The sequence below is a fragment of the Dietzia sp. HMSC21D01 genome, assembly GCF_001815995.1.
Lineage (GTDB): Bacteria > Actinomycetota > Actinomycetes > Mycobacteriales > Mycobacteriaceae > Dietzia > Dietzia cinnamea.
This window is the reverse complement of sequence record NZ_KV823945.1, coordinates 1-52,672: the sequence shown is the minus strand read 5'-3', so window position 1 is coordinate 52,672 and position 52,672 is coordinate 1. Positions and strand designations below refer to the sequence as shown.

Below are 52,672 nucleotides of genomic sequence, written 5' to 3'. Positions count from 1 at the left end.
CCTAAACCAACTTCAGAAACGCGACACTAGTTGTACTGACCACGGACGTTGCGTCACCGGTCGGCATGGCGGGCTGACATGAGGAAGACCTCCGTGTGAGGTGTGAAAGCGACCAAGCAAACACATCCACAACGGAGGTCTTCATGTCCCACGCTAACGCCCCGCTGACTCCGACGGGAAGACTGCGTCTGGCTCGGTGCGTCGTCGAGGAGGGCTGGCTGCCGCGGCGAGCGGCGGAGCGGTTTGGTGTCTCGGTCACCACCGCCCGCAAGTGGGCCCGCCGGTACCGGCAGCTGGGCAAGGCCGGGATGATCGACCGCTCCAGTCGCCCGCAGCACAGCCCGACCCGGACGCCGCGTCGAAGGGAACGCCGCGTGCTCGGTCTGCGCGTCTCCCGCCGGTGGGGCCCGGCCCGGATCGCCTACCACCTGGGCATGCAGCCCTCGACTGTGCACAAGATCCTGTCCCGCTACGGCTGCGTCAGGCTGGCGTTCACCGATCCGGCCACCGGCGCCCCGGTGCGTGCGGGCAAGCGGCAGGTGCGCCGATTCGAGCACGCAGCGCCAGGCGATCTGGTGCATGTGGATATCAAGAAGCTCGGCCGCATCCCTGACGGCGGCGGGCACAAGGTCCTCGGCCGCGCCAAAGGGCGTCGAAACCGGCGAGCAGGGACCGGGTACTGGTACATCCACAACGCCGTCGACGACCACTCACGCCTGGCCTACACCGAGTTGCTGGAAGATGAGCGCAAAGAGACCGCCGCTGGTTTCTGGAAGCGGGCCAACGCCTACTTCGCCGACGCCGGGATCACCGTGCGGCGGGTCCTGACCGACAGCGGCTCCTGCTACCGCTCCCACGCGTTCGCCGACGCCCTCGGGCCGGAGATCAGGCACAAACGCACTCGCCCGTACCGGCCGCAGACCAATGGCAAGGTCGAGCGCTACAACCGCACGATGCTCGAGGAATGGGCTTACGCCGCCGCGTACGTCAGCGAGTCCGACCGCGCGGCTCGCCTCCCGGCGTTCCTACACCACTACAATTTCCACCGCGGCCACACCGCACTACGAGGCGCCTCACCCGCAGACCGCGTACACAACCTGCGTGGGCAGTACAGCTAGTGGACTGAAAGAAGAAAAACGGATGAGTCAACTTGGGGCATTTATCTGGGGCACCGCCGATGTGTTGCGAGGTCCGTACAAGGCCAGCCAGTACGGCAACGTCGTCCTGCCCATGACGATCCTGCGCCGTCTCGACTGCGTTCTCGCAGAACACCAAGCAATCATCGGACCGTTGGTGCAGCGCTTCGGGAACAATCCTGAACTGCTGTCCGCGCAGGTCCGGCGCGCTACCGGCCTGCCTTTCTACAACACCAGTCCCTGGACACTGAAGTCCCTGCTCGGGGATTCGAAAGGGCTCGAAGCAAACCTGAAACAGTACGTCAATGGGTTCTCCGACAACATGGACGTCTTCGAGCGTTTCAAGCTTGCCGACGAGATCAGCACGATGGCCGAAAAGAACATTCTGTACATCGTTGTGGAACGCTTCGCCAACATCGACTTGCACCCCAAGACGGTCACCAACGCCGAGATGGGTGACCTCTACGAATACCTCATCCGCACCTTCAACGAATCCTCCAACGAGGCGCCCGGCGAGCACTTCACCCCACGTGATGCCATCCGCCTCCTTGTGGACCTTGTCTTCGAAGGTGACGACGAGGCGCTGAGCACTCCGGGCACTATCCGGTCGATCTATGACCCTACGGTCGGCACAGGTGGGATGCTCTCCATCGCAGAAGAGCACCTGATCGGCGGCTCCGACAAGCCCGGACTGAACCCGCAAGCGCAACTGCGACTCTATGGACAGGAGTGGAACGACCACTCCTACGCCGTGTGCAAGTCCGACCTGCTCATCAAGGGGTACGACTCCAGCAATATCCAGCTCGGCGACACCCTCGCCGACGACAAGTTCGCTGGCCAGACGTTTGACTACTGCATGTCGAACCCACCGTACGGCGACGACTGGAAAGCCAGCCAATCCGCCGTCATGGACGACCTTAAAGAGCTCGGCAACGCATCCCGCTTCTACGCTGGCGGTGACAAGCCTAAGCAGAACGTGCCCGCCGTCAGCGACGGACAGATGCTGTTTCTCCAACACGTAGTGAGCAAGCTGCGCCCCAAGATCAAGGGTGGTGGCCGTGGCGGCATCGTCATGAACGGCTCCCCTCTGTTCAACGGAGGCGCAGAGTCCGGCCCGTCAAACATCCGCAAGTGGCTCCTCGAGCACGACCTCATCGACGCGATCGTGGCGCTGCCGACTGACATGTTCTACAACACCGGTATCGCCACCTACATCTGGATTGTGGATAACAACAAGCCCGAAGAGCGCCAAGGCAAAGTGCAGCTGATCGACGGCACCGAGTTCTATGCCAAAATGCGCAAGAAGCTCGGCGACAAGGGCCGTGAACTCACCGAAGGCAACCGCGCCACGATCGTGCGACTCTACGCCGACTATGCCGAGACCGAGCACTGCAAGATCGTCCCGATCGAAGAGTTCGCCTACTGGAGCATCACCGTGGAACGCCCTCAACGCGGCGACGACGGCGGGGTCATCACGAACGCCCGAGGCAAGAAGCAGCCCGACGCGAGCCTGCGCGACACCGAACGGGTCCCGTTCACCTATAACGGCAATACCCACGCGGATGAGGGTCGCAAGGACACCATCAAGGCCTACTTCGATACCGAGGTCAAACCCTATGTACCCGACGCCTGGGTGGATGAGAAGAAAACCAAGATAGGTTACGAGATCCCCTTCACCCGCTACTTCTACCGCTACCAGCCACCACGCCCGCTTGAGGAGATTGATAAAGAGCTCCACCAGGTCACCCGCGAGATTCTTGAGCTACTGAACGAGGTGACGGAGTGATGTTGAAGTTCCGAGGGGAACCCCTCCCAGCTTGGTTTGGAACTCCATCAGCCGACGCCGACCTAGAGATCCTTCCGGTGGGGTACCTGTTTGAAAAGTTCCGGGAAATCCCAGGTGCAGGAGATGCTGACGCATACCAACGCCTGTCGTTAACCATGAACGGTGTGCTTCCCAGATCGCGAGAGGCGAATGACGGCCTGCAGCCGGAATCATTTGATTCCTACCAGCTGCTGAAGCCGGGTCAACTTGTGTTCAAGCTCATTGACCTCCAGAACGTCTCTACGAGCCGTGTCGGCCTGTCCGACGACGAAGGACTCGTAAGTCCCGCATACATCGTAGTTCAACCTTCCGAGAAGGTTCTTCCACGTTACGCATACTGGTATTTCATGGACCTCTACTTTCGGCGAGTCTTCAATAACCTCGGTGAGGACGGAGTCAGAGCATCCCTCGGATGGGAGGGGCTGAAAGAGCTTCCATTCCCGCTTTTGCCGTTCGAGAAGCAACACCAGATTGTTCGGTTCCTTGATGTGGAGACGGTGAAGATCGACCACCTCATAACCAAACAACGCGAACTCCTGGGCCTGCTCCACCTTCGGAATGAGGCTCGCTGGCATGCTGCCTTCACCGGCTTTACTTCCGTGAAGACGCGCCCGTTGAAGCGGTTGCTTGTGAAATTGGACCGACCAGTGGTTGCGGGGGCTGGCGTCGTTACTGCGTTTCGTGATGGTGAGGTGACGCTGCGCTCGAACCGTCGTGAAGAAGGGTTCACGTTCTCCGAGACTGAGGCCGGGTATCAAGGGATTGCAGCGGGCGACCTCGTGTTCCACGGCCTCGATGGCTTCGCCGGTGCTGTCGGCGTCTCCGATAGCGATGGGCAGTCCACGCCCGTCTATCACGTATGTCGACTCCGTGACGAGGATGATGATCTCCGCTTCATCGCCTACTCACTTCGTTACCTTGGGCATAGCGGATTTTTGTCTACTCAGGCACCCAGCGTCCGTCAACGAGCAGTGGACTTCCGAAATTGGCAGACCTTCGGGCAGGTCCCACTTTCGCTACCAGCCGGGAGAGAACAGCAAGGGATTGTTGCGGAACTTGATGCAAGCGCAGCAGCGCTCGCTGATGCCAAGGTCACCATCGAGCGGGCAATTGGACTTTTACAGGAGCGGCGTTCGGCGTTGATTACAGCTGCGGTGACGGGGCAGATCGAGGCTTAGGGAGAAGATCATGGGTGTTCAGCACGAGAAGAGTTTCGAGACGGAGATCTGCGAGCACCTCGCGGCACACGGTTGGCTGTACGAGGAGGGGTTCGCTGGATACGACCAAGAGCGGGCTCTGATCCCGGAGGATGTGTTTGCTTGGCTGCAGGCGACGCAGCCTGAGCAGTGGGCGCGCGTCGTGCCGGACACCGAATCCCAAGTGGAGACTGAGCTCGCTAAGCGGCTACTGCTCGAGCGACTGGTGAAGGAACTGGATCAGCCCCTCGAACATGGAGGCGGTCTGCTTGCGGTGCTGCGTGGAGGATTTAGGAGGACTCCAGCGAAGTTCTCGATGTGCGCGTTCAAGCCCGCGACCTCAATGAACCCCAGGGCTCAAGAACACTACGAGGCGAACCGACTCCGCGTGGTCCGGCAGGTGCACCACTCTGCGAAGCGCCCACAGGACTCCATCGACTTGGTGTTTTTCGTCAACGGTCTGCCGATTGCAACGGCTGAGTTGAAGACGGACAACACGCAGTCGATTGATGATGCGGTGCGTCAGTACCGCAGGGATCGCCCGCCTAAGGGTGAGCCGCTGTTGAAGTTCGGCGCCCGTGCGCTGGTTCATTTTGCGGTCTCCACGGACGAGATTCATATGACCACGAAACTCGATGGTGCGAACACCGTGTTCCTGCCGTTCAACCTCGGTAACAACGGGGGTGCGGGAAATCCGGTCAATCCTGAGGGTGCTGCGACGTCGTATCTGTGGGAGCGGGTGCTGCAGCGTGACAACTGGCTGCAAATCCTGGAACGTTTCGTCAACCTGCAGATCACCGAGAAGGTCGATCCGATTACCGGCGCTCGCTCGCGTAGCCAGCAGATGATCTTCCCGCGCTTCCACCAGTGGGAGGCGGTCACCAGCCTGCTGGACATCACGCAGGCTGAGGGTCCCGGTAAGAAGTATCTGATCCAACACTCGGCAGGCTCAGGGAAGACGAACTCGATTGCGTGGCTCGCGCACGGTCTCGCGAATCTGCACAACAGCGATAACTCGAAGACGTTCGATTCGGTCATCGTTGTCACCGACCGGACCGTGCTTGACGATCAGTTGCAGAAAGCCATCAAGTCGATTGAGGACATCAAGGGCGTTGTGGGAACGGTCAACGCTGACGAGGTCCGTAAGGCATCGGCTTCCTCGAAATCGGCGCTTCTTGCTCAGGAGCTCAGTAGCGGCAAGCTCATCATCATCGTTACGTTGCAGACGTTCCCGTTCGTTTTGGAGGCCCTCGCAGAGCAGGGTGGGCTCGCGGATCGGAAGTTCGCGGTGATCGCGGACGAGGCCCACTCGTCACAGACGGGTACGAGCGCCCAGAAACTGCGCCAAGTCCTCTCGCAGGCCGAGGTCGAGGCGCTCGAGGATGGCGGCGAGGTGAGCGTCGAGGACGTGCTCGCTGCCGAGATGGCTGCCCGCGCTACGGCACAGAACATCTCGTTCTATGCGTTTACCGCGACTCCGAAGGGCAAGACGCTGGAGATGTTCGGACGCCCCGGTGCGGACGGGAAACCGGCACCGTTCCACGTGTACACGATGCAGCAGGCGATCGAGGAGGGCTTCATCCTAGACGTGCTGCGTAATTACACCACCTACAAGACCGCCTTCCAGCTCGCTCGCAAGACCGGCGACGCTGCGGACGGGGATGACCTGGTGGATGAGGGCGCCGCGAAGAAGGGTCTGATGCGGTGGGTGAGCCTGCACCCGACGAATATCGCCCAGAAGGTGCAGATCATCGTCGAGCACTTCCGCGAGAATGTCGCGCACCTGCTCTACGGTCACGCGAAGGCCATGGTGGTGACCTCGAGCCGTGCTGCCGCGCTAAAGTACAAAATGGCGATCGACGCCTACATCGACAAGCACGACTACGAGCTCGGCACTCTGGTGGCGTTCTCCGGCAGCCTGACCTCGGAGCAGATCGAGGACACCATGCCGGGCGTGCAGGAGCCCTACACCGAAGCGAACACGAACCCCGACCTGCGCGGGCGTGGCATCCCGCAGGCATTCGCCGGGGACCAGTTCCGGGTGTTGATCGTGGCGAACAAGTACCAGACCGGGTTCGACCAGCCGCTGCTATGCGCGATGTACGTGGACAAGCGCCTCGATGGAATCGAAGCCGTCCAAACCCTCTCACGCCTGAACCGCACCCTGCCCGCCCGAGGTAAGGACACCACGTTCATTCTCGACTTCGTCAACGACGCCGACACGATCCTCGAAGCGTTCCTGCCGTACTACCGGACTGCTGAGATCGTAGAGACTACCGACCCTGATCTCGTACATGACCTCGCACGAAAGATCGAGACCGTCGGGATTTACACCAGCGACGACGTGGACGAATTCGCGCGAGCGTTCATCATCGACAAGGATCACGGGAAGCACACCGCACCGCTGAAGCGGGCAGCCGACAGGTTCAACGACCGCTACGTCGCAGCAGTGATCGACAAAGCCAAGGCTGAAGTCGACGAGCTCGACTTGTTTCGCAAAGACGTCGGCTCGTTCGTGCGGCTCTACGACTTCCTGTCGCAGATCGTTGATTACCAGGACACCGACCTGGAGAAGCTCGCGCTGTTCCTCCGCCTCCTGCGGCCCCGCCTCACGGGTCGCAAGACCCCAGAGGAGCTGGACTTCAACAACATCGAGCTAACCCACATCAAACAGACCCGAAAGAGTGAAGGAGCTATTCCGCTCGTCGGCGATGGAGAGAAGCTCAATCCGATGGGCGTTGGCGGCGGACGTTCACGCGACCCGCACATGGTGGCGTGGCAAGAGATCCTCGGCAACATCAACTCACTGTTCGAGGATGAGGACTTCGACCCCGGCACAGTGGAGTCGTGGGTGCAGGGCGTAGTCACGATCCTCGTACAGAACGAAGCGATTAAGGATCAGGTCAACGCCAACTCTAAGGAGCAGTTCCGCGAGTCCCAGACGATGGAAACGGCTGTCACCAACGCGGTGCTCGATCACCAGGACACCCAGAACACCATCTTGGAGAAGTTCTTTGAGAGCCCTCACCGCAGAGGACAGGTTGTTAAGGAGATCTCAGACCTTGTCTACTGGGAACTCCGGCATCAGACGGAAAAGAGGCTGCGACGCGACGACAGCGCAGAGCCAGCTGCCGCTAATTCGTGATCTCTACTACGCAGCGGAGTGGCGCGATGCTTCGAGCAGATGTAAGAGCGAGACATCGTGGAGTTCCGCTTCAACGTCTAGGCCGGCGCTACGGCGCATACGCGTGGGCGTCCGGTACGGCCCACGGACAAATTCCGGCCGACCGAGCGTCAGAGCATCGAGCAAGAACGGTCAAGCCGAAGGCGCCCCGCTCCGCTGATAATCAGGGCATGACCGCACGACGCCTGGGGCGAGATCGCATCCGCGAGCTGCTCGACGCCGTTCTCGCCGAGCGCGAAGGCGGCGCAGTCCTGAACACGCTCGCGGCGGACGCCCACTCGTCGTCGTTCCACTTCAGTCGTCAGGTGAGCCGGGCGGCAGGTGAAGCGCCGGCGGCGATGCGGCGGCGTGTCCTCCTCGAGCGCGCGGCCTGGGAGATCCAGGCGGGACGCAGTGTCACTGACGCGGCGTTCGCGGCGGGGTACGACTCGGTCGAGGGATTCTCGCGCGCGTTCTCCCGTGCGTACGGGTGTCCTCCCAGCGCGATGCCGCCGCGGCACGACCGGGGTCACTGGCTGCCGGCGCCGAACGGTATCCACTTCCATTCCCCGACGGTGCTCTACGTCGACGCGGGGCAGGAGATCTCGGCCGGCGACGTCGTCGCCTTGATGATCCGGCACGACCTCGACGACACCGCCGCGGTGCTCGCCGCCGCCGAGGGGGTTGACGACGACGAGTTCCGGCGCGAGAGGTTGCCGGGACACAGGGTGCTCGAGTGGGCGGGTGACGAGACGACGCTCGCGAACGTCCTGCACCACCTGGCCTTGGACAAGCTGCCCTGGCTCGCGTGCATCGAGGGGGAGGACGAGCCGGACCTCGGCGTGGAGGACGACGTCGCGAGTCTCCGCAGGCGGCACTCCGAGATCGCCGCGCGGTGGCTGGCCATGACACGCGATGTGGAACGCCGTGGCGCGTGGGGCGACTGGGTGGTCGACGCGCTCTGTGACCCACCCGAGTCGTTCCTGCTGTCGCAGATCGTCGCCCACACCCTCACGTTCTCGGCCCACCGCCGCCAGCTCGCGCGCTGGATGCTCGCGCAGGCCGGCGTCGACATCAGGCACCTCGATCCCGACCCGATCATGTGGCACCGCCGCGCCTCAGGAGGACTGTCATGACCCGCTACCGCTATTACACCGCCACGACCCTCGACGGATTCCTCGCGGACGACGACCACTCGCTGGCCTGGCTGTTCAAGCAGGACATCGACGAGAACGGGCCGGGCAGCACCGACGCGTTCCTCACGGAGGTGGGGGCGCAGGTCATGGGGGCGTCCACGTACGCGTGGGTGCTCGAACACGACCGTGACTGGTTGCCCGAGATCCCCACCTTCGTGTTCACCCACCGGGAGCTGGAGGCGGTGAATGACCACGTCTCCTTTGTCGCGGGCGCCCCGTCTGATCACCGCGAGTCGCTGGAGTGCGCGGCCGGTGGTCGCGATGTGTGGGTGATGGGTGGCGGCGGGCTGGCAGCCGAGTTCGCCGGGGCGGGGATGCTCGACGAGGTGGTGGTCTCGATCGCGCCCGTGACCCTCGGTTCGGGCAAGCCACTCTTCGGCGGCGCGTTCGACCTCGAGCTGAAGGGGTGCGATCGCAACCGCGACTTCGTGGTTGCCCGGTACGACGTCCGGGGATCTCTGTCAGACTCGTGAAGGTCGGCCCGTACCGCAGGCGGCAGCGCACGTGGTCGAGCGTCGCCAGGGAGGGCGGAGCCGGTCGCGCAGACGGAGAGGGGAGCCAGTGACTGTTCTACGCGAGGTGACCGGTGTGATCGCTGCGGGCCTTGGCGGCGCTCTGCTCGCCGACGCCGTGCCGCACACGGTCAAGGGAATGACCGGCGAGCGGTTCCCGACGCTCTTCGCCACGCCCCCGGGAGTCGGGTTGTCCCCGCCACTGCACAACGTGGCCTGGGGCGTGCTCAATCTCGCGGCGGGTGGCGCGCTGGCACGCCGCGTGGGATCTCCGAAGGACAGGGCCGCTGCAGCCACCGGCGGCGTCGCCATGGCATTCGTCCTCGCGCACTACTTCGGCGGCCTCGACCTCTCCGGAGATCGGGCGGGGCGCTGACCGGAGTGCCGCGGCGGTCGTTGGTGGCCCGGGGTCGTGGCGGTCGGGGGCATCGCATGCAGGGCGGGGCCGGCGCTCGCAGACCCGGCCCGATCCGTCAGGCGTGAGAGGTGACGAGCTCCTCGCGGACGAGGCGTGTTCCAGCGCTGAGTGCGCTGAGCTTCGCGAGCGCGACGTCCCGCGACAAGGGCGCCATGCCGCAATTGGTGCTCGGCAGGAGCTTGTCCGCGTCCACGAACTCAAGCGCGCTGCGGAGCGTGTCCGCGACCTCCTCGGGAGTCTCGACCTTCTCGCTCGCCACGTCGATCGCCCCGAGCATGACCTTCTTCCCGCGCAGTAGCCCGACCAGGTCGATCGGGACGCGGGAGTTGTGGGACTCCAGCGAGATGATGTCGATACCGGACTGCTGCAGGAGGGGGAACGACTCCTCGTAGTGCCGCCACTCCGAGCCGAGCGACGCCTTCCAGTCGGTGTTGGCCTTGATCCCGTAGCCGTAGCAGATGTGGACGACGGTCTCGGCGCGCAGTCCTTCGGCCGCGCGTTCCAGGGCCGCCACGCCCCAGTCCTTGAGCTCGTCGAAGTAGACGTTGAAGGCCGGCTCGTCGAACTGGATGATGTCGACCCCCGCGGCCTCAAGGTCCCGCGCCTCCTGGTTGAGGATTGCCGCGAACTCCCACGCCAGCGCCTCGCGGCTGGAGTAGTGGCGGTCATACAGCGTGTCGATCATCGTCATGGGCCCGGGGAGAGCCCACTTGATCGGTTTGTCGGTCTGCTGCCGCAGGAACGTCGCGTCGTCCACGAAGACCGGCTTCTCGCGGCTCACGGCGCCCACCACGGTGGGCACGCTCGCGTCGTAGCGGTTCCGGATGCGTACCGTCTCGCGCTTCTCGAAGTCGACTCCGTCGAGATGTTCGATGAAGGTCGTCACGAAGTGTTGCCGGGTCTGCTCGCCGTCGCTGACGATGTCGATGCCGCGATCGCTCTGCTCCTTCACGGCGATACGCAGCGCGTCCTGCTTACCTTCGATCAGCTCGGGGCCCTCCAACCTCCAGGGCGACCAGAGGGTCTCCGGCTGTGCGAGCCACGACGGCTTGGGCAGACTGCCGACGGTGGTGGTGGGCAGGATCGGGGACTTCATCGACTCTCCTCTGGTGCTCATCCGACGACCACCGGGTGGCGGGCGGCCCACTGTTCGAGCTGTGCTCGGTGCGGCTTCATGAGGGCTTCCTCCGTGAACCTGCCCTGCGCCTTGCCGAGCCGGTTGCGCTCCTCGCGGTCGTACACGATCGGGGTGGGTGAGAAGTCGCCGTGGTCCAGAGTCGGGCGGTAGACGTCCGCGGCGGGGGACTGAGCGTTGTAGATCTCCGGACGGTAGATCTTCTGGAAGGTCTCCATCACGCTGATGGTGCCGATGAGCTGCAGGTCCGTGTAGTCGTGGAGCAGGTCACCGCGGAAGTAGAACGCGAGCGGCGCGACGCCGCCCGGTGGCATGAAGTACCGGACCTCCAGCCCCATCCGGGCGAAGTACTCGTCGGTCAGCGAGAAGTCGTCCTGCTGGTACTCGGTACCGAGGACGCGGTGGTGGTGTCCGGTCCGGCGGTAGGTCCGGCTCGTCGACACGCTGATGCAGATGACCGGCTCCGCGGAGAAGCGCTCTCGGTACGCCTCCGAGGCGACGAAGCGCTGAAAGAGTCTGCCGTGCAGGTCGCCGAAGTCGTCGGGCACGGTGAACTCAGCGGTGTTCTCGTTGGCCGCCGGCAGGAGAACGCTGAAGTCGTAGTCCCGGACGTAGGACGAGAAGTTGTTCCCCACGATGCCCGGGTGACGCTCACCGGTGTCCCGGTCGAGGATCTGGACGTCCAGGACCTCGATCAGCGGGAACCGCTGGCTCTCGCCTGCCGAGGTGAACTGCAGATCCGCGGACACGATCTCCAGCTCGACGGTGTAGCGGTCCCGGCTCGGGTCGTGCCGGCCGGCGAGTCCGTTGAACCGGTCGTCGATCATGGCGAGGGCGCGGCGGAGGTTCTGCCGGCGGTGCTCGCCCCGTGCCAGGTTGGCGAAGTTCGTGGTGGTGCGGGAATTCTCCGACGGTGAGTAGTCCTCGTCGAAGCGGGTGGTGGTGATGCTGAACGCGAAGTCGTCCGACATGTACATCCAATGCGGGTCTCGATCGGCCGGGCTCGGCCTTGCGGAAAATCTGTGCCCTCATCCTGCAGCCCCAGTTCAGGCATCGGGTAACTACCGTTTGCTATGCGTCTCTATAGTCTGTGCCTATGGGCAGGGCATCCAGGGGCATCACGCTGCAACAGTTGGAGTACTTCATCGAGGTCGCGGCGGAGGGGTCGATCACGGGCGCGGCGGAGCTCCTCTACGTCGCCCAGCCGACCATGTCCGCCGCGATGAAGGACCTCGAGTCCCGGGTCGGGCGCACGCTGCTCTCGCGGTCCGCCCGGGGTGTGACGCTGACCGAGGAGGGTGCGGAGTTCCTCGGCTACGCCAGACAGGTCGTCGAGCAGATGTCCCTGCTCGAGCAGCGGTATCTCGGCCAGCCGCCGTCCCGCCGACTGCTGGGCGTCTCGGCGCAGCACTATTCCTTCGTGGTCGAGGCGTTCATCCGTATGGTGCGGTCCGCCGACGTGGAGCAGTACGAGTTCTCTCTTCGCGAGACGCGAACATGGGACATCATCGAGGACGTCCGGACGCTCCGGAGCGAGGTGGGCATCCTGTACCGAAACGACTTCAACCGCAAGGTCATCGACAAACTCCTTCGCGATTCCGGCCTCGTGTTCCACCCGCTCTTCGCGGCGGTCCCGCACATCTTCATCTCGAGGAAGAACCCGTTGGCCGCCCGCGAGCGGGTCACGCTCGGTGACCTGACCGACCTGCCCCGGCTCACGTTCGACCAAGGGGCGAACAACTCGTTCTACTTCGCCGAAGAGATCCTCTCCACCCTGTCGAGCAAGCGGGAGATCCGGGTCGCCGACCGCGCGACCATCTTCAATCTGATGATCGGACTCGACGGGTACACCATCTCGACCGGCATCATCAGTGACGACCTCGACCCGGAGATCGTGGCGATCCCGCTCGACGTGGACGAGAGCATCGAGATCGGCTGGATCAGCCACTCCGGCATTCCGCTCACCGAGCAGGCGCTGCGCTACCTGGCCGAGGTACGGGCCGTCGTCGCGGACTACGGAATCGACCTACTCGACTCGCCGTGACGCGGGTCGGAGTCTCGGTTTACTGTTCAGCGCTCGTCGCCTACACCACCGCGTGACCGGCCCGCTGGTTCTCCACAGGCGAGCCGAAGCCGGATCCTTCATCCACAGGTGGCCGCGCACGAGCTTCTCAGCACGTCGCTCTCCGCGATGCTGGGCTTATGGGAATCCGTTACTACGCATATGCCTTCGACGCCGACGCCACCCAGGCCGTGCTCGCCGACCCGCGCGCCTACATCAGCGCCGACCCCTTGGCGGATGCCTGGGGTTTTCCGCCCGGGTCCACGGTCGCCGCGACCGACTTTCGACAGGGCCCTCGGGAGGAGGACATGCTCTACCTGGACAAGGCGTGGAGAAATCTGCAGTTGATGACGTCACCGTCTGATCCGACTGACGAACCCCGCCCGGCGTATCGCATGTTCGAGGGCGACGTGACGCCGCTCGCGAACTGGGAAGGGTGGCTGCCGTGGGTTCGGGCGATCCCGCCAGAGGACGTCGCCCCGATCGCCGATGATCTGGACACACTCACCCGTGCGGACTTCGTTCCCTGTCTGCCCCCTCGTGACGGAGATGAGCCGGGCAACGAGTCGGAAGCGGAGTACGTGGACCACTACGTGAACCGGACGAGACGATTCCTCCGCGGACTCGAAGAGTCCGGCCGGGGCTTCGCGTACCTGATCGGGTAGCGGGGAGCACGGCTTCCCCGGGCCGACCGTCGTGCCCGGGGGAGCCGTGCCAGTCTGCGCCGCCACAGCAACTGCGCGGATACGCTGCCCGCCTGATCACAGTCCTCCCCACCTCGAGCTCACCGCATCGCACTGGGGGCCTGACCGGCACGGCCGCCACGGGTGACGTTCTGGCGAGGAGATGAGTCGATTCTCAGGCTCGCGGGGGTGAAGTTGCCGCGGTCGCCGCACTCATGGATGGTGTGGTCATGAGCTTCACCGTGTACCTGTCCGGCGAGATCCACACTGACTGGCGCGACCAGATCCGGAGCGGCGCGACGGCCGCGGGCCTCGATGTCACGTTCACCGAGCCGGTCACCGACCACCCGGCGAGCGATGCCGCGGGCGACCACCTCGGCGGGACCGAGAACCCCTTCTGGCGAGACCACCAGTCGGCGAAGGTCAACGCGATTCGTACGCGTACGTTGATCGAGCAGAGCGACCTGGTGGTGGTGCGGTTCGGGGAGAAGTACAAGCAGTGGAACGCCGCATTCGACGCCGGCTACTGCGCGGCCCTGGGCAAGACCTACGTGACGCTCCACGATGCGGAGATCATCCACCCGCTCAAGGAGGTCGACGCGGAGGCCCAGGCCTGGTGCACGACCACCGACCAGGTGGTGGAGATCCTCCGCTACGTGCTCGAGGCGTGAGTCCGGCGGCACCCACGACGGGTGAGGTGGCGTCGCCGTGGGCGTGAGGGCGCGACCCCGGCGGCCCTCCCCGCTGCGGGGTCGGCGACCGACGAAGCAGGATCTCGCCGCCTTCGCCGATCTGCAGGAGGACGGCGTCGACGACGTCCTGCCGGTCGACCCCGGCGCGCTACGGCTGCTCATCGTGGGCATCAACCCCGGCCTCTGGACCGCGGCCGTCAACGCGCCCTTCGCACGGCCCGGCAACCGCTTCTGGCCGTCTCTCCATCGCGCCGGGCTCACCGACGACTTCGTCGACGCCTCGGCCGGACTCTCCGACGCGGACGAGGGAAAACTCCTCGCGGCCGGCATCGGGATCACCAACCTCGTCGGGCGCGCGACCGCGCGCGCCGACGAGCTCTCCCGCGAGGAGCTGCGGGAAGGTGGAGCGCGTCTCGCGGAGCGCGCGAAGATGCTGCGCCCGGGGGTCGTGGCCATCGTGGGGATCACCGCGTTCCGGACCGCGTTCACCCGCCCCGGCGCGACCGCGGGGAGGCAGGACAGCACGGCACTGCCCGGGTGGCCGGAGGACGTCGAGCTGTGGGTCGTGCCGCAGCCCAGCGGGCTGAACGCCCACGAGACCATTGATTCGCTCGCCGAGCACTGGCGACGGGTGTGGGCTGCGGCGCAGGCACGCGCTCCGCACCCCGGGCAGGCAGAGGACGTCGGTTCACCGGGAAGCTGATCCATCCACCAGCGGTATCCTGGTGTTTCGAGACGGACCGGGAGGGCGACGATGGCTGTAGTGGTACAGGTGAACTTCTCGATGCGCGGCCCCTGGGGCGCGGAGATGGCGGAGGCGTTCCGAGGGCTGGCGGAGTCGATCAACGCCGAGCCGGGTTTCCTCTGGAAGGTGTGGATCGAGGACGAATCGGCCGGCCGGTCCGGAGGGATCTATCTCTTCGACACCCGCGCGAACGCCGAGGCCTACGTCGCGATGCACACCGAGCGTCTCGCAGGCTTCGGGATCACGGACGTCAGTGCCATCTTCTCGGACGTCAACGAGGACCTGAGCACGCTCAACCGCGCCAGGCTGCCCTGAGCCCGCCGAAATGACGTCACAGCGCGCGGCAGGCGGCTGGCCCCCGCCCGCCCGCCGTCTGACCGCGCCGACCCCCGTCCCGGCCACGACCACGGTCTCGCGACCGGCCGCCACCATTGTCGTCGATGAAGGGCACGCCGACCGTCGGCTGGACAAGTTCCTGCGATCCCAGCTCAGGGGTGTGCCGGCGGGGCTGCTGTTCAAGCTTCTGCGCCAGGGCAGGCTGCGGGTGAACGGTCGCCGAGCCGAGCAGAACTACCGGCTCGCCGAGGGCGATGTGATCGACCTCCCCGCGCTGCAAGCCGGGGCCCCCGCCACGACGGTGACGCGGCCACCTACCGCCCTACTCGACCGGATGGCCAAGGCCGTCCTCTACGAGGACTCGAACCTACTGGTGGTGGACAAGCCCGCCGGGGTGGCCGTGCACCGAGGCTCGGATGTGCCCGCCGGCGTCATCGAGACGCTGAGATTCCTCCGCCCCGACCTGCCCGATCTCGAGTTGGGCCACCGGCTCGACCGCGACACCTCCGGGGTCCTGGTCCTTACCAAGACCCCGCCGATGCTGCGTCATCTCCACGAGATGCTGCGCGATCGGGAGAAGGAGATCGAACGGCACTACCTGGCGATCGTCGCGGGGCAGTGGCCTGCGAACCTCAGGGTGCTGGAGGCGCCGCTCCGGAGGCGAGACGCCGATGTGGTGGTGGACCCGCGGGGCCAGCGCGCGGAGACCCACGTCAGGGTCCGAAGGCGCGTGGGGGACTGGGCCACCCTGGTGGACGTGCGGCTTTTCACCGGCCGCAAGCATCAGATCCGCGTCCATCTGCAGCACGCCGGACATCCGATCGCCGGCGACGACCGGTACGGCGACCCCCGGTTCGACAGTGTGGTCGCGTCGCGTGGCGGTTCCGGGCTCCACCTACACGCCGCGAGGATGGTCATCCCGCTGCCCGACGGCCGCGACGTTGTGGTGTCGGCGCCGATGCCGGAACGGTGGCGGCGGGTGCTGGGCACCCCGGCGACGGGCGGTGCCGGGCGGGGGTCTCGTCGCAGCAGGCCGGTACGCAGCGGACGCTGACAGAGACCACCGCGCCCCCGTCGGAACATTTCGGCGGGGGCGCGGTCGGCTGAGGCGGGCGTGTCGGCTCAGTGAGCGGGAACGGCTGCCGACTCCGTCGACCCGGCGCGTGAGTCCAGGTAGCTGGTGATGGCCAGTCGGTTGATCGCCGATCTGCTGACGATGCCCACCATCGCGCCTGCGTCACTGACGACCGGCACCTTCTTGAGGTGTGCGTCCGAGAGCGCGGCGACGGCGTCGGCGATCGAGGCTCCGGCGTCGATCGTCACGACCTCCCGGGTGGCCAACCGCATGACGTTGAGATCCGCGAGGTCCGCCATCGCGTCGACGAGGTCGTCGTCGGCCCCGATCGCGTAGGAGTAGATCGAGGTCGACGACGGGTGCGCGGCCGACAGGTAGCGCATGACGTCGCCGTCGGAGAGGAATCCGACCAGCGCGCCGTCAGCGTCGAGGACCGGGGCGCCGGAGATGCCGCGGACACCGAACGTGGTGAGGGCGTCGAGGACCGTGTCCGTGGAGGACAGTGCGTACACGTCGGTCTTCATGATCGACTCGACGGAGTCGACGGGGCGCGACCCGGTCTCGGACGCCGACGGGCGGGCGGTGCGCGCCGCCCGGTTCGCGGCGAACGCCAGCGCGATCCCGAGGAGGGAGACGATGACGACGACACCGACGGCGCTGCGGAAGCCCGTGAGCAGGGACTCGAACTCGTCGCCCCCGGAGTCGAGGTTGGCGCCGGAGACGGCGCCGTAGATGCCGGCGGCCAGCGACGTGCCCACGCAGCCCGCGATCTGGAAGCTGGTCGAGACCACGGTCACGCCGTGCGGCGCGGAGTCGCGGTCCAGGCTGGACAGCGCGAAGGTCTGCGACGGCCCGATCACCAGGGCGGTGGCCAGGACGGCCGGGATGTAGAGCAGGCCGAAGAGCAGGATCGACGAGTACCCGGCGGCGATGCCGACGCCGGTGACGAAGACCGCCATCACGAGGAAGCCGAGCGGGATCGACCAGCGGCCGCCGTGCCGGTCGAACAGGCGGCCGGCCACCGGCCCGGCGACCACGGTGAGCAGGATGCCCGGCGCGAGGGTGAGCGAGGCACCCAGCGGCGAGATGCCCTGAGCCGCCTGCAGGAACAGCGGGATCACGACGTTCATCGCGAAGACGAACACCAGGCCCAGCATGGTCATCGACACGCCGAGGACGAACGCGCGGTTGGAGAACGGTCGCATGTCGATGAGCGGGTGCGCGATCCGACGCTGACGGACGACGAACACCCACAGAGCGGCGAGGCCGATGACCGCCGAGAGCGCGGCGTAGACCGGAGCACCGCCGAACGCGGCCGAGATGCCATAAAGGATGCCGACCAGGCCGACGGCGACGAGCAGGAACGACGGGATGTCCAGTACGGGGCGGCCCAGGTCAGCCACGGTGCGCAGCGCGATCGCGCCCGCGATCAGGACGAGCAGGGTCAAGGCGCCGAAGACCCACAGCAGGGTGGTCCACGGGGCGAACGTCAGCAGCACACCGGAGAGCACGATCGCCAGGGAAGGCCCCAGGGTGGTCATCGCGGCCATGATGCCCATGTTCAGCCCGAGCTTCTCGCGGGGCGAGACGGCCAGCGTGATGTTCATGCCGATCGGGGTGAGCAGACCCGTCCCGATGGCCTGGAGCAGGCGGGCGATCAGCAGTACCTCGAAGGACGGGGCGAGGGCACCCACAATCGAGCCGATGACCATGACCGCGACGACCGAGACGAACAACTGCCGGGTCGGGAAGCGGTGGTACAGCACGTTCGAGACAGGGACGAACACGGCGGCGACCAGCAGATACCCGGTGGTGAGCCACTGCACGGTGTTCACGTCGACGCCGAAGTCGTTCATGATCGGCGTGAAGGCGACGTTGAGGAAGGTCTCGTTGAAGGTGGCGAGGAACGCCGCGGCGGCGGCGACCGCGATCATCCAACCGGCACGGCCGGGGACAGGCGCAGGGGCAGTATGGGATGAGGACAAGGAGTCTCCTGACGTCCGGCGGGTGGGGTTGATCGACCGTGCCGTGTCAGAAGGTCCCTGCGTGGACCCTCGCGTGTCGTGTCATCGATGCTTCAGTACGGCTGTGAAGCCGACGAACGAAGCTATCACGATTCCGCGTCGTCGCGTAAGCGCGTCCGGGTGATGGACCGGTTCATGGGGGGCCATGCGGGTCCGCCACCCCGTACCTGGCCGGGACGGGCCTACGGGCTGCCCTGTTAGCCTGACCAGGACATTCGCCGATCCGTCGAGGAGTATCACCGTGGAACTGAGCATGGACAAGGGCAACCGGTTCGTCGAGGAGACGCAGTCCCCGGAGTCGGCGGCGGCATGGAAGCAGCAGCTGGACGAGTTCGCGCCCGGGGCATCCGACTGGGTGGTCGGCGCGGTGTTCGGTGGAACCTACCAGCGGGACGGCCTAGAGCTCCGCGATCGCCAGATGCTCAACATGGCCGCCCTGGCCGCGATGGGCGGGACAGAGCCGCAACTCACCGGCCACATCAAGACGGCCATCGATGTGGCCGGGATGAGCCGGGAGCAGGTGGCGGAGTGCTTCGTGCACCTGATGCCCTACATCGGCGTGCCCAAGACGCTGGCCGCGATGCGCTGCATGAAGGCCGCGCTCGACAGCTGAACATCTTCTCTGGACGTCACTCCTACGTGGCGCCCGCCCACCCCGGCGGCGGGTCGATCTCCTCCGTGCCGCAGCGCCAGCCGGAGTGGAAGTCCTCGAAGGCAGACGGGGGAGCGCCGATCCTCTCGGCACGGTGCCTCATCGCGGCGAACCAGCGGCAGTAGTCGGCATCGTTGAAGTACCGCACCTGGCTCGGGGAGCCGAGGCCGCGCAGGATCTCGTCCGCCACGTCCCGCGCGCTCGTGCGGATCGAGACGGTGAGGTCCCCGACGTGGGGGAAGGCGCCCTCGGTGGCCCGGAACACCGCGTCGTCGTCCCTGGGTGGGAGATCCACCCCGTTCGGGAGGTTGTCGGCGGTGGTGACCTCTAGTCGCCAGTAGCCGACGGGACCGAAGTACGGCAGGGCGCGGATGCCGGCGAACCCCCGGTCATGGAGATCCTCCACCGCGGCGAGCAGGAGTGGCCACACGTGTCGTGGGGCCGGGTAGTCGGTCGCGTCGGTCACGTCGGTCTCTCGATTCTCCCGGGAAATGGCGCACCGCACCCCGGGGCGGGCCCGGGGTGCGGTGCGGCTGCGGCGTGGAAGTCAGCCGGAGATGCTCGCGAGGGCGGCGTTGAACGTCTCGCTCGGACGCATCGCCTCCTTCAGCTTGTCGATCGCGGGCTGGTAGTAACCGCCCAGGTCGACCGGCTTGCCCTGCACCTCGAGGAGCTCGCCGAGGATGGTGTCCTTCTCAGCGTCGAGCTTGCCCGCCAGCGGCGCGAAGTGGGCCGCCAGGTCCGGGTCGTCGGACTGCGCGGCCAGCTCCTGGGCCCAGTACAGCGAGAGCCAGAACTGGCTGCCCCGGTTGTCGAGCTCACCGGTCTCCCGCGACGGGGACTTCCGGTTCTCCAGCAGTTTGCCGGTAGCGGTGTCCAGCGTCCGGGCCAGGATCGCGGCCTTGGGGTTGTCGTACTTGCGTCCGACGTCCTCGAGGCTGGCGCCGAGCGCGAGGAACTCGCCGAGCGAGTCCCAGCGCAGGTGGTTCTCCTCGACGAGCTGCTGCACGTGCTTGGGCGCGGAGCCGCCCGCGCCGGTCTCGTACAGGCCGCCGCCGGCCATCAGCGGCACGATCGACAGCATCTTGGCGCTGGTTCCCAGCTCGAGGATGGGGAACAGGTCGGTGAGGTAGTCACGCAGGATGTTGCCGGTGACCGAGATGGTGTCCAGGCCACGCCAGGCGCGCTCGAGGGTGTACCGCATGGCGCGCACCTGGGACATGATCTGGATGTCCAGGCCCTCGGTGTCGTGCTCGGCGAGGTACTTCTTCACCAGGGTGATGAGGTTGTTCTCGTGCGGCCGGTACGGATCGAGCCAGAAGACGGCCGGCATGCCCGAGGCGCGGGCGCGGTCCACGGCGAGCCGGACCCAGTCGCGGATCGGCGCGTCCTTGACGGTGCACATGCGCCAGATGTCGCCCGCCTCCACGTTCTGGGAGAGCAGGACCTCGCCGGTGGCGGCGTCGACGATGTTGGCCACACCGCCGTGCTGGACCTCGAAGGTCTTGTCGTGGCTGCCGTACTCCTCGGCCTTCTGCGCCATCAGACCGACGTTGGGCACGGTGCCCATGGTCCGCGGGTCGAACGCCCCGTTGGTCTTGCAGAAGTTGATGATCTCCTGGTAGATCCGCGCGAACGTGGACTCCGGGATGACGGCCTTGGTGTCCTTCTTACGGCCGTCGGCACCGTACATCTTGCCGCCGATACGGATCATCGCGGGCATGGAGGCGTCGACGATGACGTCGGAGGGGGAGTGGAAGTTGGTGATGCCGCGGGCCGAGTCGACCATCGCCAGCTCCGGGCGCGACTCGTGGCAGCGGTGGATGTCCTCGATGACCTCCTCCTTCTTGGAGGTCGGCAGGGACTCGAGCTTGTCGTAGAGATCGCCCATCCCGTTGTTCACGTTGACGCCCAGCTCGTCGAAGAGCTCGCCGTGCTTGGCGAACGCGTCCTTGTAGAACACGCGGACGGCGTGACCGAACACGATCGGGTGGCTGACCTTCATCATGGTGGCCTTGACGTGGAGCGAGAACATGACGCCCGTCTCCTTGGCGTCGTCGAGCTGCTCCTCGTAGAAGTCCAGGAGCGCCTTCTTGCTCATGAACATCGAGTCGACGACCTCGCCGGCCTCGAGCGGCACGGTCTTGAGGACATGGGTCTCGCCGTCCGGGGTCACGATCTCCATGCGGGCGTCGCAGGCGCGGTCCAGGATGATGGACTTCTCGCCGGCGTAGAAGTCGCCGTGCGTCATGTGCGCGACGTGGGTCTGCGACGCCATCGACCACTTGCCCATGGAGTGCGGGTTCGCCCGCGCGTACTCCTTGACCGCCTTCGGCGCGCGCCGGTCGGAGTTGCCCTGGCGCAGCACGGGGTTCACCGCGCTGCCGAGGCAGGAGCCGTATCGCTCGGCGATCTCCTTCTCCTCGGGCGTCTTGGGGTCGTACGGGTAATCGGGGAGGTCGTACCCCTTCTCCCGGAGCTCGGCGATCGCAGCGGTGAGCTGCGGCACCGAGGCGCTGATGTTGGGCAGCTTGATGATGTTGGTGTCGGGCTCCTGGGTCAGCCGACCCAGCTCGGCCAGATTGTCGGGGACGCGCTGCTCCTCGGTGAGCCGCTCGGGGAACGCGGCGAGGATGCGGGCGGCCACCGAGATGTCACTGGTCTCGACGCCGATACCGGCGGGCTCTGCGAAGGTGCGGAGGACCGGGAGGAACGCCTCGGTCGCGAGCCGCGGGGCCTCATCGGTGAGGGTGTAGATGATCTTCTGGGGACCTTGGGTCATGGATGTCGACTCTTCTCGTTTCGGGCTGATCGTGTTCTTGTGGAACTGCGCCATCTGGCCGCCCACCATCATCCCCCAGGTCGGACCGACGGTGCCGGAGCCCCCGGCGGGACGATGGGCGCCCCGTTCCGCGCGTGCGGCCCGGGAACCGAGGCGGCCTCCCCTGCAGTGTGGTCCAACTCTCGCGCGCTCGCCGGATTTCCTGACGTCGCCCACCCCGGTCGGGCCCGTTCTAGGCCGGGTCCGGGGCGCTGTCCACGGCGGTCGCCCGCCGGCCGGCGGACCAGGCGTTCCACAGTCGGTGGTAGATCCCGCCGTGGGCGACGAGCTCGTCGTGGGTGCCGCGCTCGACGATCCGCCCGGAGTCCATCACGAGGATGGTGTCCGCCCGAGAAGCCTGATCGAGCCGGTGAGCGATCACCAGGGCGGACCTGTCGCGGGTGACCTCGTCGGCCGCACGCTCCAGCGCCTCCGCGCCCGCCGAGCCGGCCTCGGCCGTGGCCTCGTCCATGACGATGACGGCCGGGTCGAGCAGGAGGACGCGGGCCAGGGCCAGCTGCTGCGCGGCGACCGGATCCAGTTGGAGCCCGCGCGCCCCGACGACCGTGTCGAGACCCTCCGGCAGGCGCTCGAACCACGCGGTGGCGTTGACCCGGCGCAGCGCGTCGAGCAGCTCGTCGTCAGTGGCCTCCGGTCTGGCCAGGGTGAGGTCCTGGCGCAGGGTCCCCGAGAACACATGGACCTCCTGGCTGACGGTGGCCAGACGGGCGATGCGCTCGCGGTCGGACAGCGACGACACCGGGTGGCCGTCGACGAGCACCTCGCCGGCATCCGGGACCAGGAGGCCCGCCAGCAGCGCGGCGACCGTCGTCTTGCCGGCGCCCGATGCGCCGACGATCGCGACGGTGCGCCCCGGTTCGATGGAGAAGCTGATGTCGCGCACGGCCCACGATCCGCCGTAGCTGAAGCTCACGCCGCGCAGTTCGACCCGGCCCTGCGGCGCGTCGACGCCGCTGTCGGGCACCGGCACGGGCGGGTCCACCACGACGCCGACGATCCGGGACAGCGACGCGTAGCCCGACTGGACCACGTCGAGGATTCGCATGAAGGTCATGAGCGGGCCCCGCAGCCGGATGATCATGAGGACCGCCCCGGTCACCGCGCCCACCGTGAGGGCGCCGGTGGCGACCAGGTGGTAGCCCACCGTCAGGGCGATCGCGAGCATGAGGAACTCGCCCACCAGCATCCAGACGTTGAGCACGAGCATCGTCGTGCGGGCCCGGATGCCCTCGCGCACCACGTCCCAGGAGGCGTTGCCGATCCGGGTGTGCATCCGGCCCTCGAGCGAGAACGCACGTACCGTCGCCCGGCCGCGGATGGCCTCGAGGACACGTCGCGCCCGCTCGGCCATCGCCGCGCGCTCCGCGGCGTAGCGGCGCGGCGCCTTGGCGAGGTACCGGCGCGCGGCGACGTAGTAGAGGGGCGCGACGACGAGGGGGACGACGAGGAACTGCCAGTCCAGGGCGAACAGCGCGATCACGGTCGCCACGACCGTCAGGGCCGAGGTGGACAGCGTCGGGACGGTCTCGGTGACCGCCGAGGACAGCTCCGCCACGTCATCGGTGGACCGGCTGACGAGGTCGCCCGAGCCCGCGTCCTCGACCCGGTGGGTCGGCAGTCCGAGCGCGGTGCCGACCATGTCCTGGCGCAGGTTGGCGATCACCCGCTCGGACAACCGGGCCACCAGGTAGAAGCCGGAAGCGCTGAGTGCCGCGCCGCCGACGGCCGCGGTCAGCAACAGCGCGCCGATCTGCCACAGCGACCCCGGCGTCTCGCCGGAGACCAGGTCCACGATCCGGCCCATGAGCTGGGGGATGAGCACCCCTGCGGCCGCCCCAAGGCTCAGAAGGAGTAACGCCACCGCCAGCCACCGCCGGGCGTGGCGGACCCGGGCGAGCTGCCGGGCCACCTCGCGACGGACCTGGCCTGCAGAGGCGACCGGGAACCGGAGGGCGGTGTCGGTCTTTACGGGCGGCGTCGAGCTCGTCGTCGTCATCCCTCGGCCCCCACGAGCAGTCCCTCGGCGGTCTCGCGCAGCCGCTGCGCGCTCAGGCGGGCGTCCGCGACGGCGTTCCACGCCGGCGCCTGACTGACGACGATCGTGGTCTTCCCGGCCCGTTCGCGGGCGATGTTGTCCGCGAGGTTCTGTTCGGTCACCGAGTCGACCGCGGTGGTGGGGTCCTGCAACACGAGTACCTCCGGGTCGAACGCGATGGCGCGCGCGAGGGCGACGCGCTGCCGCTGACCTCCGGAGAGCATCCGCCCGCTCTCGCCGACGCGCTTGTCCGGGCCGTCGGGGATGTCGTCGCAGCAGGCGACCCGCAGGGCGTGTTCGGCCGCCGCGCGATCGGGGTGGACGTTGTCCGCCACGCTGCCGTCGAACAGGTCGGCGGCGTGGGGCACGACCGCCACCCGCGTACGGGGCAGTGACTCGAGGAGCCGGATCAGCTCGGGGTCGGCGCCGTCGACGACCGTCAGGCCCGACGGCAGGGCGCGGACGAACCGCTCCGTGGTGGCGGCGTCGGTCTCGGAGATGCGCTCGAAGTCCGCGCCGAGCACCTCGCGTATGCGCCGGCCGGACGCCTCCGCCGACGCCCAGCGGGAGGCGATGTTGCGGCCGAACATGGTCATGGGCACCACGAGGAACTGGGTGAGGCCGACCACCGTGATCAGCTCACCGATGGTGACGTGTCCGGCGAGCGCCAACGCACCCGCCGCGAGGCCGAGCGTGGACACGAAGACGGCCCCCGTCGCCTCGGTGGCGCCGTTGAGCCGTGCCTCGGCGGCGTCGGCGTGAACGGTCTTGCGGTAGGCGTCGTCCGACACCTCGTCGTAGCGGCTCCGGACGGTGACGATGGCGCCCAGGCCCTTGAGGATCCGCAGCCCCTGCACCACGTCGGTGGCGGTGGCGGCGGCCTGGGCGATGGCCTGCTGACGCGCCACCGACCGGCGCTGCAGCGGCCGCGCCACCCGGAGCGCCACGATGACCAACACCGGGCCGCCGACCAGGGTGGCCAGGCTCAACCACGGGTTGATCGTGAACATCATCGCCGCGCCGTATGTGATGGCCGCCGCCTCGGCGACGGGCATCACGGTCATCATGACGATGTCCCCGACGCGCGTGGTGTCCGACGAGGCGATGGACAGCAGGCCGCCCGCGGTGCGTTCCCGGCCCGCGAACCCGCGCGGGTCCTGGATGCGGTCGGTGACCGCGGTGCGAAGGTCGTGGCTGACGAGCTGCTGACTGCGGACCAACATGAAGCGGGCGGTCCAGTTGGCGACCATCGCCACCAGGAACACGCAGGCGAGCGCGCCGATCCAGAGCCAGAGCCGGTTCAGGCGGCCGGTGGCGATCGCGTCGTCGACCGCACGGCCCACGACGACGGGGGTGAGCCCGTTGCAGAGGAATCCCACGGCCATGCCGCCGGAGGCGATGAAGCTCCAGGGACGCTGGGACAGCGCCACCTTGAGGGTCCACCGCGGTGAGTCGACGGCGGGCAGCTTGGATCGGCGGCCCCCCGGCCCGGGAAGCGCCGAGTAGTCGACGATGCTGCCCGTTCCCGGGGTCTGTGAGTTGTCGGGCACGAGGGTCGATGTTACCGGCGGGACGCCGGGGTCCTGTCATCCGCGAGCAGTGGTCAGGGCCGCTCACGCGGAGGTGCCCCGCCTGCTCACGCGCGGCTCCCGTTGCGCGCGGCGCGGCCGCCGACGATCTCCACGGTGTCCACGTCCGCCACCCCCAGTGCCAGGAGCGCCTGTCCCGTGGCGTCTAGCTCGTCCTCGATCGTCCGCAGCCAGCCGCGCACCACCTTGTCGGGTAGGCGGCGCCTCGCGGACAGTCCGACGACGAACCCCGGCGACGCAATGGCGGGAAGGACGGCCATCGCGTCGCGGCGCTCGTGCGATGTGCACAGCCAGTCCACGTCGCTGATGAGGATGGGGGCGGGGAGGCCGACGTCGTGTTCGTCGCACGGGAGGATGAGCATCGTGTTCCGGCCGCGGTCGTGGTGACCGATGACGAGGTCGATCACGCCGGCGGCGAGCGGGGCGTCGTCGAGCGGGAGTGTGTTCCAGTTGTCGGGGAGGTCCTCGAATCTCATGCCCCGAGTCTCGGCGGGCCCGAGGTCCGGCGACAGCCCCGCGACGCGATCTGTGGAGCCGCCGAAACGCCTTGTGGACAGCGGGATCCGCGGGAACCCGGAGGCGGCCGGAGGCGTCTGGTCAGGACTCGTGCCGGAATCCCACCTTGATGGTCACCTGCCAGTGGGCGACCGCGCCGCCGTCGAGCTTGCCGCGGACGGACTGGACCTCGAACCACTCGAGGTTCCGGAGGGTCTTGGACGCCTCCGCGACCGCGTTGGCGATGGCCTGGTCCGTTCCGTCCGGCGAGGAGCCGACGATCTCGGTGACGCTGTAGACGTGGTTCATGGTGACCTCCGGAGTGCGCGTGGCGACTTGTGATACGGGTCACTCTACGGTGGTCCGCGGACCGGGCCACCGGCGTAGGGTCGGGAGACGAAAGCCCGCGCTCCCGAGGAGGATCGAGATGCCCGACGTACGTGCACGAGCAACCACGCTGGCCGAGCTCCACGAATCGGGTGAGCTGGCCGTCCTGCCGACCGTGTGGGACACCTGGAGCGCCCGGGTCGCCGCCGACGCCGGCTTCCAGGGCCTGACGGTGGGTAGCCACCCCGTCGCCGATGCGATCGGCAGCGCGGACGGGGAGAAGATGGACTTCTCCGAGTACCTGCGCGTGGTCAAGCGGATTACGGACGCGGTCTCCGTCCCCGTCAGCGCGGACGTCGAGTCGGGCTACGGTCTCGACCCGGCCGAGTTGATCACCCGCCTGCTCGAGGCGGGTGCGGTCGGCGCGAACATCGAGGACGTCGTGCACCGCGAGGGTAAGCGCGTCCGCGACCGTCAGGAGCACGCCGACTACATCGCCGCCGCCCGCCGCGCGGCCGATGACGCCGGGGTCCCGTTCGTCATCAACGGACGCACCGATGCCGTCAAGCTGGGGACGGACGTCTTCTCGGACCCGCTGGCGGAGGCCGAGGCCCGCATCACGCTCATGGAGGACGCCGGAGCGCGATCGGTGTACCCGGTGGGCGTGACGACCGCCGATCAGCTGACGCGTCTCGTGCAGGCGGTGACGATCCCCGTCAACGCGACCGCCCATCCGGTGAAGGGACACGGCGCCGGCGACCTGGCGGCCCTGAAGAAGCTCGGTGTGCGCCGGGTGTCCTTCGGCCCGCTCTGGCAGATGTGGCTCGCCGAGGTCTCCACGGACCGGTTCGCCGACTGGCTCCCCGCGAACGGCTGACGTCGCCGACCTAGCCCGATCCGGCCGCGGGCCCGCCGGGACGGTGAGACGGTGGAGGTATGGACACGCCTCCCGAACCCTCGCTGCCGGACACGAAAGACTGGACGACCGTACTCGAGTCGGGCTGCGACGAGTGCGGCTACCGGCCTCACGACCCGGCCACCACGAGCAACCGTCTGGCCTCCGCCCGCGACCGGTGGCTCGCCGTCCTCCGGCGGCCCGGGGTCGAGCGGCGACCGTCGCCGCGGGTGTGGTCGCCGCTGGAGTACGCGGGCCACTGCCGTGACCTCATCGAGGTCCTGGGGGACCGCATAGAGTCGATGCTCGACCGCGCCGAGCCGACGTACGACGACTTCGACGGCGAGGCGGCGGTCGTCGAGCAGGGATACTGGCGCAGCGACCCGGCCGATCTCGCGCGCCGACTCGACGCCGCCACCGCTCGGACGCTGGAGGTTCTCGACCGCGTCGGCCCCGCGGATCGCGACAGGACCGGTCGACGCGGCGACGGCTACGTGTTCACCATCGCCTCCCTGTGCCAGTACATCGTGCACGACGTCGAACACCATCTGGGTGACGTCGACGGGTGAGAACAGCCGACGTCGACGGGTGAGAACGCGCGGTTCGGAGTCTCCCGCGCGGGGCCTCGGGATAGTTTCCTTACCGGAGGCCGTATACGCCGGTAGAGGTCGGCCCGAGGACGCACCCGAGGAGACGGATCTTGCACGACACGGCCGACCAGCACACCGATAAGCACAGCGACGGCGGACGGCGGGTACTCGGCGCCCTTCTTGCTCTGGCGTCCGTCGCCCTGGGCGTGGTGTTGATCCTCGTCCACCTCGGTATGCCGGTGATGGTCACGCTGGCGGGGGGCGGGACTCGTCGTCGTCGGACTCGCCACGGTCACCGGTGTCGACGCTGCCGGCCACTCCGGGCGGTGGACACGCATCGCGGTAGGGCTCGCCGCCGTCGTGGCCGGGATCGTGGTATTCGCGTGGCGCACGGCGAGCATCCGCACACTGCTGTGGGTGATGGTCGCCGCCCTGGTGGCGCACGGGGTCCACACCATCGTCGGGGCCTGGCGCGGTAGCGCCGACCGGCGGGTGGCCGGCCTGTTCAGCGGCGCCGCGGCGATCCTGCTGGGCCTGTTGTGCCTGTTGTGGCCGGTGCTCGCGATCGAACTGATCCGCTACGCCGTGGGTGCGTGGCTGGTGTTCGTCGGGCTGCGCGGGTTGTTCGAGCTCGTCGTGGAACGTCCCCGCGCCCGCATGCGCGCAGGCCGCGAACGTGTGGGCAGGTGGGCGAGGACGGCGGCGGCGGTCGTGATGTTCCTGCTCGTACTCGCCCTGGCGATCGGCAGCGCGGTCCTGTTCAGGGGTGACGACCGGCCCGAACCCGACGCCTTCTATACGGCGGTAGAGCCGCTGCCCGACGAGCCCGGGGTGCTCCTGCGCGCCGAAACCCTCACTACCGGCGTGCCGGACGGCGCCGACGCCTGGCGGATCCTCTACACGACCACCCGGCCGGACGACACGGTGACGGTGGCCAGCGGTGTGGCGATCGCGCCGGCCGACCGGGGCGGCGACGAGCTGCCGCTGCTGAGTATCGCCCACGGGACGACGGGCATCGTGCCGCGCTGCGCCCCGTCGTTGAGCGCCACCCCGTTCGCGGACGGCGCCGCCGCGGCCCTCGAGCAGATGGTCACCGAGCACGGGTGGGCCGGCGTCATCTCCGACTACGTGGGCCTGGGCACGGCCGGCATGCACCCGTACCTGGTGGGGCGGGCCGAGGCGCGCAACGTGCTCGACGCCTCCCGCGCCGCGCAGCAACTCGACGGGCTCGACCTGAGCACCGGCACCGTCGTGTGGGGCCACTCGCAGGGCGGCCACGGTGCGCTCTGGACCGGGCAGATCGCCGGTGACTACGCGCCGGAGCTGACGCTGCGCGGTATCGCGGGCATGGCTCCGGCCAGCGACCTGTACCGGCTGGCCGACGAGGACAAGGACAGCATCGGCGGCAAGACCGTCTCGGCCTACATCGCCACGTCGTGGAACGAGATCTACCCCGACCTCGACCTGTCCGGCCACCTCAACCCCGGCACGGCGCACGGTGTGGAGAAGATCTCCGACCTGTGTTTCAACGAGAAGGACGTCATCGCCGCACTCCTGCGCGGGACGCAGATCCCCGAGCAGGTCTTCCCGGACTCGATCCTCGAGGGCGGGCTCGGCGACCGGCTGCGGGAGAACTCGCCGACCGGCCCGTGGCCGGGCCCGTCCTCGTCGCGCAGGGCCTGGCCGATCCGCTCGTGACGCCGACGATGCAGGAGAACTGGGTCGCCGGTCGGTGCGCCGCGGGCGATCCTATCGACTTCCGCACCTACCCGGTGCTGGACCACATGGGCCTGGTCGCCGCCGACTCGCCGCTCACGCCGCAGTTGGTGCAGTGGACCCTCGACCGCTGGGCCGGTGCGGCGCCCACGCCGACCTGCTGACCGCCCAGCGGCGTCACGCACCTGACGTTCCGGCGGCGCCGCTGACGGGGGCGTGCGCCAGCGTCCGGCGCGTGACGAACCGTCGGGGCCCGCCGGTGACGGGGTCGGCGAACCCGAGCTCGCGGGCGAGGAGCTGCAGCGGCAGGTCGGGGTCGTCGGGGGCCTCGGGCAGCAGGCCGGGATAGCGCCGGTCGCCGAGAATGGGGATCCCCAGCGCGGCGAGGTGAACGCGCAGTTGGTGGAGCCGCCCCGTGCGCGGCCGTAGGAGCGTGTGGACGACGGGCCGCCCCGAGGCGCTGGGTCCGGTGCCGAGCACGTCGACGAGGGTCTCGGAGTTGGGCGGTAGGTCGGGGTGGAGGGTGACGCGCAGCTCGCCGCGCCGCGACCGGATGTGCGCCCGGTGGGTGACGGGCACCGGGTGTCCGCCGAGAGTCGGCGCGGCCGGATCCCATCCGGATGGGCGCGCGGAGACGGCCTCGTAGACCTTGGTGACCTCTCGCCGCTCGAACATGGACTGGTAGGCGCCGCGGGAGTCGGCGCGGGCGGAGAACATGACCACCCCGGCGGTCTCGCGGTCGAGGCGGTGGATCGGCGTGATGTCGTCGTTGCCCAGGCGGGTGCGCAGCCGGACCAGTGCGGTCTCGCGGAGGAAGTGGCCGGAGGGGGTGGTGGGGAGGAAGTGCGGTTTGTCGACGACGACGAGGTGGCCGTCCCGGTACAGGATCTCCTCCAGGTAGGGCAGGGCGGGCTCGTCGGGCAGGTCGCGGTGGTACCAGACGAACTCGTGCGTGCCCAGCGGGGTGTCGTGGTCGATCGCCCGGCCGTCGGCGCCGACGATCTCGCCGGCGGAGATCCGGCGCCGCAGCTCGCCCGGGTCGAGGTGGTCGAACCTCGCCTCGACGTACTCGGCGATGCCCGCCCACGGGCCGTCGGCGGGGACTCGCAGGCGGGTGGGGCTGACGCCGTCCCGGACCGGAAGCGGAGGGGTCACGGACACGGTCCCATGCCCCGTTCGGTGAGGAGTCCGGTGAGCTGCTCGAGGGAGTCGAGCACGAGATCGGCGGCGACCGTGTGTCGGCGGGACTGGATGAGCCCCCACGGTCCCCGCCGCAGGAACGCGGTACGCATCCCGGCCGCCCGGGCGGGCCGGATGTCGTTGTCGAGCCGATCCCCGACGTACATGATGCGCTCGGGTCCGACCCCGGCGTGACGGGAATCCGACAGCGTGGGGATGACGGGTCGTGTGGGCGTCCGGGTGCCGAGGGCCGCCCAGACCTCCCGGTGGTCCCGGCCCCTCTCGATCAGCGCCCCGAGCGTCGCCATGAGGGTGAACGGTGAGGCTCCCACCTCGCGGGCGTGTTCGGCCCACATCCGGGACTCGTCGATCAGCGTCTCGCCCACGTCGAAGGCCAGGACCTCGACGCCGTCGGGCACGCGCTGCAGTCCGACCGCACGCTGCTGTTGCTCCACGAGAGGATCGTGTCACGGCCGACGACCGGTCCGGCCCGGCTCACGCGCCGAATAGGGTGGAGGCCGCCCGGCACGACCGACGCGGCGACGAGGACGGAAGGAGCGGGGAGATGGCGCAGCGCGAGACCGGGTCGAGCCCCGCCACCGAGCCGCCGGCGGGGGCCCCGCCCCTCATCGGCCCCGTGCCCGCGCCGGGCCTGCACGTCATGACGTGGAACATCCGGCGGCCGGTCCCCGCCGCGCTGACCCGCGCGGCGGATCGATGGCGCCACCGTGCCCCGCGCGTGCGCGCCCTGCTCGCCGCCGAGCGGCCGACCGTGCTCTGCGCGCAAGAGGTCGTCGCCGAACAGATCCCCACCGTGCTCGACGGTCTCGGCCCGGGCCACGACCACGTCGGTCGCGGCCGTTCGGCGGACGGCGGGGGAGAGGCGTGCCCGATCTTCTTCGACGCGGCCCGTCTCGAGCTGCTGGGCTGGGAGCAGTCCGCCCTGTCGGACACGCCCCACCGTGCCGGGTCGGTGTCCTGGGGCAACCTGTTCCCGCGGGTGATGGTCGAGGTGCACCTCCGCGACCGGATCACCGGGCACGAGTTGCTCGTGGTCAACACCCACCTCGATCCGCTCTCGGCCCGGTCCCGCCTGCGCTCCGCCCGGGCCCTCCTGGAGGTGGTGGCCGCACGGGGCCTCCCGGCCGTCGTGACGGGCGACCTCAACGCGGGATCGTCGAGCCCGGCCGTGCGCGCACTCCTCTCGGACGGGACCCTGGTGGACAGTTGGCGGGTCGCCCGCGCCCGGCACAGCGAGCAGTGGGGAACCTACGCCGACTACCGGCGGCCGCGACGGGGTGGCGCCCGGATCGACTGGATCCTCGCCACTCCCGATCTCACGGTCACCGACGCCGCGATCAACCCGCTCCGCCACGAGGGCGGGTGGCCCTCGGACCATCTGCCGGTGCACGCCGTGGTGCACCCGGCCGGTCCGGACGATGAGGCGCACAATGGGCTGCGAGACGGGACGCGAGGAGAGGGAGGGGCCCGGCGGACGTGATCGACAACTTCCTGCGCCCCGCCGGGAGCGCAGCCCAGAGAGTGGCGGACGCCCTGCGCCTGCTCGGCGTCCTCAGCGTGGTCTCGGCCCTGCTGTTCCACGGGGTCACCGACGCCGCCATCGTGGCCTTCGCCCTGCCCGGACTCATGCTGCCCCGGTTCCTCGGCATGCGCGCGTGGGCGGACGCCGCCGTGTCGGCCACGCTGCTCGTCGCCGCGTGGAGCAACGTGGTCGACCTCTACCGCGCCCTCTGGTGGTGGGACATCCCGATCCACCTCCTCCTGGCCGGAGCCCTGTCGGTGGTGGCGTACCTGTTCTGCGCCCACCGCGGGATCGTGCGGTCGCCGGGTACCCGCGGGTTCACCGTCACCGGCGCGGTCGTGCTCACCACGGCGTTCGGGCTCGCGCTGGGCGCGATGTGGGAGATGGTCGAGTGGTTCGGCTACGCCTACCTCACAGACGACATCTACGTGACCTACGAGGACACCGTCGGGGACATGGCGGCGGGCGGACTCGGCTCGCTGCTCGCCGGCGTGCTCATGGCCCGTGGCCCCGAGCTGCTGCTCCCCGCGGCCACGCCGCCCGCCCGGCCGACGCCCACCTCCCGGCACCGGTAGGTCCCGGTCCGCCCGCCCCCGGAGCGACCCGCGCGGTTCGCGACGAGAGCCGGCCTCGTCGTCGTCGCCCGTGCCAGGGTGGAGGCCATGACCTCTTCGCCGTGCACCCGCTCCGACGGTGACCCCCGCGCCCTGCCGGGGTTCCGCCGCACCTACGCGCCCGGCCGCCTCACGCTGGGCCTCGGGTTCCCGCTGCGGAGCCGCGCCGACGGCGACGACGTCCACGACCCGGCGGCCCAGGTGAGGATCGCCCGGGCCGCCGAGGCCGGCGGGTTCGCGGCCCTCTACGTCCGTGACATCCCGCTGCGGGTGCCGTCCTTCGGCGACGTCGGTCAGGTCTACGACCCGTGGGTCTACCTCACCCACGTCGCCGCCCACACCTCGCGGGTCGCGCTGGGCACCGCGGGCATCGTCCTGCCGGTGCGGCACCCGTTGCACGTGGCAAAGTCCGCGGCCAGCGTCGACCGGCTCTCGGGCGGCCGGTTCCTGCTGGGATTGGCGTCCGGCGACAGGCCCGAGGAGTTCCGCGCGTTCGGCCTCGAGCAGGGCGAGCGCGGTGAGCGGTTCCGCGAGAACCTCCGCGTGATGACGCACGCGCTGACCACCGAGATGCGCGGGATCCGGTGGTCCGGCGGGTGGATGCACAGCGCCGACGTGGTGCCCAAGCCCACCGCCGCGTCGGTTCCGGTGATCATGATCGGGTCGTGTCAGCAGAGCGTGGCCTACCTCGCCGCGCACGGGGACGGGTGGATGACCTACCCGCGCGACTTCGACGCCCAGCGGCGCACCGCCGCGCAGTGGAGGGACGCGGTGGCCGCCGCCGCGGCCGGCGATGAGAGGCGCGACGGCGAGAGGGACGACGGCGGGGTGTTCAAACCCTTCGCGCAGTCGCTGCAGATCGACCTGGCGGAGGACCCCGGCGAGACCGCCTCCCCGATCAGTTTCGGGTTCCGGGTCGGCCGGCGGGGTCTGGTCGACCACCTCGAGGACCTGCGGGGGATCGGGGTCAACCACGTGCAGCTGGGTCTGGGGGCCTCCCGTCGCCCGGTGGGCGAGGTGATCGCCGAGCTGGCCGAGCACGTCGTGCCGCTCTTCCCGGCCCTCGCGCACTAGGGCCGCCGGACTCACCGGAGCGGCTCCTGTTCGCGTTCCCGCGGCCGAGCGTCCGCCTGCCCGGCGACGGGCCGCGCTTCTGCCACACTCGGGGGTCACGACGGCGGGTCCCGGTCGATCCGCCGCGAGCGCCGACGAGGGAGGCCCCGTGGGGATCTCGATACTGTGGTTCCGCCGCGACCTACGACTGTCCGACCATCCGGCGCTGCTCGCGGCAGTGGAGGCGGGCGACGAGGTGCTGCCGGTCTTCGTCCGCGACCCGGCCCTGCTGTCCCGGGCCGGGGCGCGAGCCGACCGACTGGCGGCCTCGGTCGCGGCGCTGTCGGCTGACACCGGCGGAGCGCTGGTCGTTCGAACCGGCGATCCATCCCACGTCATCCCCGGGCTGGCCGCGCTCACCGGTGCCCGTGAGGTGCACGTCAGCCGCGAGTCCACGCCCTACGGACGACGCCGGGACACCCGGGTGGGGGCCGCGCTCGAGGCCGACGGACGCAGGCTGGTCGAGACGGGGTCGCCGTACGCCGTCGGGCCCGGCCGCGTTCTCAACGGCAGCGGCAGTCCGTACCAGGTGTTCACCCCGTTCTCGCGCGCGTGGCGTGAACACGGGTGGCCCGAGCCCGGGCAGCGGCCCCGGGACGTCCCCTGGGCGGCTATGCCCGCCGGGGAGCTCCCCGGAGACGACGGTGACGGCTGGGGACGCGACACGGCGGGTGGCGCGGTTCGCGGTGCGGCCGGAGACGCGGGGGAGGCCGCTGCACTCGCCCGGTGGCGGGCCTTCCTCGAGGACGACCTCGAGCACTACGGACAGCAGCGCGACCGACCCGATCTGAACACCACGAGCCGCCTGTCCGCGCCGCTGAAATATGGAGAGATCCACCCGCGGACGATCCTCGCCGACCTCGCGGCGCACCCCGCCGCCGACGGCGAGGGGGCCCGCCGCTTCGTCACCGAACTCGCGTGGCGGGAGTTCTACGCCGACGTCCTGTGGCACCAGCCCCGAACCGCCTGGAAAGACCTGCGTGACGCTCTCTCCGGGTTGCCCTACGACCGGGGACCCGAAGTGGACGACCTCGTCGAGGCCTGGCGACGGGGCCGGACGGGCTTCCCCTTCGTCGACGCGGGCATGCGTCAGCTCCGCACGGAGGGGTGGATGCACAACCGCGTCCGGATGGTCACCGCGAGCTTCCTGGTCAAAGACCTGCACGTGTGGTGGCCGGTCGGCGCCAGGCACTTCCTCGCCCACCTGCTCGACGGCGACCTCGCTTCCAACAACCACGGATGGCAGTGGGTGGCCGGCACGGGGACGGACGCCTCGCCGTTCTTCCGCGTCTTCAACCCGGTCACGCAGGGCCAGCGCTTCGATCCGGACGGGGAGTACGTCCGCCGATGGGTCCCCGAGCTGCGGCACCTGCCCGGGGCGGCCGCGCACGAGCCCTGGCGGTGGCCCGACGGCCACGATCACGGATACCCGGAACGGATCGTGGATCACGCCGAGGAGCGGCTCGAGGCGTTACGCCGGTACGACCTCGTCAGGAACGGCTCCTGATGATCAGGCGGGTTGCGGGCGGCGGTCAGTCTGCCACGTGCAGCAGCTCGTCGGTCACCACACGTTCCCGGGGCACCGGGCCCCCGGCCATGATGAGCGGGGTCTGGGTGACTCCCTCGTAGGTGGTGGTCTCGAAGTGCCGCAGCGGGGTGTCGGCGGCTTCCGCCAGTTTCTCCCGGGCGGGAACAGACCGACGTGCCGCTTGCCGGCGAGATGGGTGTGGAATCCCCGGCCCGATCGGTGGTCTGTCGGGCCGCGGTGGAGGGTCCGACCGCGCAGCTGGGCAGACAATGCCTAGGCTGTGCGCATGAGCTCCGGAACCGACATGCCTCGCCCAGGACACGCGGCCACCGGCCGCGAGGCCGACATCAAGCCCCGAAGCCGCGATGTCACCGACGGGATCGAGAAGACCGCCGCCCGCGGGATGCTCCGCGCGGTGGGTATGGGCGACGACGACTGGGTCAAGCCGCAGATCGGTGTGGCTTCCTCGTGGAACGAGATCACCCCGTGCAACCTGTCGCTCGACCGGCTGGCCAAGGCCGTCAAGGAGGGGACTCACGCCGGAGGCGGTTACCCGCTGGAGTTCGGCACGATCTCGGTGTCCGACGGCATCTCGATGGGCCACGAGGGGATGCACTTCTCGCTGGTCTCACGGGAGGTGATCGCCGACAGCGTCGAGACCGTCATGAGCGCCGAGCGGCTCGACGGCTCGGTGCTGCTCGCCGGCTGCGACAAGTCCCTACCCGGCATGCTCATGGCCGCTGCGCGACTGGATCTGGCGAGCGTGTTTCTTTATGCCGGATCCACCCTTCCAGGCTTCGCCAAGCTCTCCGACGGAACGGAGAGGCAGGTCACGATCATCGACGCCTTCGAGGCGGTCGGGGCCTGCTCGCGCGGTCTCATGAGCCGGGAGGACGTCGACACCATCGAGCGGTCGATCTGCCCGGGCGAGGGCGCGTGCGGCGGTATGTACACCGCCAACACGATGGCGAGCGCCGCCGAGGCGCTGGGTATGTCCCTGCCGGGCAGCGCGTCGCCGCCGGCCCCGGACCGCCGGCGCGACGACTACGCCAAGGCGAGCGGTGAGGCCGTGATCGACCTGCTGCGGAAGGGCATCACCGCGCGCGACATCATGACCAAGGAGGCGTTCGAGAACGCGATCGCCGTCGTCATGGCCTTCGGCGGGTCCACCAACGCGGTCCTACACCTGCTCGCGATCGCCAGCGAGGCCGAGGTCGACCTGACCCTCGACGACTTCGCTCGCATCGGCGCCAAGGTGCCGCACCTGGCCGACGTCAAGCCGTTCGGTGCCCACGTCATGACCGACGTGGACAAGATCGGTGGCGTCCCCGTGGTCATGCGGGCGCTGCTGGACGCCGGACTGCTCCACGGCGACTGCCTCACCGTCACTGGCCGCACCGTGGCCGAGAATCTCGCCGACATCGCTCCGCCGGACCCGGACGGCAAGGTGCTCCGCGCGATGTCCGAGCCGATCCACCCGACCGGCGGGATCACGATCCTGCGCGGGTCGCTCGCCCCCGAGGGTGCGGTGGTCAAGTCCGCCGGCTTCGACTCCGACGTCTTCGAGGGCACCGCGCGCGTCTTCGAGCGCGAGCGAGCTGCCATGGACGCCCTCGAGGACGGGACCATCACGGCGGGCGATGTCGTCGTGATCCGCTACGAGGGTCCCAAGGGCGGGCCCGGTATGCGTGAGATGCTCGCCATCACCGGTGCGATCAAGGGTGCGGGCCTGGGCAAGGACGTCCTGCTCATGACCGACGGGCGCTTCTCGGGTGGCACGACCGGGCTGTGCGTCGGCCACATCGCCCCGGAGGCCGTGGACGGTGGACCGATCGCGTTCGTGAGGGACGGCGACCGGATCCGACTGGACGTATCGCAGGGGGCTCTCGAGCTGCTGGTGGACGAGTCCGAACTGCGATCCCGGCGCGAGGGGTGGGAGCCCCTGCCGCCGCGCTACACCCGCGGCGTCCTCGCCAAGTACTCGAAGTTGGTGCAGTCCGCCTCGAGGGGCGCCATCTGCCGCTGAGGCGGGCCGCCCGGCGTACCTCACCACTTGGCGAAGCGGCGTCGGTCAGCCTCACCCTGGCCGAAGAGAGCGTCCCGGCCAGGGTGAGGCCCGCTTTGTTGCCGCCATCGCAGCGGATGTCGGCCCCGGTGATCGCTGCCCGGGATCGCTGCGCTCGGCTCGGGTCAGTCGAGGACTGTCCCGTCCTCGAGGTGGGAGAGTTGGCCGCCTTCAGGGCGCTCTCCGGTGGCGAGGTAGACGATGCGGTTGGCGATGCTCACGGTGTGGTCGGCGAAGCGCTCGTAGTAGCGCGCAAGCAGTGCCAGGTCGACCGCACTGACCGATCCGTGCGGCCAGTCCTCCGAAGAGATCTGCTTCATGAGGTCTGCGTGGAGTTGGTCCACGGCGTCGTCGTCGTCGTCGAGAGTCCGCGCCTTGTCGGCGTCGTTGTCGCTGAGCAGGGTCGTGAGCCGTCGGGCCATCTCGCCGTCGCGGCGGGCCATCTCGCGGATGACGGGGACGACGGGCTCGGGAACGACCGCCTGCGGATGCCGGCGGCGGGCCACTCGTGCTATGTGGCCGGCGAGCGCGGACATCCGGGTGAAGTGTTCGACGATATAGATGCCCGAGACCACTTGGCGGAGGTCACCGGCGACAGGCGCCTCGAGCAGGAGGAGTTCGAAGGCGTGCTGCTCGCTCACCTCACGGAGGTTCTCCAGTTCGGCGGCGCCGTCGATCACCTCTGTGGCGGCGACCTCGTCAGAGTCGAGCAGGGCGGCGGTGGCGCGCTCGAGCAATCGGGTGTTGGTCTCGCAGAAGCGGATCAGTTGGTCCTCGAACTCGTCGAGCTTGGATCGGAAGACAGTACGCATGACACGACTGTAGTTGTGTTGCCGGGTCCCCGGCTCTCCGTTCTCCGAGTGTTCACCGCGCCGTCCTCCCGAAAGGGGGAGCCCGCCCGGGAATACTTAGACAGAACAGTCTGTTCTCTCTAGCGTGGGGCAAGACACGAGCTGACGCCCCCGGAAAGGAACACCCCTAATGACCCTCTTCCTCTACGAGGTAACCCCTTCGACGGAGCAGCAGGCCGACCCGTCCGCGCTGATCGATTCCCTCGCCTCGACCCTCGCCGGGTCCGGCGCCGAGGTCATCGAGACCCAGGTGACCAAGGGCGCCTCCCGCGTCTTCACCGTCATCGAGCTCCCTGACGACGAGAGCGGTGCCTGCTCGGTCGAGGCGCCCGCCCTGGACGCGTCCGCGATCGGCGCGGCCGAGGTCACCGAGCCCGCGCAGGTGCGCCTCGTGGGCACCGACCTCGAGACCATCAAGGCGGCCCGACCCGAGGCCGGCTACCTGGTCGAGTGGGACATCCCCGCAGAGATCGACATGGACACCTACCTCACGCGCAAGAAGGAGAAGTCGCCGAAGTACGCGGAGATCCCCGAGGTCTCCTTCCTGCGCACCTACGTTCGTGAGGACACGGACAAGTGCCTTTGCTTCTACAACGCCCCGGACACCGACGCCGTCGTCCGCGCGCGTGAGATCGTGTCCACCCCCATCTCGCGTCTGCACGAGCTGGCATGAGCTACTCCGCGACCGACACCATCACCCACGACCTCGGGGCTCCCAGAGCCAGGCTCACCGCCGGTGAGTTCGGCAGCGTCGACGTGGCGGGTCTCGTCGCGGTGATCGACTCCGTCGCCGCACGCGCCTCCGCGCTGGACCGGAACGAGGCGGATCTGCGTCAGGACATCGCCGCACTCGCCGCCCTCGGCCTCTTCGACGTGGACCGCACGCCGGTCTCCGTCGCCGCCGCGGTCATCGAGGCGGTGGCCACGGAGAGCCTGGCCGTCGCGTTCGGCGCGTGGGCGCAGCGGATGACCGCCGCCTACCTGCGGCACTCGGCCGACCGCTCCGACGCGGCGGCCCGGAGCTACCGGGCGGTCGCGGACGGCGGTCGGCCCGGCGTCACCGGGATGGCCGCAGCCCAGCGACAGGTCGTCGGACTGGGCAACGTGCCGATCTCCGCGACGGAGGTCGACGGTGGTTACCGGATCGACGGGCCGATCGCCTGGGCGTCCAACGTCTATCCGGACAGCACGATCGTTCTCGCGGCCAACACCGAGGACGGGCGCAGCCTGGTCGTCGCCTTCGACGCCTCCGCGCCCGGCGTGGAGATCCGCAACGCTCCGGATCTCCTGGCGCTCAACGCCACCGCCTCGACGATGATCGGACTGGACGGCGTGATCGTCCCCGACGAGCAGGTGCTCGGCGAAGACCTCGCCGACTTCCTGTCCGGCGTGCGCCCTCAGTTCCTGGTCCTCCAGGCCGCGTTCTGCTCCGGCGTGGCCGCCCGGGCGCTGACCGAGGCCGAGGGGCGGCTCGAGGGACTCGGTGCCTTCTACTCGGAGGAGCACACCGATCTCGCCGCTCGACATGCACATATGCATTCCGAACTTCATCGACTCGGCTCGGCACCGCACGAGGCGTCGCTGAAGGATCTTCTGCTCCTGAGACTCGACGGGGCTGAGATCGCGCCGGCGGCGACCCGGCTCGAGGCCGTCCTCTGCGGGGGGATGGGATACGCCCAGGCGGCTCCGGCGAACCGTCGCATGAGGGAGGCGGCGTTCCTCCCCGTGCAGTCGCCCTCCCAGTCCCAGCTGCGGTGGGAGCTCGACCGGCTCGGGGTCGCGCCGTGACGGCCGGAGTGCTCGAGAAGCCCGTGGCCGTCAGCGTCAAGGGCCTCCAGCACCGGTTGCCCGGCGGTCGGCCGTTGTTCACCGACCTGGATCTGCAGGTCCGGTCCGGCGAGTCGCTCGTCCTCCTCGGTCCGTCCGGCGTCGGTAAGTCCACCCTCCTCCGGCTCCTGGCGGGGCTGGAGGAGCCGGCCGGCGGGGAACTCCGCGTCGGTTCGGGCAACACCGGAGGCGGTGGCCACTCGTTCGCCGTGGTCTTCCAGAAGCCGCTGCTGTACCCGTGGCTCACCGTGCGGGAGAACGTGGCGCTGGGCGGCCGGTTCCGTGCACTGCGAGGCCGCGTCGACGCCCGACACGTCGATGATCTTCTCGACCATTTCGGTATCGCCGAGCTCGCCGACTCCCGCCCCGATCAGATCTCGGGCGGGCAGGCGCAGCGGGTCGCGGTCGTCCGTGCCGCGGCGACGCGCCCGGAGATCCTCCTCCTCGATGAGCCCTTCAGCGCACTCGACCCGGTCACCCGGGCCGATTCGCAGCGGTGGCTCGTCGGGGTGACCGCCGACCTCGGGGTCACCACGGTGATGGTGACGCACGACGTGGACGAGGCGCTGGTAGTGGGTTCCCGCATCGCCCTGCTCGGCTCCTCGGGCCGCGTACAGCAGGAATGGACGAACCCCTCTCACGGCTCCACCGACTCGGATCCGGCCCTGCGCGAGAGCATTCTCGCCGCCTACCGGACCGCCTGACCGACGCGGCGATGTCTGATTCTCCCGGGGCCCGAGGCCCCCTTCTCGATCGGCGGGCTCTGCTCAGGGCCGGCGGCGCACTCGCCGTCGGGGCGAGCGCGGTCGGCGGTGCTGCGGCACTCGGCTCACTGGTCACGGCGGCGACCGCGCCGCGGGGTGTGGCCACCGAGGACCTCCGGATCGGCTACCTGCCGATCACCGACGCCGCGCCTCTGCTCATCGCACACGGAGACGGGTACTTCGATCGGCAGGGGCTCCTCGTCGGTCGACCGGTGTTGTTCCGGTCCTGGTCGTCGTTGATGGAGGCGTTCCTCACGCATCAGGTGGACCTCATCCACCTCCTCATGCCCTCGGCCGTCCAGCTCCGGTACGTGATCGGTGCGGACGTCAAGGTGGTGAGCTGGAACCACACCGGCGGCGGGGCCATCACGGTCGCGCCGAAAGTGACGGAGATCGGCCAACTCGCCGGCACCCAGGTGGCGATCCCCGGCTGGTGGTCGATCCACAACATCCTGCTGCAGCGCGTGCTGCGCGCCCACGGGCTCACTCCCGTGGCGCGACGGGCCCCGAGCCGGTCGGAGGGTACCGTCGAGCTCGTCGTCATGGGGCCGTCCGACATGATCTCGGCGCTCGCCACCGGCTCCATCTCGGCCTTCACCGTCGCCGACCCGTTCAACGCCGGTGCGGTCGCGCAAGGCGTCGGTTCACTGCACATGCTGCTCGATCAGGTGTGGCGGGATCACGCCTGTTGCGTCACGGTCGTACACCAGGAACTCATCGACAGTCGTCCGGACACCGTCCAGGCTCTCGTCGACGCCGCCGTGGCGGCGCAGCTCGGGATCACCGCGGATCGCTCCTCGGCCGCTGCGATCCTGTCCGGTAAGAGCTATCTGCCGCAGCCGCCCAAGGCTGTCGACGTGGCCATGACCGGGACCGTGCCCGACCCGGCCGGCGGGCCGGCGCGCAACCGGATCGACTTCCACCCGTATCCGTATCCCAGTTTCACCACCGAACTGGTGAGGCAGATGCGGACGACGGTCGTCGACGGGGAGACACGCTTCCTCGACGGCCTCGACCCCGCGGGCGTTCACCACGAACTCGTCGATGACAGGTTCGTCCGCACCGCAATCGCCCGCCACGGCGGGCCCGCCGCCCTCGGCCTTCCCGCCTCGCTGACCCGACACGAACGGCTGATCTAGATGACGCGCACCGATCCCACCCCGGACCCGGGCACCGACCCGGTGGAGGCGGACCCGATGATCGCCGGGCCCGGAGCCCCCGAGCTCGGGGCCACGAGCGCCGCCGCGGACCGGAGATCGGACGAGCGCGCGACCCGGAGCGCTCGCCGGGGTCGTCGGGGTGCCGGCGCAGGGGGGCTGGCCGCTCGCCGGGGAGCCGGCCTGGTGGGCCTTCTCCTGGGGCTCGCGGTCTGGGCTCTCCTCACCTCCGGCCTCGTCACCGATGACCCGGTTGTCGGAGGTATGTCCCCGGCGGACACGTGGTCCGGGTTCGGCGACCTGCTCGACCGTGGGGTGTTGCTCTCCGATGCCGCGGTCAGCCTGTACCGCCTGGTGGCCGGACTCGCAGTGGCCGCTCTGCTCGGTGTACCACTCGGGCTATGGCTCGGCCTACGTCGGCGCGCCGAGGCGGTCGCGGGCCCGCTCGTCCAGTTCCTCCGAATGATCTCGCCGTTGTCGTGGGCGCCTGTCGCGATCGCCGTCTTCGGGATCGGCAACGAGCCGGTGATCTTCCTCGTCGCCGCGGCGGCGATCTGGCCGATCATGCTCTCCACCTCGTCCGGCGTCCACGCGATGGACCCGGGTTATCTCGACGTGGCTCGCACGATGGGTGCCAGCGGGTGGGAGCGACTGACGCGGGTCGTCATCCCGGCGGTGAGACCGGCGATCCTCGGCGGTATCCGGCTCGCCTTGGGCACGGCGTGGATCGTGTTGGTGCCCGCGGAGATGCTCGGAGTCCGGTCGGGGCTGGGTTATCAGATCCTCAACGCCCGCGATCAGCTGGCCTATGACCAGGTCATGGCGGTCATCCTGGTCATCGGCGTACTGGGGTTCGTGCTGGATTCGCTGTCGCGGCTCATCCTGCGGGAGCGCACCGCGCGCTGACCCGCGGGCGCCGTCGATGGCCGGTGCAGGTGCAGGTGCGGGGGTCACACCCGGCGCAACTCCGAGCGAAGGTGGTGCGTGAGGGGTACGTCCACGGCGGCCATCGCGAATGTCGTCACCATCCGGTCGCCAACGATCTCGTACCGGCGACGCGTGGTGATGACCTCCTTGGCGGTGGCACTGCCCACGACGCGCGAGCTGAACTCCACCACCACGGTGTCGGCCTCTGCGACGACCGTGCCCTCGCACAGTTCGGTCTGCCCGGTGGGCTGGGCGAGGACGAACTCGGCCACGCCGTCGTGGGGCGCTCGGAGGTACCCCGTCTCGGTGTGCATGGGCGAGCCGTTCGGTGCCCACGTTCGCTGGATGTAGTGCAGGAACGGCTTCCCGACATCCGTGAACGTGAGCTCCTCGGTGTAGGAGAAGTCGTCGATCGTCGGGTACGTCCCCGCGCCGTCGCCTTGCCAGGTGCCGAGAAGGGCCGCCAGGGGCGTGAGGTTCGAAGCGAGCGTCGATGCGGGATCCATGGCCGTGAGACTAGGCCACGGCCGGGCACGCGGCGGTCTCGGGCGCCGGGCTCGTAGCGATCGCCGGGCTGGCGGCGACAGCTGATCAACCGTCCCAGACCGGGTTACCGTCCTCGTCGAGCCGCAGGCCCTCGCTCGGCGTGTGCTCGGTGATCGAGCCCGAGTGCATCAGGTGCCCCACCGGCAGCTCGTGGACGGTCGCCACCACGTCAGCGACAATTCTTCGGTGGCAGCGCCACCACACCGACTCCGAGCACATCACCGCGACCGGCCGCTCGTGCGCGTCCGCCACGACGCGGGCGAGGGCCTCACGAAAGGCGGGGTCGCGGGTCCAGGCGCTGTACGCCCGGAACGCCTCCACGCGCCACCACGTGTCGGGCGACCGCCGTCGTTGTTCGGCATTGAGGTGTCGGCGCCCACCGAGGGCCTCTTCCCAGCGGTAGTCGATGCCGGCCTCCCCGACGATCTCGGGCACGGCGCCCTTGGCCGCAGCCTCGTTAGCACGGCTACCGGGGAACCGCCGGATGTCCACGAGGAGCTCGACCCCGGCGCCGCGGAGCAGGCGGGCTAGTTCGTCGCGGTCTAGTCGGCCGTGTCCGACGGTGAGGAGCATCAGCGATCGGTCTCCCGCCCCGTCTCCTCGGGTGCCCTCGGGTCGCCGCCGCCGGCACGAGCCGCATCACCGTGCGCGGAATCGCCGTCGGCTCCCTCGCCGCCGTGTCCCTCAGCGGATCCCCGCCGGGGGATCAGGTGCATGACGGCGACGATCACGGCGCCCACGGCGAGGCCGAAGACGAGGGCGCACGCTGTGTCGACCAGCCATCCGAGCACGGCGCCGACGCCGGCGACGCCGGCCGCGGGCTCCGCCAGGGCGTGCACGAGGTGATACGGCGCGGTCACGCCGAGTTCGTCGAGGCCCACGAGAAGGATGTGTCCGCCGACCCACAGCATCGCGAGCATCCCGACGAACGAGATCACCTCGAGCACGGTCGGCATCGCCCTGACCAGGCCGCGTCCGAACCGCTGGACGCCGGGGGAGTCCTTACCAGCGAGGTGCAGCCCGACGTCGTCCATCTTCACGATCACCGCGACGACACCGTAGACGAGCGCGGTGATCCCCAGGCCCACCACCACGAGGATGATCGCCCGCGACCAGAACGACTCGGAGGCCACCTCGTTGAGGGCGATCACCATGATCTCGGCGCTGAGGATGAAATCGGTGGTCACCGCGCTGCGCACCATCCGCGCTTCGGCCTCGGGCCCCTTGTCCACGACGGGGGCGGCCTCCTCGTGGTGCCCCGAGACGCGTTCCCACACCTTCTCGGCGCCCTCGTAACAGAGGTAGAGGCCGCCGAGCATGAGGATCGGGGTGAGGAGCCACGGGACGAACTGGCTGAGCAGGAGCGCGAAGACGATGATGATCGCCTTGTTGCCCAGCGATCCGAGCGCGATCTTGCGAATGATGGGCAGTTCGCGGGAGGGATCGACGTCGCGCACGTACTGGGGCGTGACGGCGGTGTCGTCGACCACGACTCCGGCGGCCTTGACGCTGGCCCGTCCCGCGGCGGCCGCGACGTCGTCGGCGCTGGCGGCGGCCATGCGGGCGAGTACAGCGACGTCGTCGAGCAGGGCGGCGAGTCCACCGGCCATGGAAGACCTCATTTCTGGCGGGCGGGCGCGGCCCGGTGATCGGGTGCGGCCCCGCGGACGGGTGATCCGACCGTGCCGGATCGCGTGGCCACAGCGTATCGCCGGGGCGGCGCCCGCGCCGCCGCAGACCCGGCGCTCAGTCCAGGGCGTCGAGGACCCAGCGCAGCGTGGACACGCCGGTGCGTCCCGCCGCCAGGCCCAGGTCGCGGGAACCGAGCGGCCCCGCGGGCAGCTCCAGCATCGCGCGCGCCCAGCCGGGCAGCGCCGCGACGGCGCCCGCCCGCAGGAGCGCGTACGCGGGCTTGTCGGTCCACGCCATCGGCGGACCGTCGAGGAGGAAGCGGCGGGCGTCGAGCGCGGCGGGGGAGGCCTCCAGCTCGGGACGGTAGGACTCGAGGGCGTCCTCGAGCTCACGAACGGTCAGGGGTACGCCCCTCGCGCCGAGTATGAGGCCGGTCCGCGCGGCCTGGCGCACGTAGTCGTCCCGATCGGAGGCGAACAGCTTCTCGCGCCCGTAGAGGCGGTGGCACTCGAGGAAGCTCCAGATCTCGGCCACGTGCACCCACCGCAGCAGGTGGGGGTCGCGGGCGTCGTAGGGGCGTCCGCGGTGGTCGGTGCCCACGACCGTCCGGTGCGCGCCGTTGATGGCGCGGATGAGGGCGGAGGCGTCGGGGATGGTCCCGAAGGTGGTGGTCGCGATGAACTGCGAGGTGCGCTGCAGGCGGCCCCACGGGTCACCGCGGTAGTCGCTGTGGTCGGCGACCCCGGCCATGGCACCGGGGTGCAGGGATTGCAGCAGGAGCGCGGTCAGTCCGGCGGCGAACATCGAGGCGTCCCCGTTGACGCGGCAGATGGCGTCGTCGGGCGAGTTCCACCGTTCGCCCTCGGACAGCCAGATCTGGTGCCGGCGGGCGTCGGCGTCGTCGCCGGCGATCCTCGAGCGGACCACCAGGCCCACCCTGCGGCGGGCGCCGGTCAGGGCGCGGGACCCGGTCATCGTCACCGTGGTCATGGCGGACACCACCTTGTGCCGGAGCGGTCGTCGAGGGACGAGAGCCGTTGTCCGCGTCACCATACCCCCGGTACGGACCCGGCGCGAGGTATCGTCGGGACGATGTCACCGCACGACCGCATCACGCACGACCGCGTCCTGTTCGACCGCTCTCGCCTCCGGGGGGTGGTCGGGGTCGTCGGGGTCCTGGGGACGTTGGTGGCCATCAACCTCACCGCGAATCTGGCGCAACTGCCGTACCGCGAGTGGATCGTGCCGCTGGCCGTGCTCATGATGGTCGTGGTGGTCAAGGCCCGCGGCATGCACTGGGCCGAATTGGGCCTGTCCGTGCGCCACATGCCGCGCGGACTGGCGTACGGCCTCGCCGCGACCGTGGCGGTGGCAGTGGTGGTGACGGCCGGGTGCCTCATCCCGGCGACCAGCCCGTTCTTCCTCTCCGAGCGCTACTCGGACCTGCGGATGGCGGTGTTCTCCGCGCTCGTGCTCATCCCGTTGATGACCGTCCTGCCCGAGGAGTTCGCGTTCCGGGGCGTCCTGCAGGGTGCCCTCGAGCGCACCTTCGGGACCACCGGGGTCTTCGTGATTGGCTCGCTGGCGTTCGGTCTGTGGCACGTCACGTCGTCGCTGGGTCTGACGGCCGGCAACGCCGGGCTGGCGGAGGTCCTGGGGACCGGCCTGGTCGGTCAGCTGGCCGGGATCGGCCTGGCGGTGGCCGCGACGTCCGTGGCGGGCGCGGGGTTCATCTGGATCCGCCGCCGCAGCCGGAGCCTGCTGGCACCGATCGGCCTGCACTGGGCGTTCAACGCCGTCGGCGCGCTGGCCGCGGCGCTCACGTGGCGCGCACTGGCCGGCTGAGGACCAGCCACGCGGCCACGACCGCGATCGTCGCGCAGGTGCCCATGACCGCGAGCATGGGGACGGCCGAGTGCGGTCCGGCGAGGCCGGTGAGCGGCGAGACCAGCGCGGCCAGGCTGAACTGTGCGGCGCCGAGCAGCGCGGACCCGGCGCCGGAGTTGCCGCGGGTGGCCTGCATGGCCAGGGCCACCGCGTTGGGCAGGACCGTGCCGATCGACAGCGTGAGCAGGATGAACCCGACCGTGACCGGCGCCAGTGCGAGGGTGCCGGCGGGGGAGAGGGCGACGACGACGACGAGGAACACGATCGCCACGACCATGCCCGTCACCCCGGTGCCCATGAGCTTCTCCGGTGCGAACCTGCCCACCAGCCGCGCACCCGCGAGGTTCGACACGAGGATGCCCAGTGCGTTGACGGTGAAGGCGATCGCGTAGGCGGTGGGCGACAGGCCCACCATGTCCTGGTAGATGAACGGGCTGGCCGAGATGTAGGCGAACAGGACGCCGAAGGTGAACACGAACACCGACACCCGGGCGGCGAACGCCCCGTGCGTGGCCACGGCCCGCATGCCGGAGAGGGTCGCGCGCACGCCGCCGGCGCGACGGTCCGCGGCCGGTAGTGACTCGGGCACGGCCACGGCCACGCCGACGGCCGTGACGGCGGCCAGTGCGGCGAGCAACCAGAACACGCCCCTCCACCCACCGAAGGGCACCACCGCGCCGCCGACGAGCGGGGCGATCACCGGGGCGACGGACTGGATGGCCATGAGCGTGGCGAACGCCTTGGCCACCCCGGCGCCCCGGCCCACGTCGACGACCACGGCCTTGGCCAGCACGACGCCGGCGGCGCCGAAGAATCCCTGGGCCACCCGCCCGGCCAGCAGCACCCAGATCGTGGGGGCGAGGGCGCAGACGACGGCCGCGAGCGCGGTCCCGATCGCGCCCGCCAGGAGGAGGGTCCGACGGCCCGTCCGGTCCGAGAGCGGGCCGATCACCAGCTGGCCCAGCGCCAGCGACACCATGAACGCCGTGAGTGTGAGCTGCGCGGTCGAGGCGGTGACCCCGAACTCGTCGACGATCAGCGGCAGCGCCGGCAGGTAGGTGTCGGTGGCGAAGGGGCCGATCGCCCCGGTCAGCGCCAGCGCGACGAGCATCGTGGCCGGCACGGTGCCGGCGGCCGGAGGCGGGGTCGGGGAGGGGGTGGACGTCACGACTGGACGATATCGCCGCCGGGCCCGCCCGGGTCAGTCGGTCTCGACCTCGGCGACCCCGTCGAGGTAGGTGATGACGCCGCCCTCGAACGTGGAGATCCAGCCGCCGTCCGTCGTGGCCTCGTCCGCCGTGGGGAAGCCGAGATCGCCCGCCGGGCCGCCCGCCTCGCGGTAGGCGGCGAGGATCTCGCCCTGGACGACGAACGGGCGACCCTGCGGCGTCAGGACGATCGCGCCCCGCTCGAAGTCGACGACCGAACCACCCTCCACCTCCGTCGCGGGCCCCGTCACCCGGCCGAGCGTGCCCTGCTCGCCACCGAGTTCCTCCCAGCGCTGTGCCACCACCGCCGGGATGTCGACCGGGGAGCCGGCGGGCCCGGGGACGGGGGTCGAGCTCGTCGTCGTCGCCGTCTGCGCCGTCGTCACCGCGGTCGGTGACGCCGGCGCGGCGGGGTCCCCCGCGGTGGGGCCGTCGCCGGACGAACAGGCCACCAGGCCGGCACCGGTGACCACGGCCAGGGCGAGAGGGGCGAGGACACGCGTGATCCTGTCCATGACGCCGATCCTAGTCGCCCGCACCACGGTGGGAGCGTGGCCGAATCGCAACGCCGAACGGCCCCGGCTGAGGCGCACCGGCGCACACTGAGCTGCATCGCCGGAAAGCCTGCTTCTCCGGCACGACGGAGGGGTCCCGATGGCCGATAGGAACGATCAGAGCCCCGGGCGCTTGCCGATCGTCAGCGTGACCTCACCGGTGTGGGCGAAGAAGTCTTCGCCCTTGTCGTCCACCACGATGAACGCGGGGAAGTCCTCGACCTCGATCTTCCACACCGCCTCCATGCCGAGTTCCTCGTACTCGATGATCTCGACGTGCTTGATGCAGTCCTGCGCCAGGCGAGCAGCCGGGCCGCCGATCGAGCCCAGGTAGAAGCCACCGTATGTCGCGCACGCGTCGGTGACCTGCTTGGAGCGGTTCCCCTTGGCCAGCATGACCATCGAGCCGCCGGCGGCCTGGAACTGCTCGACGTAGGAGTCCATGCGGCCGGCCGTGGTGGGGCCGAAGGACCCGGACGGCATGCCCTCTGGCGTCTTGGCCGGGCCCGCGTAGTACACGGGGTGGTCCTTGAGGTACTGCGGCATCTCCTCGCCCGCGTCCAGGCGCTCCTTGATCTTGGAGTGCGCGATGTCGCGCGCCACGACCAGCGGACCGGTCAGCGAGAGCCGCGTCTTGACCGGGTGCTTGCTCAGCTCCGCGAGGATCTCCGGCATGGGCCGGTTGAGGTCGATCTTCACCGCCGCGCCCTTGCCGGTGCCGGAGACGCCGTCGGTCGCGGCGTCGAGCTCCGCGTCCGTGGTGGCCGGCAGATACTGGCCCGGGTTGAACTCGAGCTGCTCGAGGAACACGCCTTCCGGGGTGATCTTGGCCTTGGCCTGGCGGTCCGCCGAGCACGAGACCGCGATCGCCACGGGCAGGGAGGCCCCGTGTCGCGGCAGTCGCACGACACGCACGTCGTGGCAGAAGTACTTTCCGCCGAACTGCGCGCCGATGCCGATCTTCTGGGTGAGCTCGAAGACCTTCTCCTCGAGCTCCGTGTCGCGGAACCCGCGGCCGGTCATCGCGCCCTCGCGGGGCAGCTCGTCGAGGTAGTGCGCGGAGGCCAGCTTGGCGGTCTTGAGCGCGAACTCGGCGGACGTGCCGCCCACGACGATCGCGAGGTGGTAGGGCGGGCACGCGGCGGTGCCGAGGGAGCGGATCTTCTCCTCGATGAACTGCATCATCCGCTCGGGGTTCAGGATCGCCTTGGTCTCCTGGTACAGGAACGACTTGTTGGCCGACCCGCCGCCCTTTGCCATGAACAGGAATTTGTAGGCGTTCTCCGACCCGGGCGTGGTGTTGGCGCCGATCTCGATCTGCGCGGGCAGGTTCGAGCCGGTGTTCTTCTCGTCCCACATGGTGATGGGCGCGTTCTGCGAGTAGCGCAGGTTGAGGCGCGTGAACGCGTCGTAGACGCCGCGGGCGACCGACTCCTCGTCCGGGCCGGGGGTCAGCACGTGCTGGCCGCGCTCGCCCTTGACGATGGCCGTGCCGGTGTCCTGGCACATGGGCAGCACGCCGCCGGCGGCGATGTTGGCGTTCTTCAGCAGGTCCAGCGCGACGAACTTGTCGTTGTCACTGGCCTCGGGGTCGTCGAGGATCTTGGCGACCTGCGCCAGGTGATCACTACGCAGGTAGTGGGAGATGTCGTGCATCGCCGTCTCGGTGAGCAGGCGGATGGCCTCGGGGTCCACCTTGAGGAATGTCATGCCGTCGGGGCCCTGCACTGTCGAGACGCCCTCGGTGGTGAGAAGGCGGTACTCGGTGGTGTCCTCCCCGACGGGAAGAAGGTCCTCGTAGAGGAAGTCGGCCATCGACGGCTCCTGGGTCTGCAGGTGGATGAACTGCGCCCCAGGATAGTTGCCGGATCATGCTGGTCAGAATCGGGTGTGGATCAAGGGCACGAACCGGTAGCCGCCGTGCTCGGTGATCTCGAGGTCGGGACCCGATCGCCGCACCCGGTGCATCCGGTTCGCCCACGGGGCGACCATGATCCCGTTCTCGCCGAGTTGGCCGACGAGGTCCTGAGGGAGGTCGTCGGCCATCGCGGAGACGAGGATGCGGTCGAACGGCGCGTGCCCGGGGAGGCCGAGAACCCCCGGCTCGGCGTGGTGGACGTGTACCCACGGTTGGTCGATCGCCTCGCGGGAGCGCTCCACCAGCTCCGGGACGAGCTCGACGGCGTGGATCTCCGAGTCGGGCCCGCCGAGTTCGCCCAGGATCGCGGAGGTCCATCCGCTGCCGGAGCCCACGTCGAGCACGCGCATGCCGCGGAACGGCTCGAGGAGGGCCAGCATGTCCGCCACGGTGGACGGCTGGGAGTTGGTCTGCCCGTGCCCGATGGGCAGCGGGGCGTCGAGGGCGTGGTCTCCGACGACCTCCGGCGGGAGGAAGCGGCGGCGGTCCTGCGCGCGCATCGCGTCCGCGATGTCCGGCACGCTCACGGCGACACCTCCCTCCCGCCGGGGTCGGTCGCGTCTATCAGGCCTCGCCGAGGACCCGGGTCTCCCCGTCCGGGTCGAGCTCGTCGATCTCGTCGCGGGGCTCAGGGGAGACCCCCTCGTCTTCCGGCTCCGGGCTGTCGACGTCCGGACGCTCGGCCGCGAGCTTGTCGTCGAGGTCGTGGTTCTCCTCGATCGGCTTCCACGTCTCCGGCGCGTCGACGGTCAGGTCCTCGTTGTCGTTGGTGATGACGTCGGCGTCGAGGCCCTCGCTGCCGTCCAGCGTGTTCTCGTCGTAGTCACCGTCGGTGTCCTGGTCGTACTGTCGTTCGGTCATGCCCCGATTGTCCTGAATCCGGGGCGTTCCCGCATCCGGTCCTCCGTCCCCCCCCCCGGGACGACGTCAGCAGTGCGCGAGCCGTGGTAGTGAGGCAAGCCATACTTAAGACTTGCCTATCGGCCACGGGGGTGGTTAAGGTGAGCCTAACCTTCCGAACTAGCCCAGGAGTGAAATGAAGCGATTCCCCAAGATCGTCGCCGCGACGGCCGCGATCGCGTTGACCGGTGGCGCGCTCACGGCGTGCGGGAGTTCGGACGCACAGTCCAGCGGCAACGAGGGGGAGGGCCCGACCCGCGTCGTGCTCACGAGCCACGCCGCCGCCGACACCCTGGACGAGCTCGATCTGGAGGATCGGGTCATCGGCCTGGTGAAAACGGGTGTATTCCCGGAGGCGCTGGATGCGTACTCGGGCGACGAGTACACGGATATCGGCAGCCTCAAGGAGCCGAAGATGGACGTCATCGCCGAACTGGGACCCGACCTCATCCTGTTCGGTAACCGCACCCGGGAGATGGAGCCGGAGTTCGCGAAGATCTCGGACCAGGTGATCGCGGGCGACCCCGACACCTCCGAGACGATCGCGTCGAACCGCGCGAAGGTCGAGGAGATCGCCGCGCTGTTCGGTGCCCAGGACAAGGCCTCGGACGAACTCGCCGAGATCGACGAGATGGTGTCCGAGACCAGGGCCAAGGCCGAGGGCGCGGGCACGGCCCTCGTTCTCATGACGTCAGGCGGCAAGGTCACCGGTTACGGACCGGGCTCGCGCTTCGACCTGATCTTCAACGAGCTCGGCATGGCGCCCGCGGGTGAGCTCGAGTCGGACGGCAGCCACGGCGCCCCGCTCAGCTGGGAGCAGATCGCCGAGCTGAACCCCGATCACGTCTTCGTCATCGACCGTGACGCCGCGATCGGTGCCGAGGGCGAGGCAGCGTCCGCGCTTCTGGACAACCCGCTCTTCAACCGCACGGCTGCCGCGACCAACGACAACGTCCACTTCCTCGACGGCCAGAACTGGTACCTCGTCGGGGGTGGCCTGGGAGTGCTCGAGGCGATGATCGACGAGATCGACACCGCCGTCTCCTGACGGTCGACACCACTGACTGATGACGACGACCCTTGCCGAGCGCCGGCCGCAGCGTAAAACGCTGTGGCCGGC

The 52,672-nt window shown here is 69.2% G+C and carries 51 protein-coding genes; 30 read left to right on the top strand and 21 right to left on the bottom strand.

Features of this window, described 5'->3' with window-relative positions; all coding sequences use genetic code 11:
• Nucleotides 1-143 precede the first annotated feature (143 nt).
• The 7 genes from HMPREF3086_RS10420 to HMPREF3086_RS10395 all read left to right on the top strand — a co-directional run bounded on the left by HMPREF3086_RS10420 (nt 144) and on the right by HMPREF3086_RS10395 (nt 9,404).
• Nucleotides 144-1,118 carry an IS481 family transposase gene (locus HMPREF3086_RS10420; RefSeq protein ID WP_070721715.1) on the top strand — a complete coding sequence of 325 codons (975 nt, stop codon included), beginning with the start codon at nt 144-146 and terminating at the stop codon, nt 1,116-1,118.
• 22 nt (nt 1,119-1,140) lie between these two features.
• Nucleotides 1,141-2,922 (top strand): type I restriction-modification system subunit M, encoded by a 1,782-nt coding sequence (locus HMPREF3086_RS10415; RefSeq protein ID WP_070721712.1) that lies wholly within the window; start codon nt 1,141-1,143, stop codon nt 2,920-2,922.
• The gene (locus tag HMPREF3086_RS19625) at nt 2,922-4,139 is read left to right on the top strand and encodes a restriction endonuclease subunit S domain-containing protein (RefSeq protein ID WP_246830963.1); all 1,218 of its coding nucleotides are present in this window, start codon (nt 2,922-2,924) and stop codon (nt 4,137-4,139) included. Before HMPREF3086_RS10415 ends, HMPREF3086_RS19625 begins: the two co-directional genes overlap by 1 nt.
• A gap of 10 nt (nt 4,140-4,149) precedes the next feature.
• Nucleotides 4,150-7,302, top strand: a complete 3,153-nt coding sequence (locus tag HMPREF3086_RS10410) for a type I restriction endonuclease subunit R (protein ID WP_070721710.1) — start codon at nt 4,150-4,152, stop codon at nt 7,300-7,302.
• Nucleotides 7,303-7,511: 209 nt separating this feature from the next.
• The gene (locus tag HMPREF3086_RS10405; protein ID WP_070721708.1) at nt 7,512-8,456 is read left to right on the top strand and encodes a helix-turn-helix domain-containing protein; all 945 of its coding nucleotides are present in this window, start codon (nt 7,512-7,514) and stop codon (nt 8,454-8,456) included.
• Nucleotides 8,453-8,989, top strand: coding sequence for a dihydrofolate reductase family protein (locus HMPREF3086_RS10400; RefSeq protein ID WP_070721706.1), 537 nt, complete (start codon nt 8,453-8,455; stop codon nt 8,987-8,989). The genes HMPREF3086_RS10405 and HMPREF3086_RS10400 overlap by 4 nt, the downstream gene beginning before the upstream one ends.
• A gap of 88 nt (nt 8,990-9,077) precedes the next feature.
• Entirely contained in the window at nt 9,078-9,404 is a 327-nt protein-coding gene (locus HMPREF3086_RS10395) for a hypothetical protein (protein WP_204649611.1), read from the top strand.
• 97 nt (nt 9,405-9,501) lie between these two features.
• Here the strand turns inward: HMPREF3086_RS10395 and HMPREF3086_RS10390 are convergent, their stop codons facing one another.
• Entirely contained in the window at nt 9,502-10,542 is a 1,041-nt protein-coding gene (locus HMPREF3086_RS10390; protein ID WP_070721702.1) for a methionine synthase, read from the bottom strand.
• A 17-nt stretch (nt 10,543-10,559) separates the two neighbouring features.
• Nucleotides 10,560-11,552: a putative oxygenase MesX gene (locus tag HMPREF3086_RS10385; protein WP_070721743.1), complete on the bottom strand. Its 993-nt coding sequence runs from the start codon at nt 11,550-11,552 to the stop codon at nt 10,560-10,562.
• A gap of 125 nt (nt 11,553-11,677) precedes the next feature.
• On the opposite strand from HMPREF3086_RS10385, the gene HMPREF3086_RS10380 reads away from it, so the two are divergent.
• The 6 genes from HMPREF3086_RS10380 to HMPREF3086_RS10355 all read left to right on the top strand — a co-directional run bounded on the left by HMPREF3086_RS10380 (nt 11,678) and on the right by HMPREF3086_RS10355 (nt 16,153).
• On the top strand, nt 11,678-12,625 hold the full coding sequence (locus HMPREF3086_RS10380; RefSeq protein WP_061227608.1) for a LysR family transcriptional regulator: 948 nt from the start codon (nt 11,678-11,680) through the stop codon (nt 12,623-12,625).
• 158 nt (nt 12,626-12,783) lie between these two features.
• The gene (locus HMPREF3086_RS10375) at nt 12,784-13,308 is read left to right on the top strand and encodes a DUF1877 family protein (protein ID WP_061227609.1); all 525 of its coding nucleotides are present in this window, start codon (nt 12,784-12,786) and stop codon (nt 13,306-13,308) included.
• Nucleotides 13,309-13,556: 248 nt separating this feature from the next.
• Nucleotides 13,557-13,997, top strand: a complete 441-nt coding sequence (locus HMPREF3086_RS10370) for a YtoQ family protein (RefSeq protein ID WP_070721740.1) — start codon at nt 13,557-13,559, stop codon at nt 13,995-13,997.
• 37 nt (nt 13,998-14,034) lie between these two features.
• Entirely contained in the window at nt 14,035-14,721 is a 687-nt protein-coding gene (locus HMPREF3086_RS10365) for a mismatch-specific DNA-glycosylase (protein ID WP_070721700.1), read from the top strand.
• A gap of 51 nt (nt 14,722-14,772) precedes the next feature.
• Nucleotides 14,773-15,078: a monooxygenase gene (locus HMPREF3086_RS10360; RefSeq protein WP_061227611.1), complete on the top strand. Its 306-nt coding sequence runs from the start codon at nt 14,773-14,775 to the stop codon at nt 15,076-15,078.
• 10 nt (nt 15,079-15,088) lie between these two features.
• Nucleotides 15,089-16,153 carry an RluA family pseudouridine synthase gene (locus HMPREF3086_RS10355; RefSeq protein ID WP_246830962.1) on the top strand — a complete coding sequence of 355 codons (1,065 nt, stop codon included), beginning with the start codon at nt 15,089-15,091 and terminating at the stop codon, nt 16,151-16,153.
• A gap of 68 nt (nt 16,154-16,221) precedes the next feature.
• On the opposite strand, the gene HMPREF3086_RS10350 is transcribed toward HMPREF3086_RS10355, so the two are convergent.
• A complete protein-coding gene (locus tag HMPREF3086_RS10350) occupies nt 16,222-18,108 on the bottom strand; it encodes an MFS transporter (RefSeq protein WP_070721698.1) in 1,887 nt (628 codons plus the stop codon).
• A 331-nt stretch (nt 18,109-18,439) separates the two neighbouring features.
• Here HMPREF3086_RS10350 and HMPREF3086_RS10345 point away from each other — a divergent pair, with 331 nt between their 5' ends.
• Complete coding sequence (locus tag HMPREF3086_RS10345; RefSeq protein ID WP_061227613.1) at nt 18,440-18,811, top strand: carboxymuconolactone decarboxylase family protein; 372 nt, start codon at nt 18,440-18,442, stop codon at nt 18,809-18,811.
• A 22-nt stretch (nt 18,812-18,833) separates the two neighbouring features.
• Here HMPREF3086_RS10345 and HMPREF3086_RS10340 read toward each other — a convergent pair whose 3' ends face one another.
• The 6 genes from HMPREF3086_RS10340 to HMPREF3086_RS10315 form a co-directional block, all read right to left on the bottom strand.
• Nucleotides 18,834-19,316, bottom strand: a complete 483-nt coding sequence (locus HMPREF3086_RS10340; RefSeq protein WP_070721696.1) for a hypothetical protein — start codon at nt 19,314-19,316, stop codon at nt 18,834-18,836.
• Between the two features lie 81 nt (nt 19,317-19,397).
• Nucleotides 19,398-21,632, bottom strand: coding sequence for an NADP-dependent isocitrate dehydrogenase (locus HMPREF3086_RS10335; RefSeq protein WP_070721736.1), 2,235 nt, complete (start codon nt 21,630-21,632; stop codon nt 19,398-19,400).
• A 232-nt stretch (nt 21,633-21,864) separates the two neighbouring features.
• Nucleotides 21,865-23,688: an ABC transporter ATP-binding protein gene (locus HMPREF3086_RS10330; protein WP_070721693.1), complete on the bottom strand. Its 1,824-nt coding sequence runs from the start codon at nt 23,686-23,688 to the stop codon at nt 21,865-21,867.
• On the bottom strand, nt 23,685-25,277 hold the full coding sequence (locus HMPREF3086_RS10325) for an ABC transporter transmembrane domain-containing protein (RefSeq protein ID WP_141764059.1): 1,593 nt from the start codon (nt 25,275-25,277) through the stop codon (nt 23,685-23,687). Before HMPREF3086_RS10325 ends, HMPREF3086_RS10330 begins: the two co-directional genes overlap by 4 nt.
• Before the next feature lie 86 nt (nt 25,278-25,363).
• A complete protein-coding gene (locus HMPREF3086_RS10320) occupies nt 25,364-25,792 on the bottom strand; it encodes a hypothetical protein (RefSeq protein WP_063972020.1) in 429 nt (142 codons plus the stop codon).
• A 121-nt stretch (nt 25,793-25,913) separates the two neighbouring features.
• Nucleotides 25,914-26,120: a dodecin gene (locus tag HMPREF3086_RS10315; RefSeq protein ID WP_007629964.1), complete on the bottom strand. Its 207-nt coding sequence runs from the start codon at nt 26,118-26,120 to the stop codon at nt 25,914-25,916.
• A gap of 118 nt (nt 26,121-26,238) precedes the next feature.
• Here HMPREF3086_RS10315 and HMPREF3086_RS10310 point away from each other — a divergent pair, with 118 nt between their 5' ends.
• The 4 genes from HMPREF3086_RS10310 to HMPREF3086_RS19620 all read left to right on the top strand — a co-directional run bounded on the left by HMPREF3086_RS10310 (nt 26,239) and on the right by HMPREF3086_RS19620 (nt 29,503).
• Nucleotides 26,239-27,015: an isocitrate lyase/PEP mutase family protein gene (locus tag HMPREF3086_RS10310; RefSeq protein WP_070721691.1), complete on the top strand. Its 777-nt coding sequence runs from the start codon at nt 26,239-26,241 to the stop codon at nt 27,013-27,015.
• A gap of 59 nt (nt 27,016-27,074) precedes the next feature.
• Nucleotides 27,075-27,602 carry a DinB family protein gene (locus HMPREF3086_RS10305; protein WP_070721688.1) on the top strand — a complete coding sequence of 176 codons (528 nt, stop codon included), beginning with the start codon at nt 27,075-27,077 and terminating at the stop codon, nt 27,600-27,602.
• Between the two features lie 381 nt (nt 27,603-27,983).
• Nucleotides 27,984-29,321 carry a lipase family protein gene (locus HMPREF3086_RS10300; RefSeq protein ID WP_246830961.1) on the top strand — a complete coding sequence of 446 codons (1,338 nt, stop codon included), beginning with the start codon at nt 27,984-27,986 and terminating at the stop codon, nt 29,319-29,321.
• Complete coding sequence (locus HMPREF3086_RS19620; protein WP_246830960.1) at nt 29,273-29,503, top strand: alpha/beta hydrolase; 231 nt, start codon at nt 29,273-29,275, stop codon at nt 29,501-29,503. The genes HMPREF3086_RS10300 and HMPREF3086_RS19620 overlap by 49 nt, the downstream gene beginning before the upstream one ends.
• Before the next feature lie 13 nt (nt 29,504-29,516).
• Here HMPREF3086_RS19620 and HMPREF3086_RS10295 read toward each other — a convergent pair whose 3' ends face one another.
• Both HMPREF3086_RS10295 and HMPREF3086_RS10290 read right to left on the bottom strand, forming a co-directional pair.
• Nucleotides 29,517-30,500, bottom strand: a complete 984-nt coding sequence (locus HMPREF3086_RS10295; protein WP_070721686.1) for a pseudouridine synthase — start codon at nt 30,498-30,500, stop codon at nt 29,517-29,519.
• Nucleotides 30,491-30,973: an HAD hydrolase-like protein gene (locus HMPREF3086_RS10290; RefSeq protein WP_246830958.1), complete on the bottom strand. Its 483-nt coding sequence runs from the start codon at nt 30,971-30,973 to the stop codon at nt 30,491-30,493. Before HMPREF3086_RS10290 ends, HMPREF3086_RS10295 begins: the two co-directional genes overlap by 10 nt.
• 110 nt (nt 30,974-31,083) lie before the next feature.
• Here HMPREF3086_RS10290 and HMPREF3086_RS10285 point away from each other — a divergent pair, with 110 nt between their 5' ends.
• The 5 genes from HMPREF3086_RS10285 to ilvD all read left to right on the top strand — a co-directional run bounded on the left by HMPREF3086_RS10285 (nt 31,084) and on the right by ilvD (nt 37,342).
• On the top strand, nt 31,084-32,019 hold the full coding sequence (locus HMPREF3086_RS10285; RefSeq protein WP_070721730.1) for an endonuclease/exonuclease/phosphatase family protein: 936 nt from the start codon (nt 31,084-31,086) through the stop codon (nt 32,017-32,019).
• Nucleotides 32,016-32,636: a DUF2238 domain-containing protein gene (locus HMPREF3086_RS10280; RefSeq protein ID WP_070721684.1), complete on the top strand. Its 621-nt coding sequence runs from the start codon at nt 32,016-32,018 to the stop codon at nt 32,634-32,636. Before HMPREF3086_RS10285 ends, HMPREF3086_RS10280 begins: the two co-directional genes overlap by 4 nt.
• Nucleotides 32,637-32,723: 87 nt before the next feature.
• Nucleotides 32,724-33,749 (top strand): LLM class oxidoreductase, encoded by a 1,026-nt coding sequence (locus HMPREF3086_RS10275; protein WP_070721728.1) that lies wholly within the window; start codon nt 32,724-32,726, stop codon nt 33,747-33,749.
• A 154-nt stretch (nt 33,750-33,903) separates the two neighbouring features.
• Nucleotides 33,904-35,295, top strand: coding sequence for a cryptochrome/photolyase family protein (locus HMPREF3086_RS10270; protein WP_210401860.1), 1,392 nt, complete (start codon nt 33,904-33,906; stop codon nt 35,293-35,295).
• A 307-nt stretch (nt 35,296-35,602) separates the two neighbouring features.
• Nucleotides 35,603-37,342, top strand: a complete 1,740-nt coding sequence (ilvD, locus tag HMPREF3086_RS10265; RefSeq protein ID WP_246830957.1) for a dihydroxy-acid dehydratase — start codon at nt 35,603-35,605, stop codon at nt 37,340-37,342.
• A 164-nt stretch (nt 37,343-37,506) separates the two neighbouring features.
• Here ilvD and HMPREF3086_RS10260 read toward each other — a convergent pair whose 3' ends face one another.
• A complete protein-coding gene (locus HMPREF3086_RS10260) occupies nt 37,507-38,193 on the bottom strand; it encodes a phosphate signaling complex PhoU family protein (protein WP_070721677.1) in 687 nt (228 codons plus the stop codon).
• Between the two features lie 169 nt (nt 38,194-38,362).
• Here HMPREF3086_RS10260 and HMPREF3086_RS10255 point away from each other — a divergent pair, with 169 nt between their 5' ends.
• From HMPREF3086_RS10255 to HMPREF3086_RS10235, 5 genes are read left to right on the top strand one after another with little or no spacing between them, the layout of a single operon-like run.
• On the top strand, nt 38,363-38,905 hold the full coding sequence (locus tag HMPREF3086_RS10255) for a DUF4242 domain-containing protein (RefSeq protein ID WP_070721674.1): 543 nt from the start codon (nt 38,363-38,365) through the stop codon (nt 38,903-38,905).
• Nucleotides 38,902-40,020: an acyl-CoA dehydrogenase family protein gene (locus tag HMPREF3086_RS10250; RefSeq protein ID WP_083324394.1), complete on the top strand. Its 1,119-nt coding sequence runs from the start codon at nt 38,902-38,904 to the stop codon at nt 40,018-40,020. The genes HMPREF3086_RS10255 and HMPREF3086_RS10250 overlap by 4 nt, the downstream gene beginning before the upstream one ends.
• 56 nt (nt 40,021-40,076) lie before the next feature.
• Nucleotides 40,077-40,763, top strand: coding sequence for an ABC transporter ATP-binding protein (locus HMPREF3086_RS10245; protein ID WP_070721724.1), 687 nt, complete (start codon nt 40,077-40,079; stop codon nt 40,761-40,763).
• A gap of 11 nt (nt 40,764-40,774) precedes the next feature.
• The gene (locus HMPREF3086_RS10240) at nt 40,775-41,962 is read left to right on the top strand and encodes an ABC transporter substrate-binding protein (protein WP_070721673.1); all 1,188 of its coding nucleotides are present in this window, start codon (nt 40,775-40,777) and stop codon (nt 41,960-41,962) included.
• Nucleotides 41,963-42,886: an ABC transporter permease gene (locus tag HMPREF3086_RS10235; RefSeq protein WP_311200569.1), complete on the top strand. Its 924-nt coding sequence runs from the start codon at nt 41,963-41,965 to the stop codon at nt 42,884-42,886. It abuts the gene before it with no gap.
• A gap of 44 nt (nt 42,887-42,930) precedes the next feature.
• Here the strand turns inward: HMPREF3086_RS10235 and HMPREF3086_RS10230 are convergent, their stop codons facing one another.
• From HMPREF3086_RS10230 to HMPREF3086_RS10215, 4 genes are all read right to left on the bottom strand, one after another.
• A complete protein-coding gene (locus tag HMPREF3086_RS10230; protein WP_070721671.1) occupies nt 42,931-43,413 on the bottom strand; it encodes a heme-binding beta-barrel domain-containing protein in 483 nt (160 codons plus the stop codon).
• A gap of 85 nt (nt 43,414-43,498) precedes the next feature.
• Nucleotides 43,499-44,026, bottom strand: a complete 528-nt coding sequence (locus tag HMPREF3086_RS10225; RefSeq protein WP_070721668.1) for a DUF488 domain-containing protein — start codon at nt 44,024-44,026, stop codon at nt 43,499-43,501.
• Nucleotides 44,026-45,063, bottom strand: coding sequence for a DUF808 domain-containing protein (locus HMPREF3086_RS10220; protein ID WP_070721667.1), 1,038 nt, complete (start codon nt 45,061-45,063; stop codon nt 44,026-44,028). Before HMPREF3086_RS10220 ends, HMPREF3086_RS10225 begins: the two co-directional genes overlap by 1 nt.
• 136 nt (nt 45,064-45,199) lie before the next feature.
• Nucleotides 45,200-46,075, bottom strand: coding sequence for an oxygenase MpaB family protein (locus tag HMPREF3086_RS10215; RefSeq protein ID WP_070721666.1), 876 nt, complete (start codon nt 46,073-46,075; stop codon nt 45,200-45,202).
• Between the two features lie 102 nt (nt 46,076-46,177).
• Between HMPREF3086_RS10215 and HMPREF3086_RS10210 the strand changes: the two genes are divergently transcribed.
• Entirely contained in the window at nt 46,178-46,930 is a 753-nt protein-coding gene (locus tag HMPREF3086_RS10210; protein ID WP_070721664.1) for a CPBP family intramembrane glutamic endopeptidase, read from the top strand.
• On the opposite strand, the gene HMPREF3086_RS10205 is transcribed toward HMPREF3086_RS10210, so the two are convergent.
• The 5 genes from HMPREF3086_RS10205 to HMPREF3086_RS18535 all read right to left on the bottom strand — a co-directional run bounded on the left by HMPREF3086_RS10205 (nt 46,905) and on the right by HMPREF3086_RS18535 (nt 51,513).
• Nucleotides 46,905-48,140: a multidrug effflux MFS transporter gene (locus tag HMPREF3086_RS10205; protein ID WP_246830955.1), complete on the bottom strand. Its 1,236-nt coding sequence runs from the start codon at nt 48,138-48,140 to the stop codon at nt 46,905-46,907. The two genes, HMPREF3086_RS10210 and HMPREF3086_RS10205, sit on opposite strands and share 26 nt — an antisense overlap.
• 33 nt (nt 48,141-48,173) lie before the next feature.
• The gene (locus HMPREF3086_RS10200; RefSeq protein ID WP_070721663.1) at nt 48,174-48,695 is read right to left on the bottom strand and encodes an LGFP repeat-containing protein; all 522 of its coding nucleotides are present in this window, start codon (nt 48,693-48,695) and stop codon (nt 48,174-48,176) included.
• 156 nt (nt 48,696-48,851) lie between these two features.
• Entirely contained in the window at nt 48,852-50,549 is a 1,698-nt protein-coding gene (locus HMPREF3086_RS10195; RefSeq protein ID WP_070721661.1) for a fumarate hydratase, read from the bottom strand.
• 63 nt (nt 50,550-50,612) lie between these two features.
• Nucleotides 50,613-51,179, bottom strand: coding sequence for a protein-L-isoaspartate O-methyltransferase family protein (locus tag HMPREF3086_RS10190; RefSeq protein WP_141764057.1), 567 nt, complete (start codon nt 51,177-51,179; stop codon nt 50,613-50,615).
• A gap of 37 nt (nt 51,180-51,216) precedes the next feature.
• Nucleotides 51,217-51,513: a hypothetical protein gene (locus HMPREF3086_RS18535; protein WP_070721658.1), complete on the bottom strand. Its 297-nt coding sequence runs from the start codon at nt 51,511-51,513 to the stop codon at nt 51,217-51,219.
• A gap of 175 nt (nt 51,514-51,688) precedes the next feature.
• Between HMPREF3086_RS18535 and HMPREF3086_RS10180 the strand changes: the two genes are divergently transcribed.
• Nucleotides 51,689-52,600 (top strand): siderophore ABC transporter substrate-binding protein, encoded by a 912-nt coding sequence (locus HMPREF3086_RS10180; protein ID WP_063972043.1) that lies wholly within the window; start codon nt 51,689-51,691, stop codon nt 52,598-52,600.
• Nucleotides 52,601-52,672 lie beyond the last annotated feature (72 nt).

Excerpts from the sequence above, each read along its gene's own strand:
- HMPREF3086_RS10315 (WP_007629964.1), bottom strand. The coding sequence starts at position 26,120 with ATGAACCACGTCTACAGCGTCACCGAGATCGTCGGCTCCTCGCCGGAC.
- HMPREF3086_RS10240 (WP_070721673.1), top strand. The coding sequence starts at position 40,775 with ATGTCTGATTCTCCCGGGGCCCGAGGCCCCCTTCTCGATCGGCGGGCT.
- HMPREF3086_RS10420 (WP_070721715.1), top strand. The coding sequence starts at position 144 with ATGTCCCACGCTAACGCCCCGCTGACTCCGACGGGAAGACTGCGTCTG.
- HMPREF3086_RS10260 (WP_070721677.1), bottom strand. The coding sequence starts at position 38,193 with ATGCGTACTGTCTTCCGATCCAAGCTCGACGAGTTCGAGGACCAACTG.
- HMPREF3086_RS10380 (WP_061227608.1), top strand. The coding sequence starts at position 11,678 with ATGGGCAGGGCATCCAGGGGCATCACGCTGCAACAGTTGGAGTACTTC.
- HMPREF3086_RS18535 (WP_070721658.1), bottom strand. The coding sequence starts at position 51,513 with ATGACCGAACGACAGTACGACCAGGACACCGACGGTGACTACGACGAG.
- HMPREF3086_RS10250 (WP_083324394.1), top strand. The coding sequence starts at position 38,902 with ATGAGCTACTCCGCGACCGACACCATCACCCACGACCTCGGGGCTCCC.
- HMPREF3086_RS10305 (WP_070721688.1), top strand. The coding sequence starts at position 27,075 with ATGGACACGCCTCCCGAACCCTCGCTGCCGGACACGAAAGACTGGACG.
- HMPREF3086_RS10225 (WP_070721668.1), bottom strand. The coding sequence starts at position 44,026 with ATGCTCCTCACCGTCGGACACGGCCGACTAGACCGCGACGAACTAGCC.
- HMPREF3086_RS10410 (WP_070721710.1), top strand. The coding sequence starts at position 4,150 with ATGGGTGTTCAGCACGAGAAGAGTTTCGAGACGGAGATCTGCGAGCAC.
- HMPREF3086_RS10180 (WP_063972043.1), top strand. The coding sequence starts at position 51,689 with ATGAAGCGATTCCCCAAGATCGTCGCCGCGACGGCCGCGATCGCGTTG.
- HMPREF3086_RS10360 (WP_061227611.1), top strand. The coding sequence starts at position 14,773 with ATGGCTGTAGTGGTACAGGTGAACTTCTCGATGCGCGGCCCCTGGGGC.
- HMPREF3086_RS10385 (WP_070721743.1), bottom strand. The coding sequence starts at position 11,552 with ATGTCGGACGACTTCGCGTTCAGCATCACCACCACCCGCTTCGACGAG.
- HMPREF3086_RS10220 (WP_070721667.1), bottom strand. The coding sequence starts at position 45,063 with ATGGCCGGTGGACTCGCCGCCCTGCTCGACGACGTCGCTGTACTCGCC.
- HMPREF3086_RS10215 (WP_070721666.1), bottom strand. The coding sequence starts at position 46,075 with ATGACCACGGTGACGATGACCGGGTCCCGCGCCCTGACCGGCGCCCGC.
- HMPREF3086_RS10405 (WP_070721708.1), top strand. The coding sequence starts at position 7,512 with ATGACCGCACGACGCCTGGGGCGAGATCGCATCCGCGAGCTGCTCGAC.
- HMPREF3086_RS10355 (WP_246830962.1), top strand. The coding sequence starts at position 15,089 with ATGACGTCACAGCGCGCGGCAGGCGGCTGGCCCCCGCCCGCCCGCCGT.
- HMPREF3086_RS10210 (WP_070721664.1), top strand. The coding sequence starts at position 46,178 with ATGTCACCGCACGACCGCATCACGCACGACCGCGTCCTGTTCGACCGC.
- HMPREF3086_RS10195 (WP_070721661.1), bottom strand. The coding sequence starts at position 50,549 with ATGGCCGACTTCCTCTACGAGGACCTTCTTCCCGTCGGGGAGGACACC.
- HMPREF3086_RS10200 (WP_070721663.1), bottom strand. The coding sequence starts at position 48,695 with ATGGACAGGATCACGCGTGTCCTCGCCCCTCTCGCCCTGGCCGTGGTC.
- HMPREF3086_RS10310 (WP_070721691.1), top strand. The coding sequence starts at position 26,239 with ATGCCCGACGTACGTGCACGAGCAACCACGCTGGCCGAGCTCCACGAA.
- HMPREF3086_RS10330 (WP_070721693.1), bottom strand. The coding sequence starts at position 23,688 with ATGACGACGACGAGCTCGACGCCGCCCGTAAAGACCGACACCGCCCTC.
- ilvD (WP_246830957.1), top strand. The coding sequence starts at position 35,603 with ATGAGCTCCGGAACCGACATGCCTCGCCCAGGACACGCGGCCACCGGC.
- HMPREF3086_RS10285 (WP_070721730.1), top strand. The coding sequence starts at position 31,084 with ATGGCGCAGCGCGAGACCGGGTCGAGCCCCGCCACCGAGCCGCCGGCG.
- HMPREF3086_RS10275 (WP_070721728.1), top strand. The coding sequence starts at position 32,724 with ATGACCTCTTCGCCGTGCACCCGCTCCGACGGTGACCCCCGCGCCCTG.
- HMPREF3086_RS10400 (WP_070721706.1), top strand. The coding sequence starts at position 8,453 with ATGACCCGCTACCGCTATTACACCGCCACGACCCTCGACGGATTCCTC.
- HMPREF3086_RS19625 (WP_246830963.1), top strand. The coding sequence starts at position 2,922 with ATGTTGAAGTTCCGAGGGGAACCCCTCCCAGCTTGGTTTGGAACTCCA.
- HMPREF3086_RS10415 (WP_070721712.1), top strand. The coding sequence starts at position 1,141 with ATGAGTCAACTTGGGGCATTTATCTGGGGCACCGCCGATGTGTTGCGA.
- HMPREF3086_RS10370 (WP_070721740.1), top strand. The coding sequence starts at position 13,557 with ATGAGCTTCACCGTGTACCTGTCCGGCGAGATCCACACTGACTGGCGC.
- HMPREF3086_RS10255 (WP_070721674.1), top strand. The coding sequence starts at position 38,363 with ATGACCCTCTTCCTCTACGAGGTAACCCCTTCGACGGAGCAGCAGGCC.
- HMPREF3086_RS10320 (WP_063972020.1), bottom strand. The coding sequence starts at position 25,792 with ATGAGATTCGAGGACCTCCCCGACAACTGGAACACACTCCCGCTCGAC.
- HMPREF3086_RS10235 (WP_311200569.1), top strand. The coding sequence starts at position 41,963 with ATGACGCGCACCGATCCCACCCCGGACCCGGGCACCGACCCGGTGGAG.
- HMPREF3086_RS10335 (WP_070721736.1), bottom strand. The coding sequence starts at position 21,632 with ATGACCCAAGGTCCCCAGAAGATCATCTACACCCTCACCGATGAGGCC.
- HMPREF3086_RS10375 (WP_061227609.1), top strand. The coding sequence starts at position 12,784 with ATGGGAATCCGTTACTACGCATATGCCTTCGACGCCGACGCCACCCAG.
- HMPREF3086_RS10350 (WP_070721698.1), bottom strand. The coding sequence starts at position 18,108 with ATGATCGCGGTCGCCGCCGCCGCGGCGTTCCTCGCCACCTTCAACGAG.
- HMPREF3086_RS10390 (WP_070721702.1), bottom strand. The coding sequence starts at position 10,542 with ATGAAGTCCCCGATCCTGCCCACCACCACCGTCGGCAGTCTGCCCAAG.
- HMPREF3086_RS10230 (WP_070721671.1), bottom strand. The coding sequence starts at position 43,413 with ATGGATCCCGCATCGACGCTCGCTTCGAACCTCACGCCCCTGGCGGCC.